The following is a 55,299-nucleotide window of genomic DNA, read 5'->3' as shown; positions in this document are numbered from 1 at the left end:
AATACAAGGAACTGAAGTTGCATTCCGTAGTTGTGATGCTATTTGGCGTTATGCCAGTGATAAATCTCTTGATTTTAACTATTATACCAAAAGAAGCTTATTGCTCTCGGTTTATGTTTCATCTATTCTTTTTTATATCCAAGACGAATCGGACAATTATATTGAAACCGATAAATTGATTGAGACTGCCTTAGAAAATATAGTAAAAACTTTCTCACAGATGAAAAAATTACTCGCCCCTTCAAAGATCCCCATAGTTAGAATGTTTACGTAGATATGCTTAATTGGTAATATTAACTCCATATCAAATATAAAAATGCTATTGAAACTTATAAATAAAGTTAATAATAAATTACATTTAATCACTTGTCATAAGACTGTAAAAGAAGCTCAAGCATTGTTTAAACAACATGGTTCTAAATCAGAATCATTTGTTGATGAATTTTTAAAACAGAAATATCAAAAAGCGAATAAAGAAAATTCTAAATTTTAACTTGTAACCCAATAATGTCTTCTCATAACAATAATTCTTGATTCTTCTTCCTTAATGGCTTTACTTACGGAAGAAAAAGGACAGGAAAACATTATCCGATATATACAGCAGACAAAGCTTGAGCTAGCTTACAATTAAGTTGCAATATTGTTTTGATTTGCTAATTCACATAATATGAAAACTCAATTTAAAAAAGCATGTTCTAATAAAGAACATGCTAGAACATTAGTTAATAATCAAGTTATCCCTATAAGTTATTTCGGTGAAAATTCAAAAACACTAAAGATACTTTTCTCTGAATAATTTAGATCTTCAAGAGAAGATAAATGATGACAAATATTATTCTTATAAAACAGAAAAGAAATATGTAAAGAATTTAATATTTAAAATCTGTGATTTGCTAGCGCTTATGAAAACTATTAATTTAGAGCAAAAACAAAAGCTCCTACTAAATATTAAGTAATAAAGTAGAAAATGATGCTAAAGCACAGGGCCTTAGCGATTTAACAAAATATACTAGAGTTGAAGTAATGTTTAAATATTTAAATGAAGAGTGGCAGTATTTAGGATACGAAGCACAAATATTATCCGGCTTATGAAACTGAAACGATAGCTAGTAACTAATAGTGAAATGAATTGAGTTAGACAAAATTTCTATATCATCTTTTAATCTGTAATACACCTTATTACTTTCTTAACTACCTTAAAAATTCTTGTATTATGACCTCTCTTACATATAATGAAGATATTTTTAAAAATAATTTCTAAAATAATGACAAATACTAAATATTATCCTGAAGTTAGCTCGAATGCTGATTTTGCAGGCTTAGAGCAAGAGATACTAAAATTTTGGCAAGACAATAATATATTCCAAAAATCTATTGATGATAGGAACGGAGAGTCAGAATTTATTTTTTATGACGGCCCGCCTTTTGCAAACGGTTTGCCGCATTACGGTCATTTGCTTACCGGCTTTATTAAAGACGTATATGCTAGATACCAAACCATAAAAGGTAAGAAAGTCGAACGTCGCTTTGGTTGGGACTGTCACGGTCTTCCTGCTGAAATGCAATCAGAGAAAGAACTTGGCATTTCAGGACGTCTTGCAATAGCTAATTTTGGTATAGAGAAGTTTAATACACATTGCAGAGCTTCGGTAATGAAATATGCTAATGATTGGGAAGAATATGTAACTCGTCAAGCAAGATGGGTGGATTTTAAAAATTCTTATAAAACGATGGATAAGAATTTTATGGAATCCGTACTTTGGGCATTTAAGGAGTTATATAATAAGGGGTTATTGTATGAATCTATGCGGGTAATGCCTTATTCTTGGGCATGCGAAACACCGCTTTCTAATTTTGAAACAAGACTTGATAATTCTTATCGTGAGCGAGCCGATAAAGCTGTAACGGTGAGTTTTGTACTATCTCATCCCGTGGCTACGACCACAGGATCTTTTAAAGAATACCGTATACTCGCTTGGACGACAACACCTTGGACATTGCCGTCAAATTTAGCCTTAGCAGTCGGTAGTGATATAGATTATGCATTAGTCCCTAAAAATGATGTTTGTTATATAATAGCTGCCTATTCCGTCTCTAAATATGCTAAAGAATTAGGACTTAGCGGTGAAGAAAATTTTGAGATAATTAAAGGTTCAGCACTTCAAGGATTGAGCTATAAATCTTTATTCGACTATTTCGAAAATCATCCAAACAGCTTCAAGATATTTGCAGGCGATTTCGTGGTTGAGGGTGACGGCACGGGAGTCGTACATATGGCTCCAGGTTTTGGTGAAGATGACCAAATACTTTGTGAATCGAAAGGTATTGAGCTTGTTTGTCCTGTTGATAATAGCGGTAAATTCACTAAAGAAATTCCTGATTTAGAGGGCTTACAAGTATTTGATGCAAATGACAAAATAATAATCAAACTGAAAGAGCAAGGAAATTGGCTAAAAACCGAGCAGTATATTCATAATTATCCTCATTGCTGGCGAACAGATACGCCTCTTATATATAAGGCTGTTCCGTCATGGTACGTAAAGGTTACACAATTTAAAGATAGAATGGTAGAGTTAAATCAGCAAATTAACTGGATACCTTTCCATGTTAAAGATAATTTATTTGGTAAGTGGCTTGAAAATGCCCGTGATTGGTCGATAAGCCGTAATAGATTCTGGGGCACGCCGCTGCCTGTATGGAAGTCCGATGATCCAAAATATCCACGCATAGACGTTTACGGCTCTATAGAGGAATTAGAGAAAGATTTTGGTGTTAAAGTTACTGATTTACATCGTCCTTTTATCGATGAACTGACAAGACCAAATCCCAACGATCCAACCGGTAAATCAACAATGCGTAGAATAGAAGACGTGTTTGATTGCTGGTTTGAAAGCGGTTCAATGCCATATGGGCAAGCCCATTACCCTTTTGAAAATAAAGAGTGGTTTGAGGATCATTTTCCGGCTGATTTTATAGTTGAGTATTCAGCTCAAACACGCGGATGGTTTTATACTTTAATGGTGCTATCTACCGCTTTATTTGATCGCCCACCGTTTTTAAATTGTATATGCCACGGCATAATTTTAGACTCTACAGGTCAAAAACTTTCAAAGCGTCTTAATAACTACGCCGATCCGCTGGAGCTATTTGATAAATACAGCTCTGACGCTTTAAGAGTTACGATGTTATCTTCAAACGTTGTTAAAGGTCAGGAGCTATTAATTGATAAAGACGGCAAAATGGTATTTGATACGCTTCGTCTATTTATCAAACCTATATGGAATGCTTACCATTTCTTTACGATGTATGCTAATACCGATTCGCTTAAAGGCAAGCTTAATTTTAGCTCTAAAAACGTACTTGATGTTTATATATTATCTAAGCTTAAAATAGCCGTACAAAAAATTGAAGAGAGCTTAGATAATTTCGATACGCAAACAGCTTATCATGCAGTTTCAGAATTTTTTGAAGTTTTGAATAACTGGTATATAAGACGAAGCCGAGCTAGATTTTGGAAAAGCGAAAAAGATACAGATAAGCAAAATGCTTATAATACTCTATATTCATGTTTAGACACCATGACTATTGCGATGTCGGCACTAGTGCCTATGATTTCGGAAGCGATATATAAGGGATTACGTCATTGTGAGGAGCGTAACGACACGGCACTCTCAGAAAAATCAAACGTCATTGTGAGGAAAGACACAAGTCTTGACAAAGCAATTTCAGGAGTATCTCATAAGATTGCCACGGCACTTTCAGTGCCTCGCAATGACGCGATTAGCGTACATCTCTGCAACTACCCTACTCTCTCAGACTTTGAAATAAATCACGAGCTGGTTGCTACTATGGATAACGTGCTTGATATTTGCAGTAATAGCCTATTTATCCGAAGCACTGAAAATATCAGGGTAAGACAACCACTTGCTAGCATAGCTATTATCAGTAAACATAATAACAACCTCAAAGATTTTGAAGATTTAATTAAAGATGAAATTAATGTTAAGGCAGTAATTTATCGTGACGATCTAGAGAATTACGCAAGCAAAAAACTATCGATTAATTTCCCAATGCTTGGTAAACGTTTGCCGCATAAAATGAAAGAGATTATAGCCGCTTCTAAAAAAGGTGAGTGGGAAGCTATCGCAGACGGTTTAGCTATATGCGGTGAAACCTTAAATAGTGACGAATATAAGCTAGTTTTAGCACCGTATTCACATATCAAAGGAGCAGCAAGTTTTGAGAATAATAGTAGCTTGTTAATACTTGATTTAGAGCTAACACCTGAGTTAATAGAAGAAGGATACGCAAGAGACATTGTACGCTTTATACAACAGGCTCGAAAAGATGCCGATTTCTCTATCACTGACAGGATTTTAATTGAGATAATAAGCGAGTTTAATTTATCTAAGATAATTGATAATTATGGAGACTTTATTAAAGAACAAACTTTAGGCGAGTTTGCTAAAAATTTCACGCCTGATTATGTAAGTAAAGTAGAATTAGAGAACCATCAAATACAACTTAAAGTTAAGAAATCGTAAATTATTTTACTATCAATTAAGATGTTGATAATTTACTTAGATTAATCTATAGTACGCACGCTATAAATTAATTTAAGGTAAATTATCATGCACAACTCCTCCACAGCTCCAGGGGGTTCTCAAATTAAAAGAACTATTAAGCCGGAAACTACTAAAACAGAAAATGTAATAACTCTAGGGTATTTAAAACAATATTTTGATGCGTTTCATCCTAAAGACGGAACAGCATTAAATATTATAGCTAGCTTAGATGATCCGAATTTAAATAAAATAAATCTCATGGAAGACCTTATATCGCAAGGTGTAAAATAAATACAAAGCATTAGAATTCGCACTTAAAAACAATAATACACAAGCTGAATATTTACTTAATCATCTTACGTTTGAACCTAATCCCAGTCTAATACAAGCAATACACAATAAAAGTTTAATTTTAGTAAAGTATTTTGTAGAAGAAAAAGGAGTGAATGTAAATTTTAGTCATTATGGTTCTAATACACTAAATGTTACTGCCGGTTTGGAAGAACCTTACAAAATAGACATTACATGTGATCTTTTAATAAAAGGAGCAACTTATTTAAATACAACCTTAGAAGAAGCAGCACAAGGTGGTCAAAATGTAAACGGTCTTCATAAGCAAATCTTTTTTAAAGCAATAAACGAAAATAAGCTTGAAGTAATTAAAAAATTTGTTGAAATATACGGTTTTGATGTTAATACTGAATATCGTTTAACACACCATTAAGTACCGCAAATTTAAAAAATAGAAAAGAAATTGCAAAGTATCTTTTATCTAAAAATGCTAATTTAGATGTAGCTCTAGAAGTATCAATAATATACGGTAATTTAAATGCGGTAAAAACATTATTAGATACAAACGATTAACGGCAATACAGATGTATCACCTTTAATGCTTGCATCAGAGTATGGGCAGGTCACAATAGTAAAATATTTACTTAAACACGGTAACTATAATGTTAAAGGATGGGAAAAAGATAACTTACATATAGCGATGTATCGTGTCAACCCACTCAAATCACTGAGATTTCTACATTGTGTGAAAAAGCTAATAATCCTAACCACCAATACATATTAGAGACGATATGAAAAACACGTATATCATCACATTATGACGGATATAAGAATTTATCATCAGAACAAATAAAGCAAAAATTGTCTAAATTCAAAAAACAACTATCTAAAGATTTACAAAATTTCGCAGAAATTAAAGCACTGTTAGAAGATTATTCTAGCGGGAAGAAAATTCCAATAAATACAAATACTGTAGTAGAAGACGAGGACTATGTTTCTGATTTTAAGGTTGAAACTGAAAAACCTAACATAGGCTCTAGGTTAGAACATACTCCTTCTAAATCAGGTATATTTTCACTTTTGCCCTTGAGAGACTTGATGAAGAAACGTCTTTAGGCGGTGATATAAAAATATTTGATTCTGAGCTTTAATAATGTCATTCCTACGATAAGATTGCTTCATTGCCTGCTCTTATGTCATTCCTGCATAGACGTTGTTGCGTGGACCAGTTTCCTAATTGTTACCCTGTGGCTTGTCCATGGGGTCTAGTTAAAAATACTAATATTATTATAACTATATTGCTTAATCAAAACGTACAATTTGCCTCACAATGACGACAAAACCTCTTACACATTTATTAGATACATATATTACCATAAAACATGAGAATCATATTTCATGGTAATATATGTATCTAATTAAAATACGGAGGAACCATGGCTCATCTAAATCTTACGGAAGGAAAATTAAATTAATCTATTTTTGCTCTTCTTTGCTGTAAATTATAAGATTGTTTTGAAATAGGAACAACTATTACTGCAAACATCTTATTAATTTGCGCTAAAAAATATCTGAAAATATAAATAATGGAATTATCCTTTACAGAATCTAACATATCAAGCAAATTCTAATAATACCTGCCCTCTTATAACATTATCCTTTTCATTAACAAAAATTTTAGCTATTTTTCCATCTCTTTCGGCAAGAATCAGGTTTTCCATTTTCATAGCAGTTAAAATCATAATTTCTTGCCCTGCCGTCACTTCCTGCCCTTCTTTCACCTTTATTGCAGCAATCTGACCGCTTAGAGGAGCTTGTAGTTCGGAGCTTTCTTCCACCACTACTTTTGAGACCATCAACGCTTCAAGTTCTGAGATACGAGGAGAGCGTACAAAGGCTTTTACGCTAATACCGGCATGCGATAATAAATAACCGGTTCTGATATTCTCAATTTTCACATTTGTCTTTTTACCATTAATTATAGCCGTAAAAAGTTCATTACCTAAATTCCAGTTACTACGAATATATATTCTATCGCTTTCGTGACGTATATTATAGCCGTTTTCAACAGGTGTAATTAATACAGGAAATAGCTTATCATCGATAGTTACTACCCACCTTGTACCTATTTTGTTAGCCTGATTGTTAATATTGCCGGAAATTAAAGAAGCACGTCTTTGCTCCGATATATAAATAAAAATAGCCGTTGCTAAAAATACGGTAGTTACTTCTGAAGTTAGACTAGCTCCGGAAAAACCGTCAGGATATTCTTCTTGAATAAAGGCAGTAGAAATATCGCCGCTAACAAAGCGTGGATGTAGCATTACCGCTTCTAAGAAACTGATATTATGAGCAATACCGTTAATTATATAAGCACTCAAAGCAGAATGCATTAGCTCAATTGCCTGCTCTCTTGTTTCACCGTAAGTACATAATTTTGCAATCATTGAGTCATAAAACATACTTACTTCGCCGCCAAGCCCAATCCCTGTATCTATACGGATATTAGGACTCTTTGCAGGTTCGGAATAAGCTATAATTCTACCGCTAGAAGGTAAGAAACCTCGGCTTGGGTTTTCGGCACAAATTCGTGATTCAAATGCCCAACCTTTTAATTTTACGTCATCTTGTGTAAATGATAATTTCTCGCCGGCTGCGATTTGTATCATCTCTTCAACGATATCTATACCGGTAATTAGCTCAGTAACAGGATGCTCGACTTGCAACCTAGTATTCATCTCTAAAAAATAGAAATTTTTATTGCTATCTACTATAAACTCAACGGTACCGGCCGAATAATATCCCACTTTTTGAGATAAGGATATTACCTGCCGATACATTTCTTGCCTTATATCTTCAGTAATAAAAGAACTTGGTGCTTCTTCGATTACTTTTTGATGGTGACGCTGTATTGAACATTCCCGCTCTCCGAGACATACACTATTGCCGTATTGATCGGCAATTAGCTGAATTTCGATATGACGGGGAGTTTGAATTAACTTCTCAATAAATAATCTATCGTCACTAAAACTATTGGCTGCTTCAAGCTTTGCCGACTCAAAAGCATTGGCCATTTCAGCGGGATTATTCACTACTCTCATACCACGTCCACCGCCGCCGGCAGCCGCTTTTACTATTACCGGAAAACCAATCTCTTTAGCAATATCTATAGCTTGTTTAACATCGTTTATAGTGCCCATATAACCTGGCACGGTGTTAACTCCGGCTTCTATCGCTATCTTTTTTGCTTCGATTTTATCGCCCATTTTTTTAATAGTTCCGGCACTCGGTCCTATTAAAACAACACCTTCTCTTTTAAGAATATTAGCAAAATTTGGATTTTCTGATAAAAAACCGTAACCTGGATGTACTGCACTTGCGCCACTTTCACGAATCGCCGAAATAATATTTTTAATAGATAAATAACTTTCCGTTGCAGGGGAATCACCTATATAATAAGCCTCATCTGCATGCTGCACATACATTGAGTTTGTATCTGCTTCAGAATATACTGCCACCGACTTTATCCCCATCTTTTTTAAGGTACGTATTATCCTAACGGCGATCTCACTACGATTAGCAATTAAAATTTTATCAAATAATGGTTTATTCATAGTTTTTTATATCCTAATGTCACCCCGTGGCTTGACCACGGGGTCTTGTGTCACAGGCTGTATTCTGAGATCCCATGGTCACACCACGGGATAACAGCTAAAGCGGCAAATTATCATGCTTCTTCCAAGGCAGTTCTACTTTTTTAGTACGCAGGAAATTTAACGCCTTACATATTCGCCATCTGGTATTTTGCGGTCTTATAATATCATCCAAATATCCCCTAGATGCCACAACAAAAGGCGAAGTTACTACTTTCCTATATTCATCGATTTTTTGTTTTTTAGCTTCAGGGTTTTTACATTCTTCCTTAAATATTATCTCGGCTGCTCCCTCTGCCCCCATAACAGCGATTTCCGAATTAAACCAAGCATAGTTTATATCACCTCTAAGATGCTTGGAGTTCATAACTATATAAGCACCTCCATAAGCCTTACGGGTAATTACAGTAATCTTCGGCACTGTAGCTTCCGCATAAGCGTATAACAGCTTAGCTCCGTGTTTAATAATACCGTCATGCTCTTGGGATATACCAGGCAGAAATCCAGGCACATCAACAAGACTTACTATAGGAATATTGAAAGCATCACAAAATCTAACAAATCTTGCTGCTTTTCTTGAGGCGTTTATATCTAAACATCCTGCTAAATGCAAAGGCTGATTAGCCACAAATCCTACCGGATAACCTTCCATATAACCAAAGCCAATAATGATATTCTTAGCAAAATCAGGTTGTAGTTCAAAAAATTCTCCCTCATCAACGATACGCTCAACAAGCTCTTTCATATCATAAGGCTTATTAGGAGTGTTAGGTATTAACGTGCTAAGAGACATATCAACTCTATCGGCAGGATCAACAGTCGAACGAACAGGAAGAGGACTACGATTGGATGACGGAAGGAAATTAAAGAATTTACGAATTTCAAGCAATGCTTCTATATCATTGTTAAATGCAAGATCGGCAACGCCGCTTTTAGTGGTATGCATCCTAGCACCGCCGAGCTTTTCTTGGCTTACTTCTTCACCCGTAACGGTTTTTACTACATCGGGACCAGTTACGAACATATAAGAACTATTCTTAACCATAAATATAAAATCGGTTAAGGCAGGAGAATATACCGCACCACCGGCACAAGGGCCCATAATTAGGGTAATTTGAGGGATGACACCCGACGCTAAAACATTACGCTGAAATAATTCACCGTATCCGGCCAGAGCATCAACCCCTTCTTGAATTCTTGCTCCCCCTGAGTCGTTAATACCGATTACGGGAGCACCGGTTTCTATAGCTTGATCGATAATATCACAGATTTTCTTAGCATGATATTCGCCGAGAGAGCCACCGAGTACGGTAAAATCTTGGCTATAAATAAATACCAACCTACCGTTTATCGTACCGTGTCCCGTTACAACGCCGTCACCTAAAAACTTTTTATCCTGCATCCCAAAATTATCACATCTATGGGATACAAACATACCTGTTTCGGTAAAGCTATCCGGATCTAATAATACTTCTATGCGTTCTCGTGCAGTTAACTTACCTTTTTGATGTTGTGCGTTGATCCTAACTTCACCGCCCCCTTGCCTTGCAATATTTCTTCTCTCATCCAATAACTCAGGAGAGATTATATTACTTTGATTCATAGATTATTTATAGTTTTATTTTCCAAAATATCCATAATATAATATAATAATGCTAATGTAAAAAGATAATTATTTATGTCATCTACCAACTATATCAAAGAAGCACCGAAAAAAGTCAAATCACCGGCTAAATTTGATAATTTATCAACTGCCTTAAAAAAGAATTTACAAAGAAGAAAGAAAGTTAAAACGAAAGATACTACAAGCCAAGTTTTATCTGCATTACAAACAATAGTCAAAAATTACACTGATTCTACGGACGAAAACATTTCTCTTGTAGATGAATTAATAAAATCAAGATGCTTAGAAACAGAAAGTAAGTAAGCACCACATTTGACATATTAATATAAATTGTTAATATTTGGGGAGTTTAGGTTTTGTTGCATAGCTCGCTTATGTCATTCCCACATAGGCGGGAATCCAGGGTAAAGCGAGATAAATCGAGTTTTTAGTTTTAAAAACTTACTGTATTTATATTTTTTAATTACTGGATTCCTGTTTTCACGGGAATGACATAAGAGTCACCCAATAAAATTAGCATTTAAAATATTTTATATCATGGACACAAACAAATTATATCTTTTCAAAGATAGACGCTTTTTACCGAATTTTATAGTGCAATTATGCGGTTGTCTTAATGATAATATATTAAAAAATACTCTGGTAATCCTTATAACTTATGGTATTTCAGGAGCTTTAAGTAAATATAATAACCTACTTGTTTTAATTGCTAATGCTACTTTTGTATTACCTTTTATAATATTCGCAAGCATAGCAGGACAAATTGCCGATAAATACGAGCGTGCAAATCTTATTAAAATTATTAAGATTTGTGAAATCGGTATAATTGCCTTTGCAATTTACGGATTTCATCATAATAATCTGTTAATCCTGTTTTGTTCTATGTGCTTAATGGGTATACATTCTACTTTTTTCGGTCCAATCAAATATAGCGTATTACCTGATCACCTCAATAAAGACGAACTACTTGGAGCTAACGGCTTGGTTGAAGCCGGAACTTTTATCGGTATTTTTATCGGTACTATAATCGGCAGCTATTATACAACCAGCAATAATTTTATAATTTATTCCTTAATTACCATCGCTTTTCTTGGCTTTATTACAAGCCTTTGTTCCCCAAAATCTAAAAACGTAAATCGTGATATTAAACTAAATTTTAATATTATAGATGAAAGCATAAATATGATTAAATATGCCAAAGCAAAAAAACAGATATATTTAGCTATACTTGGTATTTCATGGTTTTGGTTTATCGGAGCTGCTATAATTTCTCAAATACCTTTACTTGCTAAGATAACTTTTAAAGCTGATGAGAATGTTGCTAATTTATTTTTAGCGGTTTTCTCGCTTGGTGTTGGGGTCGGTTCGTTTTTATGTAGCAAAATATTTGAAGATGAGATTACCGTTAAATATCTATTTATTTCAGCCCTAGGCATTAGTATTTTCGGTATTGATTTATTCTTTGCAAGTAGAATTAGCTCAGTTAACTACGAACCTACTCAGCTAAAAAGTATTTTAGTATTTTTATCGAAAAGACATAACTGGCGCATAGTTATAGATTTATTGTTCTTAGCGGCAATAGGCGGATTATATATCGTTCCGCTTTTTGCGATATTACAGCATTACGCAAACCCTGCTCATCGTAGTCGAATTATTGCCGTTAACAATCTTATCAATTCCATTTTCATGGTGGGATCCACAATAATTCTATCTTTATTATTTTACCTAAATTTCACTATACCCTGGATTATATTATTTATTAGCCTAGCTAATATAATCGTTACTATACATATTTACCGTTTAATACCTGAAGTTAAAATTATTCCATTTAAGCTATTGCGAAGAATATTCCAAATCTGTTTTGATCTTATGTATAATGTTGAAGTTAAAGGATTTGAAAATTTTCAAAAAGCAGGTAAAAAAGTAGTAGTGGTTGCTAACCATATTTCATATCTAGATCCGCCGCTAATTGCTACTTACTTACGAGAAGAAATGACTTTTGCAATTAGTCCCGATATACAAAAAATATGGTGGATTAAACCGTTTTTACGTATGGCAAGAACTTTGCCGGTTGATCCAAGTAACCCAATGGCAATAAAGACTTTAGTAAAAGAAGTACAAAAGGATCAGAAAGTAGCAATTTTCCCTGAAGGTAGAATAAGCGTTACCGGCTCTTTAATGAAAATATACGAAGGACCGGGAATGATCGCCGATAAAGCCAGTGCTACCGTCTTACCGGTTAGAATAGACGGTACTCAATTTACTCATTTATCAAAATTAAAAAACATATTAAAAAGAAAAATATTTCCTAAAATTACTATAACCGTTTTACCGCCAGTAAAATTCGCTAATATCGATGCTACAAGCAATCAAGAACGACGCAGTTATATATCTAGGACTCTTTATGATATCATGGCTGACATGATGTTTGAAAGTTCAGACTATCAAAATACTGTCTTCTCATCTCTTATAGAAGCTGCTAAAATTCATGGATTTAAGAAAAAAATAGTTGATGATTTTGAAAATAATGCGGTTACTTATCGAGATTTAATATTAAAATCTTTTATCCTAGGTGATTTAATCAAAAAGAATAATATCTTTGGCAGAAATTTAGGCTTAATGTTGCCTAATACCACGAATACGTTAATTACTTTTTACGCTATGCAATCTAGCGGTTATGTTCCTGCTATAATTAACTGGAGTAGCGGCATAAGTACTATTATTAACTCCTGTAAACTTGCACAAATTAAAGTAGTTTACACTTCAAAACAATTTATTGAGAAAGCAAATTTACATGAATTAATAACTAACTTATTAGATTTCGGTATTAAAATAATATATTTAGAAGACTTTAAAAATCAGATTGGTACAGCCCTAAAACTAAAAGCAAAAATAGGAAGTTATTGTGCCCAAACTTATTACAATTATTTTTGTCGTAATCGTGATGACGAAAAACCGGCAGTGATAATTTTTACTTCGGGTACTGAAGGTGAACCTAAAGCCGTATTATTATCTCACAGAAATTTACAAACTAATAGATATCAAATAACTGCTAAAGTACCTTTTAGCCCTGAAGATATAGTATTTAATGCACTACCGCTATTTCATTGTTTTGGTTTTAGTGGTGCAATTATTACAACTTTAAACGGTATTAAGCTGTTTCTATATCCTTCTCCACTAAATTATCGTAGCATTCCTGAAGTTATATACGATATTGGAGCAACTATATTAATTTCTACCGATACTTTTTTAAACGGTTATGCTAATTACGCTCACCCATATGATTTTTACTCATTACGCTATATATTTGCCGGTAGCGAGAAATTAAAAGAATCTACACGACAATTTTGGCTTAATAAGTATGGCATACGTATTTTTGAAGGATATGGGATTACAGAAGCCTCACCTATTATAGCTTGCAATACCCCTATGCATAATAAAGCAGGCACGGTAGGAAGATTATTACCGAAAATTGATTATAAGCTTGAGAAAGTAGAGGGAATAAATGAAGGGGGACGTTTATTCATTAAGGGTCCTAACATCATGCTTGGTTACTTGGACTTAGAAGGTCACCGTACTTATAAAGAATGGTACGACACAGGCGATATAGTCAAAATCGATTCTGAAGGATATATAACAACTCTAGGACGTTTAAAACACTTTGCTAAAATAGCAGGGAAAATGATATCTCTTACAAAAATTGAAGAACTTGCAAGCGAAATTGATCCTGATTCCTTGCACGCTGCTATTTCTATTCCCGATAAAACGCACGAAGACAAGATTATTTTACTTACTACCGGTTCCAATATAAATAGAGAGAACTTTGCAGATGCTGTATCTAAAGCTCAAATTCCTTTACTACATTTACCGAAAGTAATTATTACCGATTCAGAAATACCTCTACTTACAAACGGCAAAATTGATTATCTTGAGATTATGAAAAACGTGGATAGATTTTAACGTCATTGCGACTGCAAGTGCAAGGAGCGCGGAAATCTCAGGAATCGTGCCTGAGATTTCTTTGTCGACGCCTATGGCGTCTTCTCGCAATGACGAAAAAAAACGCCACACACAACAACGCTGGTCAAACCACGGGACGACATTTATTTTTTCTTTTGACTATTAATAGCAGCATTCAAAACTAATTTAAACCACTTACCTAATAACTCTTGATCCTCCATAATTTCAGGTAACACCTTCCAATATGATAGAGTTACAAGTGTACCTTTACTTTGATATACAAATGACTCAGAACCGAAAGATTGAAAATATTCATAAGTGCTTAGATCTGACTTAAAATATAATTCATTGCTCTTAATAATTCCTATCATAACACCACCCTTATATATACCATATCCACCAAACATTACACAAACGACTACTGAACCATATGGTTCTAACAATTTTTTACATATTCAGTAAATGCATTTTGGTTCATAATAACCGCTTTAAATACAACAAACCATAAATAAACGTACCTAATATAATAAACAATGGAGTTAAAGGTAAATCAAAGTAGAAAGAGCTAAATGCAGCACAAAAATTAATAAATAAAGATATAAGAATTGATATTATAATCATCTGGGAGGGACTATATGCTATAAACCGTGCAATCATTGCAGGAATAAGTAAAATAGCAGTTACCATAAGTACTCCGACAATCTTTATAGCAGAAAATACCGATAATGAAAGAAGAAGTAAAAATATTAGCTCAATAATATTAACCTTTAAGCCTTTTATGACGGCAATATCTCTATTGATAATAATAAGAAGAATTTGATTATAAAAATATACTATAAAGCCTATAATAGTTATTAGCACTATTGCAAGTATCATCAAATCATTAAAAGATACGGATAAAATATCCCCAAACAACAAATTCACTATATTATTCTGCAAAGAAGTAAAATAATTAATAACTAAAGCAACAGCTAGCATAAAGCTAGAAATCAAATTAATAACTGCGTTTTTTTCAGAATTATTTTTAAAAATAAACACAAAAAACGAAAAAAGAATTGCAACTATTATGCCTGAATATATTAATGGAACATGTGCTATAATACTTATACTAGCCACTAAAAAACTACTATGAGCAAGCCCATCACCGAAATAAATATATCTCTTCCATAGGGCAATGCAGCCAAGCGGGGCAAATATGCAGCTAATTAAAATTAAGGCTAGTATTATTAAAGTCATCTGAGTATATTATATATGTTTGTTGTATGGCCTCTTGTTATCCCGTGGCTTGACCACGGGATCCACTAAAGTTCTTAGGCTGTACTTATAGAGCCCGTGGTCAAGCCACGGGATGACATTGGAAAGAATCATAGACTATGTCTTCAATCGATAAAAAAGAATTAGAAAAATTTGAGAAAATTTCTCATAATTGGTGGAATAAGGACGGAGAATTCGGTATCTTACACCGAATAAACCCTATTCGCCTTGAATATATAATAGAGAAAATAACTACGCATTACAATAGACACCTTTCCAAACTCGCTTATAGAGAGGAATTGGTAGGAAACATGCAGCACAGCACCGCAGCGTACGCTTTGGTACGTGAGGATGCGAGCAGCAGATTGACGCACAAATTACCTCTAGAAGTAGAGTTTGAAAAGGTGTCTAACGATATTTCTAAATTAGAAATATTAGACGTCGGTTGCGGTGGAGGGTTAATTGCAACGCCTTTAGCGACTCAAGGTTTTAACGTTACAGCCATTGATGCACTGCAAAGTAATATTGAAACGGCAACTGCTTATGCTAAGGAAAACGGCGTAAAAATAAATTATTTACAATCTACTATAGAAGAATTAGAAAGTGACAAGCTATATGATGTGGTAATTTGTCTTGAGGTTATTGAACACGTAGAAAACGTACAGCAATTTATACTAAATTTGGTGAAGCATATTAAGCCAAACGGTATGGCAATAATTTCTACGATTAACCGTACTAAAAAAGCTTATATACTTGGAATAATAGTTGCCGAATATATTTTAGGTTGGGTACCAAAAAACACTCATGATTATAGCAAATTCCTAAAACCGTTGGAAATTTACGAAATGCTTACGGATACCAAAATTGAAATTAAAGAGCTGAAAGGCTTGGTATATGATCCGGCTAAAAATGAGTGGAAATTAAGCGATGATATAGACGTAAATTATTTTATGTGTTTGGGGAGAAAGAGTACGTGTTATCCTAGCTAACTTGATCAGCCTTGTTGCATGAATACCGAATCGTCATTGCGAGCGACTGTAAGGAGCGTGGCAATTCAGAAAAATAATAAAAAAATGCTAATTTTTAGCATTTTTTACTGGATTGCTTCGTCAATTGCTATGCACTTTTCTCACAATGACGCAAAAACTGATCCATGCAACACAGCCAACTTGATCGCGGGATCCAGTTAAACATACTAATATTATTAGTATGTTTAGTTGTTTTCTGGATACCGTGGCAAGCCACGGTATGACACAGTTCTTAGTATATATTTAAAAAAGATAATAAATGAATAATAACGTAATTACTAGATTTGCTCCGTCACCGACAGGGTTTTTACATATAGGTTCGGCAAGAACCGCCCTTTTTAATTATTTGTTCGCAAGGCATCATAACGGTAAGTTCTTGCTTCGCATTGAAGACACTGATAAAGAAAGGTCAACTAAAGAAGCGGTAGAAGCTATATTCTCAGGTCTAAAATGGCTAGGGCTTGATTGGAACGGTGAGGTTATATTCCAGTCTAAACGTAATAATCTTTACAAAGAAGCTGCACTAAAATTACTGCAAAACGGTAAAGCATATTATTGTTTTACTCGCCAAGAAGAAATAGAAAGACAGCGACAACAAGCTTTAGAAAATAAACAGCATTTTATTTTTAATAGCGAGTGGCGTGACAAAGATCCATCTATCTATCCTACTGATATTAAGCCAGTAATACGTCTAAAAACTCCAAGAGAGGGTAGCATAACAATTCATGACACTTTACAAGGTGAGGTAGTAATTGAAAACTCTCATATAGACGATATGGTACTATTAAGAGCAGACGGCACTGCTACTTACATGCTAGCCGTTGTAGTAGACGATCATGATATGGGTATAACTCATATTATTAGAGGTGACGATCATTTAACCAATGCAGCAAGACAACTCACTATTTATCAGGCTTTCGGATATGCAGTACCGAGCATGACTCATATACCGTTAATTCATGGAGCAGACGGAGCAAAATTATCCAAAAGGCATGGAGCATTAGGCATTGAAGCTTATAAGGATATGGGGTATTTACCGGAAAGTTTGTGCAATTATTTACTGCGTCTTGGATGGAGTCACGGCGATGATGAAATTATCTCAATGACTCAGGCTATAGACTGGTTTAATCTTGATTCACTCGGTAAATCACCTTCTAAGCTTGATTTTGCTAAGATGAATAGCCTTAACGCTCATTACTTAAGAATGCTTGACAATGATAGCTTAACTTCAAAGACTGTAGAGATATTGGAACAAAATTATAATACACTTCTTCGGAAGCTCCCTTATAGGGCGGAATTTGGAGAAAACACGGAACGCAGCACCGCAGCGTATATAGACATACGTGAGGATGCGAGTACCGGATTGACATACAAATTACCCCTAGCAGTAGAGTTGCCGAAGAAGTTTAAGATTAGTGAGCAGGAAATAGGCTATATCAAACAAGCAATGCCAAGCTTGTTAGTTAGAAGTAAAACATTACTAGAACTAACACGCTTTGCTCAAATTTATCTAGTAGATTCGCCTATCATCTACAGCCAAGATTCAAAAAAAATTATAGAAAATTGCGATAAGAATTTAATCAAACAAATTATAGAAAACTTAAGCAAACTTGAGCAGTTTGATAAGGAATCCGTACAGAATAAATTTAAAGAAATAGCAGTAGCAAACGACTTAAAGCTGAATGACATTATGAAACCGGTAAGAGCTTTAATAACAGGTATGACTGCATCACCTAGCGTATTTGAGATTGCAGAAATTTTAGGAAAAGAAAATATTTTAAAAAGGTTAAACATTATATGAAAGATTGTATAAAAAAAATTGCTTTTATTTTTAGTGGATTATTTATAATAACCGGCACTTTTGTTTTGTATAGTATAGAAAACATCAACGCATCAACAGCACCAAAAAAGTACGGAGCTTGGACTTTAAATTGTACTCTTAATAATGAGAAAAAACAACTTTGCTTCTTATCACAACAAATTAATAATCTAGAGAAAGATAAAGAAAAGGAAATATTAGCCATTTATCACATAGGTTATTTCAATGGGGAACAAGAAAAACAGGAATTAAAAATAATAGAAATAGTCCCGTCAAATGTTCAAATTCCGGCAGGTACAGTTATTAATAGCGGTGACAAACGAATAGCAGCCGGAAAATATGTAAATTGTACAGTAAAGGGCTGTCAGGCTTTAGCTATTATTACAAAAGACGATCTAGACATGATTTTATCAAACGATAATTATATAGAACTAATTACCGCAGACGGCAAACAAGCTAAAATTTCATTTATAAAAGACGGCTTAAAGGAAGGCCTAAAAGCTTTAAGTAGATAGTAACGCAACAATGCTTAAATTCTTGCGTTACTATCTACTTAAAGCTTTTAGAACCCAATTTTTTAAGTTTTATATATAAAATTTAAATTATCTCATTTTAGTCTTTCTGAACTGTATAAATTATAAGATTTTTTTAAAATAAAAATAGTAATTTTTCTAAAACCTTACTAATTTTAGTTAGCATAGTTTAACCAACCAAAAGCTAGAAACTGTTATTATTAATTTTTTAAATTAAACGAATATATACATTATAGATTAACCTTGCCTATAACTGCAACAAGAAATCTATTCTTAATAATTAAAGCGTAAAACCGCTTAAAACCTTTTGATCATCATATATAAGGCTGTTAACAAAATAACTTTAATTGATAATTAAAGAGATTTTTACAGTAATAAATATCCCTATTTCAAAAAAATCTTATAATTTGCAGTTAAAAAGAATTTAATGAGCTTTAAAATTATTTTGTTAACAGTCTCATAGGATAAACACCAAAGGTTGAGCTATTATAATTAATTAAAAAATATTTGCAGTCATTTATTGAAATAATTACAAGAAATTCTATATTTTATTTTTTGAGGAAGAGTTTTCTTAAAGAGTGTATTTTCAAATTAAGCAAAGAATCGCTTTAAAACCCATTTGTTGCATAAATCAGTTGTGTCCTACTGCGACTTTTAATAATGTGTTGTACAGCACGTTGTTAAAATCGCCATTGCGGAGCAGGCATTGCCTGCGTGGACTAGTTTCTCAATTGTCATCCTGCGAATTTGTAGCAGGATCCAGTTTAAAATGCTAATATTATTAGTATTGTTTTCTGGATACCATGGTTAAGCCACGATATGACATTGAGTAGGTTTTACGGTCCATGCAACAATGCCTCCTTACAATGAGGGGAACGAGCAATACAATAAAACGGGTTTATTAGATCTATTGCATAACCTATCTTATTATAGAGATATAGACTTAGAAATCCATACCGCCCATACCTCCCATACCGCCACGCATTGGCATTGGCTCTGCCTTATCAGAAGGTTCGTCAACAATTAAAGTTTCCGTGGTAATAATTAACGAAGCAACGGAAGCAGCATCTTGAAGTGCAGTACGCACTACTTTAGCTGGATCAATAATTCCTGCTTTAATCATATCGACATATTGCATATCTTGAGCATTAAAGCCATAATTTTTATCCTTATGTTCTAGTAATTTACCAACTACTACGCCACCGTTTTCACCGGCATTTTCAACAATCTGTTTTAACGGATCCTTTAAAGCTTCTATTACTATTTCAATACCTGCTTGTTGATCCTTATTCTCTACTTTAAGCTTTGTTAAAGGTTGTAATGCATGAAGTAATGTTACACCGCCACCGGCAACAACACCTTCCTCAACTGCCGCTCTTGTAGCAGCAAGTGCATCTTCAACACGATCTTTACGCTCTTTCACTTCAACTTCCGTAGCACCGCCAACCTTTAATACGGCAACACCACCGGAAAGTTTAGCTAAACGCTCTTGCAGTTTTTCTTTATCATAATCAGAAGTAGTGTCAGCTATTTGAGATTTAATTTGTAATACTCTATCTTCAATATTTTTCTTATCACCGTTACCGTCAACAATTACGGTATTTTCTTTAGAAATTGTTACTCTTTTTGCTGTCCCTAGACTCTTAATACTCACATTTTCAAGCTTCATACCTAAATCTTCAGTAATAAGCTCACCTTTAGTTAGGATAGCAATATCTTCCATCATTGCTTTTCTTCTATCACCAAAACCGGGAGCTTTTACTGCCGCAACTTTTAAACCACCACGTAATCTATTGACTACAAGCGTTGCAAGAGCTTCGCCCTCAACATCCTCAGCAATAATTAATAGAGGGCGTTGTGATTGTACTACAGCCTCAAGTATAGGTAACATCGGTTGTAAATTTGATAATTTTTTCTCAAATAGTAAGATGAAAGGATTTTCAAGCTCAGCAACCATTTTCTCAGAATTCGTTACAAAATACGGTGATAGATAACCTCTATCAAACATCATACCTTTAACTACTTCAACATCGAAGCTAAAATTCTTTGCTTCTTCAACGGTTATCACGCCTTCTTTACCGACTTCCTCCATTGCCTTAGCAATTTTCTCACCGATTTCCTTATCACCGTTTGAAGAGATAGTACCGACTTGTGCGATTTCCTCTTGGCTATTGATTTTTTTACTGGATTTTTTAATTTCTTCTACTACTGCGTTTACCGCTAAATCCATACCACGCTTTAAATCCATAGGATTATAACCGGCAGCTACTAGCTTATTACCCTCACGAGCCAAAGCTCTAGCAAGTACCGTAGCTGTAGTAGTACCATCACCGGCTACTTCTGCAGCTTTTGTAGCAGCTGATTTTAATAGCTGAGCTCCCGCATTTCTAATTTTATCTTTTAACTCGATCGATTTTGCAACCGTCACACCATCTTTTGTAATTTTAGGTGAACCGAATGATTGCTCTATAAGTACATTTCTGCCTTTTGGACCTAAAGTAACTTTTACTGCATCTGCAAGTATATCAATGCCTTCTAACATTTGCTCACGAGCTTTTGAGCCGTGTTTAATAAGTTTTGTTGCCATATTTAATTTCTCCTTAAAAACAAATAATTAATTAATAATACCAAATACGTCGCTTTCTTTCATAACGATCAGTTGTGTGCCTTTAATTTCAATTTCGGTGCCTGCCCATTTACCGTATAAAACTTTATCGCCTACTTTTAGCTCTAAAGGATGAATTTCGCCTTTTTCATTACGCATACCCTTACCTACGGCTACTATTTCACCTTGCATCGGCTTTTCTTTTACAGTATCGGGAATAATAATTCCACCTTTAGTTTTTTCTTCTCGTTCGATAGGCTTTATTGCAATTCTATCATGTAATGGTTTAAAAGACATTTTAACCTCCAATTTAAATCTTTAAATGTACATACTATATATATATTATTTTTGTTAGTTCAAGGGGCAAGAATAAAATTTTTTTTATTAGAGGTCTATTCTTTCTCAAAATCCTCTAAACTAGTGCCGTGTTTAGTTTTACTCCATTTCAAATTCAAAGGACAGAAAATTATTTCAAATACTGCTTTATATGAAGCTACAGTATGTAATATAAAATAACTAGCCCATCAGCTCAAAGCTACTATATCCTGAAATTTTACTTTTCCGCTTTTTAAAGAATTTTTTAATTATATACAGAGCTGTACCATATAGATATAAAAGCGAAAAAATACTATTAATAAGCCATAAATAATTAATTATAGAATTTTTATTTATAACAATAGAAAATATTATAAAGGGTAAACTCCAAAAATTATAAGTAGATAAGCCGATGAAAATATAAATTGTTATTACTTGCAATAAAGTAAACTTTTGGCATTTATCTTTTTGTGCTTTAAATACCAAAAATGTTTGCAAAAAGCCTTGAATCCAATGTGATCTTTGATTTAGCCAATTACCTAAACTATTCGGAACCTCTTCTAGAGAGTATAGGAATCACGAATAGCTACTTTATAGTTCTGTGAGTAAATTCTTATACCAAGCTCGACATCTTCTGTTACATTATAAGAATCCCATCCGCCAAGCTTATTTAATAATCCGTTTTAAAATGATTACTAGTACCCCCAAGGTGTAGGAAGTTTTAGCAAACTTAATCCTTTCAAGATATATTCAAACCATAAACTATATTAAACATTTTTGAGAATAGGTTAAAATATTCTCATTTTTATTATAAAAATTAAGCTTAACTTGAAGACAAGCATATTCTAGAGGTAAGTTTTTAAACATTGCTAGAGCTTTAAGTAGCTGTTCAGGTTTATCTTCAGCATCATATACTACTAGATACTCGCCATGTGAATATTCTAGAGCATAATTAAGGGCTTTTGGCTTTTAGTTCTTGGTAGACTTTTCGGAACAGATATAACATGAAAATAAGACGGTAAATTATATAACACTATTTCTTTAATCATTAGATAATCGTCATCTTCGATAATAATTTTAACGCCTAGCTTATCTTTTGGATAATTAATTAATGAACTATTTTTAATTATTGACCTTGACTTACTGAATTCTTTATATAACGGTACTAAAACTGTATAAACCGGTAAAGCTTTCTCCTCATTTTGAAAAATTTGTGATTCCACCGAATGATTTTTAGTACTACTTGTTTTGTGAAGCGATTCCACCTCTGTCATCCCGCGACTTGATCGCGGGATCCAGTTAAAAATACTAATATTAGTATTTTTAATTATTTTCGGGATACCGTGGTCAAACCACGGTATGACACCGAATACGCTTTTCAATCCATACAACCCTTACCGAAGGCGATTCTCTTACTGCCCTTATACATAACAGAGATTTTAAAATATTTTGCAAACAATAGCTTATATTATTAGCAACATGAAATAAAACCGGCAGATAAATCAATGTGACTATAAACACGACGAAAAATATTATTATTTTATTGGTATACTTAATATTCTTAGCAATAATCAGTCCGACTTTAAATTCAAGAGCATATTTTGCTTCGATACTAGTTAAATAGGCAAAATTTTTTTCTAATAATTTATAAAAATAATATTTCTTGATCAGCATTATAGATCTAAAAATATTATTATTACTAAACAATATTTTTAGATCATTTATAGCAGTTATTGTATTACCATGAACATCGTCATATATACAATAACCCTTCACTATATAGGCTTGTATATAAGAATAATTATAAATTTTAATATAAGAAATATTGCTTATTAGCAGCAATATTCTATTTTCATATAATATATCAATCATTATCTCATTATCGATAATTGCTTCTTCGATCATAGCTTTTAAACTACTAGCTTGTTTTTTACCTAATAAGTTTTTATCTCTGATTATCTGTAATATTATATCTTCATTTATACATCTAACCATGCTGAAAAATTTATACCTGATATTTTATATTTCTTAATTTGAAAGACTGCGATCCCAAAAATGACCGATTTGAGCAGTTAACAAGTTTCTATTCTCTTTACCAAAATTAATTATCTTTGCAATTCCTAACTGCTCATAAACTGAACTATCATATACATAGACGTAATTTTGCCAAGTATTATGGTATTTTGTAAAACTTGTAAGCATTATGCCGTTTTTAAATTTAATCCCTTCACAAGTAGAAATATAATACATCTTCTTAGAACCAATATTAATTGAATGTCCAAAGCTAAATATATTTTGATTAAAAATAATAACAGGGTGGATATTTTTAGACATTCCCATTAGTAAAGATATCTCGCCTAAAAAATCTTCTTTAAGCTTTTTACTCTTACTCATTAAAATTTTAGGCTGAGCCGCAATAACAAAATCTTTATCTTCAAATAGCTTCAATTTATAGTAAATAGAAGCATCCGTGCTTATGTTTTTTTCATTCAAAAATTTATCTTCTTTGTACAAAAAATGTACTCCTATATTTTGATTATCGGTAATACCGTATTCTCTACAGTACTACTTACAAATTACTCATATTGATCAGAGGATAATTCTACTACTAAGGCATAATAGACGACAATAATATAATCTTAATACCATAGCCGCTTAAATTTAAAAAATACACTATAATAACAATTATAAATTGAGTAAAGAGCTAGGTTAAAAAATTTTTAATTGAAGTAGTATATGGCATATTGTAGTAATGATTTTATAACTTAAAATTCATTCAAAGAGGAAAATATGAACAATCCGAAATATAGAACTATTACTTTTACCGAAGAAAGTAGAACAGCAAATATTAATATATCGCCCAATAAAATAACAATTGGAGCTAATCAGCGTGTTACGTTTGAAAACCTAGGCAATGTTGCGGAATTAATCTTAGGACCACATAGTAGTGTTAAAGTAACAGATCTTAATCATAAGGTATTTATAAATATAATACCAATCGAGATAAGATAATTATATTATCAGGTGAACATATTGCTTTTGATGATAATCCATACGCTTAATAAATACGTTCTTCTCGTGGAAGATTGGTTGCGTGGATACATGCACCGTCATTGCGGGAAGCAAAGCGATGCGGCAATCCAGAGCAATAATAAAAAAATGCTATAAATTAGCATTTTTTGCAATGACGGGAACACTGATCCACTTAGCAACTTTCTAAGACCCAAGCAGTACCTGATTTTGTAGTTTAAATAATTCTGCAGCTCCACCTTTAGCAAGTTTTAACATTGCTAAAAACTGCTCTTCGGAAAAAGGATTTTTCTCTGCCGTGCCTTGTACTTCGATTAAATTACCGTTACCTGCAAACACAAAATTACTATCCACGTCCGCATCACTATCTTCTAAATAATCCAAATCTAGTATCGCCTCACCTTTATATATACCGCAAGAAATAGCTGCAATTTGACTAATTAACGGGTTCACCTTTAAAACTCTCTTTTTCATCAAGGACCTAATAGCTAGGTGCAATGCTACATAGCTCCCTGTTATTGCTGCAGTTCTAGTACCACCGTCAGCATTAATAACATCACAATCTATGATAATTTGCCTCTCGCCGAGTTTCCTCACGTCAATTACACATCGCATCGCCCTACCTATTAAACGCTGTATCTCTTGCGTTCTTCCGCCTTGTTTCCCAAGTGCCTCTTCTCTTTTAATACGCTGTGATGTAGAACCGGGAAGCATACCGTACTCAGCAGTAATCCAGCCTTGATTTTGTCCCCTCAAAAATGGCGGTACGGTAGTTTCACAAGTAGCACTACACATGACATGTGTATTACCGATTTTAATAAGACATGAACCTTCCGGATTAATAAGCGGGGATAATTCTAATGAAATAGGACGTAATTGGTTGCTTTTGCTTCCTGACTGTCTCATAATACAATTTGTACTCCATAAGTAAAAATAAATAGTAAAGTTTAATTTGGAAAAGAGTAAGGCGTTTCATATTTTTTGACCACAGCATACATACTAGTACGTGAGGATAAAAAAATACGAAACAACGACACCAATTTTTCAAATTAAACGAGTATACCATTGAAAAAATTTTTATTATATCTATATATTTCAAAAAAGAACATAAGTATAAAGTAAATAATATGATAGACGATAATATAGAAAATAATGAACAAACAATAAATGATATTGCTGAAGAGATAGTTGAAACAGCAAATCCGGAGGTAACAGCGTTAAAAGCCGAGATTGAAGAGCTCAAAGATAAGCTAATAAGAACTACTGCTGAAATAGACAATACAAGAAAGCGTTTAGAAAAAGCACGTGACGAAGCAAAAGATTATGCAATTGCTACATTTGCTAAAGAACTACTAAATGTTAGTGATAATCTTTCAAGAGCATTAGCACATAAACCGGCAAATTCTGATGTAGAAGTCACAAATATTATTGCAGGCGTTCAGATGACTAAAGACGAGCTAGACAAAGTCTTTCATAAACATCATATTGAAGAAATAAAGCCGGAAATAGGATCAATGTTCGACTATAATTTACATAATGCAATTGCGCAGATAGAACATCCTGATCATGCACCAAATAGTATTATTACTTTAATGCAATCAGGATATAAAATTAGAGATAGACTACTTCGTCCTGCTACCGTACAAGTAGTTAAAAAACCTTAATACTCGATCAACTTCAAAAATTGGCGTCGTCGTTTTACAAGAACTGCAATTCTCACGTATTAAATATATGCTGGGATCTTCGCCTTGTGAACTCCTAGCGCTTTTTGAAGTTGATCTTCGTATAGAAAATGAGGAAAATAATAATGAATAGAACCGTTATATTTTGGCTAGTTTTTTTAGGGCTTTTTATCAGCGGTTTTATGCTAATTTCAGACGCAGTAAAACCATTTTTTATCGCATTTATAATATCTTACTTACTACAACCTGCTATAGGTTTTATCGCATCAAAATTTAAAATATCAAATAAATTTGCATCACGCATAATTTATCTGATATTTTTGAGCATATTTTTCTTAAGCTTAACTATTTTAGTGCCGATAATTTATGGACAAATTTTTACTTTTATAAATAATATTCCAAAATATAACAATTATTTACAGGCAGAAATATTACCGACTATAATGGTAAAAATTTATTCGATAGAACCTGATATTGCTGATAAAATCAAGAATTCTTTAAGCAATTTTATAAATAGTATATTTACTATACTTGGCAGTATTGCTAATAATTTTTGGCGTTATACTATTATAACTATTAACATATTTGTTTTATTTTTACTTATACCTATAATATTATTCTATTTCCTACGTGATTGGGCTAAAATTATTGCAAACATGAAATCATTATTACCTATAAAAACCCGACCGAAAATCCTTGAAATATTATCGGCAATTAATAATCTGTTATCTGCTTACATAAGAGGACAGCTAAATATTTGCTTATTATTATCTACTTATTATAGTATTGCATTTACCGTAATAGGTATTGATCTCGCTCTTTTACTTGGCATTTTAACAGGATTTTTAGTTATTATTCCTTTCCTTGGTACTTTTATATCGTTTCTTTTAACTCTAATTATCGGCTATTTAACTTTTGGTGTAACTACTAAATTACTATATATAATGATAATTTATCTAGTTGGAAATATTTGCGAGTCTTATATTTTCACTCCTAAAATTATCGGTGATAAAATAGGGTTGCATCCTCTTTGGATTATATTCTCAATTTTTGCCTGCGGCAGCTTATTTGGAATTATTGGAATATTTTTTGCTATACCGATTGCAGGGATTACAAAAATTTTACTTTTGAATCTAATTAAAGTTTATAAATCTAGCAAATTCTATCGAATAGACGACTAAAAAATTCTTATAACAGTGCAGCAATATATATTTCGTTTTACTACTTCTAGTAAATATCATCCTGATGAATTTATTGTTTCTAGTTCTAACGATCAAGCTTATAATATTATAAAAAATTGGCAGTGCGGCTTTGGCGTTAACCCTTATAAATTTACTTTATTAATTAAAGGACCTTCTTCGTCAGGCAAAACTTATTTAACCAAAATATGGCAAAATTTAAGCAATGCCTATATTATTAAAGATATTTTTTTTAATGAAGAAATTTCAGAAAAATATAATGCTTTCATCATTGAAGATATTGAAAACTGGCAAGAGCCGACATTACTTCATATATTTAATATTATTAACGAAAAACAAAAATATCTTTTACTTACCGCATCTGATAAAAGCAGAAATTTTACTTTACCCGATTTATCTTCACGTATTAAATCAGTACTTAGTATTCTATTAAACTCACCTGACGATGAATTAATCAAAATTCTAATATTTAAGCATTTTGCTATTTCTTCGGTAACAATATCCCGACAAATAATAGATTTTCTTTTAGTAAATTTGCCTAGGGAATATTCGAAAATTATAGAAATATTAGACAATATTAACTATTTTGCTTTAATTTCCAAAAGAAAAATAACAACTGCATTAGTCAAAGAAGTTTTAAATAAGTATAATCATAAAACATTGTAACTTTTGCCTTGAATTTATAGACTTGAAATCTTCTCAATATAACATTGCTATAAATTAACTTTTTAGAAAAAATTGTGTTGGGATACGAAAAAAAACAAAAAAGTTTAAACAGAGAACAAAAACGGGCTATAGGCATAGGCTTACTATCTATAGGTACTTTTTGAGAATATTTTGATCTTATGCTATATGTTCATATGACAGTACTAATTGATGAGCTTTTCTTTCTGCAATATGATACTCACATTAATCGACTTCTTGCAGTTTTTTCTTTTTGTTCTACTTTTATTTTTAGACCCTTAGGAGCTTTATTATTTGGCTGATAATATAGGTCGGAAATCCACAGTCATTATTACCACTATTTTAATGTCATTTTCTTGCATCGTTATGGTTAATCTTCCTACTTATGCCCAAGTAGGTGCTAGTGCCGCCTGCATAGTAACAATATGCCGTATAGTGCAAGGTATGTCATCCATGGGAGCAAGAGTAGGAGCAGAATTATATTTAACGGAATCTGTTGGAGTTCCTAAACGCTTTCCTGCCGTAGAGCATTTGTAGGGGTGTGTGCTTAGGATTAACTGTGGCCTTTGGCGTAGAAACCTTAGTTACATCCTATGACTTTAATTAGCGTATCGCATTTTGGGTAGGTACAGGAATTGCATTAATAGGTAGTGCTACTAGGACTACTTTGCGAGAAACACCAGATTTTGTTGATGCTAAGCGTAGAATACAAGAAAACGATAAAAGATAGTAATATAATTGATGTAGCAAAGATAAAAAATAATCTTATATGGCAGGCAAAAGTTAATAAGAAGACTGCAATTTATTATTTTTTAATACAAATTTCTATAGTAGAATTTTTTGTAGCACTAGCACTTACGTGTTTATCCTATAAATGCAATTAGTAATATTTTTAACTTTTCTTCTATCTAATCCATTAATATTAGATAAGATAATGCAAGGTTAGCAAATTCTCTTAATTTCACTAATTGTAGTAACTTTTTCTCCAAGTGACTCCCCGGCAATTCCAATATTTTATAAAAGTTTTCCGGTTTTAAAACGATTTACCTATGCTAGCTTTATATATGCTTATTCAAGAGCCGCTATGTTATGTAATTAGTTCTTTTGGGCTTGTTTATTTAACAGAACGTTTTAATAATTTAGGATTGTTGATGATAGTAATGCCTATTATTATAGGGTATAGCCTCGGTATATCACCTTTTAAAAAGCTAGAAGTTGAAGCAGGAAATTATTATTGAATATACAAGGCGAAATGCAGCTTGCACCTTTTATATCAATTAAATTAGTTATATACTTTATCTTCTTCAGTTAATTCGGTTTTAATTCTTTCAAGCAGAGCAAAAACCTTACAATATTCTTTAAGCTTTGCGTTTATTTTTTGCAGCTCATCTAAAGTACTACTAAAATCTTCTTGTATTAAATAGGTTTCTACAATTTGAGTCTGCTCTAATGTTTTAAGTATAATATCTTGTAACAATTTATTATAGTGATTTTCTAACTTAGGTGTATTTGACATAAAATTTTAATAATTATCTATAATGCACCCTAAAACAGATTAAAGGCATATAAATGGAGCGAATAGAATGGCAAGACCTATTAAAAGAGGAAAAGAAAATATGCCACACTCACTAGAAAAGGATTTAGCTATTGTAAAGGCATCATCCAATAATATAGACACAGTACCTAAAAAGCAGCCTCCAATACTTTAGAGCAGTATGGATGATATAGAAGTTATACAAAGGCGTAACTTGGAGCGTATAATTTCTCAAGAAACAGTAAAAAGTAAAGATGATTTATATATAATAGAGCAAGAACGGATACAGCAATTAATGAGTAGAGGCACACACGCCTCAACAACCCATGAACAACACCCCAATACTAATTTATAAAAGTGAGTATAAAGCACAAAATAACTCAAGAATATCCAGTATTATAAATAGTATTAAGACCTCAAAATGGGGTAATATAAAGAAAATAAGCAACGTAACAGGAAAGATTCTTTTTAATAAAACCACAGCTAGCGTACTCGGATTAATAGCAAGTAGTATTATGCTGGCAACTATAGCACCTGCCACAGCTCCATTTATGTTTGTATCAGCTGCTGCCATGGCAACATCTATAGTAGGTAAAGCCATAATAGATGTAGTACATACTCGCAAGATACGTCTTCTTACACAAGAAAATAAATTATTAGAAAAACATCGTGATGATTTGAGTAAACAACAAGCTCTTCTAAAAATTGATCCAAAGTAAAAAGATATTTTAAAAGATGATTTATATATACATAATGAGCAGCAATAAACGAAAGACTAATAAAGGTACTAAATCATTATTTATAGCATCGGTTATAACAAATGTAATAAATAATATAGTAAACGTGGCGGGGATATCAGCAGCTATAGTCGGTAATAATGTAGCACAAATAATTTCATCAATAAATATAGGATTACAATCATTAAAAGGTTCTAAAGATTCGGTCAATCAGATCCAAGATAGGATAAAGTTAATTAAGGAGCTAAACCATAATATTAATCAAGAAACACAAAAAGCAGATATAGGTAATTATAAAATATACAAGCATTAGCAGAGATAGGATATAAACACACTATTCAAACTGTAGCATTAAACGCATTACTACAAGATAAGAATTACTTTAGATTTACCGATCAAGAAAAACAACAGCGATTTAATCAGCTAAGTGAGGAAATAATCCAGTATAAAAATGCTAAAATTTAGTATTTTTATACTGGATTATTTCTTCACTTACTTTGTAATTTTCTAGCAATGGCATTAAATTATTAACTAATATATACTTAGTTAGAAATGCCCTTTCACAAAGATACTGTTTTTCTTGATAGGTTTAACTATTGTAACATTTAAAACTGAAAAACTTGAGTTTAAGCTTCATTCATTGTCTGATCGTTGAAATACTAAAAACTTTTGATTGGTGGGCGATGACGGACTCGAACCGCCGACACTCTCGGTGTAAACGAGATACTCTACCAGCTGAGCTAATCGCCCATATTTTTTATTAATTAGCAAAATTTTATTAGCTTTTGCTTTTAAATTACTATAAAGTGTTATTTACTTTCAAACTTTTTATTTGCCTTGATAATCTGCTAATTTTTCTTGAGGCGGTATTTAATTTAATTATATTTTTTTTCACACCTTGCATTATCTTAGACTGAGCAACAGATAAAGCTATGTTAGCATTTTCTTTATTACCAAGACTGATTTCATGTACAACTTTCTTTATAAAAGTTTTTATTGCACTAGATCGTTTTTTATTGATTAGAGTTCTTTTTACTGTTTGTCTAGCAGCTTTTTTTGCTGAAGAATGATTAGCCATCACCGAGTCCCTTATATTTTAATTTTTAATTTCTTCATTAGCATCTCGCTGTTGTATATTTCCTTTAGCATTAATATCTCTATCTACAAATTCAATATATGCTATCGGTGCTAAATCACCATAACGGAATCCGGCTTTTATTATTCTAGTATAACCGCCAGGTCTATCTTTATATCTGGTACCTAAAATATTTATAAGCTTTTCTACTGCTGTTTTATCTTTTATTTTTGATAAAACGCTTCTTCTTACCATTAAATCAGCTTTTTTAGCTTTAGTAATTAGAGTTTCAATATAAGGTCTTAATTCCTTAGCTTTTGGTAAAGTAGTTTTAATTTGTTCATGGGTTACAAGTGCTACAGCCATATTAGCGAGCATTGCTTGCCGATGACTACTTGTTACATTTAACTTTCTGCCTTTAATTTTATGTCGCATTTTTTAGTCCTTAATTATAAGAATCTTCATAACGTTTAGATAATTCCTGAATATTTTCCGGTGGCCAATCCGGTACATCCATACCGAATCTTAAATTAAATTTTGCCAATATTTCTTTAATCTCATTTAAAGATTTTCTACCGAAATTTGGAGTTCTTAGCATATCGGATTCCGTTCTTTTTACTAGATCCCCTATATATATTATATTATCATTTTTCAAACAGTTTGCCGATCTAACCGATAATTCCAATTCATCCACTCTCTTAAGTAAATAAGGTGAAAATGGTAAAGCATTAGTTTTAACTTGCTTATCTTCTGCCTGTTCTTCAAAAGAAATAAATAATTGTAATTGCTCCTGTAAAATACGTGCAGCTAAACCTACAGCCATTTCAGGTAATACATCACCGTTAGTTTCTACAAACATAATTAATTTATCATAATCAGTAACCTGACCTACCCTAGTATTTTCTACCTTATAAGTAACACTCTTTACCGGATTAAATAAAGCATCTATAGCTATTTCACCAATAGGTAAATTATCCTCATAACTATTTGTGCTAAGTACATACCCTTTACCAACCTTGCAAGTTAATTCCATTTCAAGCTGCTTGTCCTTAGCGAGATCACAAATTACATGATCCGGATTCAGTATTTCTACATCATGACCTGTTTCAATCATACCGGCCGTTACAACACAAGGTCCTGTTGCTTTTAATTTCATGATACGTTTTTCTGCAACATGCATTTTTACTTCAATACCTTTAATGTTTAAAATCATTTCAGATACATCTTCTTTTACACCGGGTATAGAAGAAAATTCATGTTCTATAGCAGGGATCTTTATAGACGTGATAGCTGCTCCTTGTAAAGAAGAAAGTAATACTCTTCTCATAGCATTACCGAGTGTTAAACCAAAACCTCTTTCTAAAGGTTCAACTACAATTTTAGCTTTATTATTGGTTTCTGGAAAATTTTCATAAGCAACTTTATTCGGCTTTATTAAAGTATTCCAATTTTTACTTAACGATAACATTTAATACCTATGATTCTCTTATACTCTTCTTCTTTTTGGCGGTCTTACTCCATTATGAGCAATTGACGATACATCTAAAATTGATGTAACCACAAAATTTTGTCCGAATAAAGCTCTCATTGCTGATTCACGCTGAGCCCCCGGTCCTCCAATCCTAATAGAAATAGTTTTTAGACCATATTCTTTTGCTTTTTCTGATGCTCTATCAATTGTTACTTGAGCTGCATAAGGTGTTGCTTTTCTTGCCCCTTTAAACCCATTACCTCCTGCCGATGCAGAAGCAATAGTATTACCTTGGATATCAGTAAATGTTACTATAGTATTATTAAATGATGCTCGGATATGCACAACACCAAGAGTGATAGTTTTTTTCTTTTTCTTAACTTTAACCGTCTGATTCATTATTTATACTCTATACTTAAACTATTATTTTACAGCTTTTTTCTTTCCGGCTATCGCAATAGCTTTACCTTTTCTAGTTCGAGCATTAGAATGCGTGTTCTGTCCTCTCACCGGCAACTTACGTATATGTCTAAGTCCTTGATAACATCTTATATCTTTCTTTTTCTTAATATTAAGCGTAACTTCTCGTCTTAAATCACCCTCAACTTTATATTCACTTCCAATAATATTACGTAAGCCTATTAACTCTTGATCTGTCAGTTCTTTCACTTTTTTATCTTTCGATATTTTTGCTTTATTACAGATCTCTGCTGCCATAGTAGGCCCAAGACCGTAAATGTAAGTTAAACTCACAACTAAACGTTTATTATCAGGAATATTAACACTTGCAATTCTTGCCACAAATAATCTCCAAAATTTTACTGGTAACTAAAAAATAATATAAAAATCTTTGATAAAGTCAATTTATTTTTAGTATTTTCTGTATATCAATTTCTATTTCTTGTTCACTTTTACCTCCATTAACTATATAAAAATTACCACTATTTTTATAATAATCTATTAACGGATATGTTTCTGTTTTATATACTTCAATTCTTTTTTTTATTACTTCTTCATTATCGTCTTTTCTATAATCAAATGTACTTGAACCGCAAACATCACATACATTATCAGTTTTAGGCTGCAAGAAGTATCTATTATATATTTTACCGCAATTTTTACAACTATATCTTCCTAAAATTCTTTTAATTAATAATTCATCTGAAACATCAAAATATATTATTTTAATTTTTTCTTTAATAAATGATTCAAAAAATTTCGCTTGCTCTAAATTACGCGGATATCCATCTAATATGTAGCCGTTTTTATATTCAGAGGATAATAAAAAATTTTTGATTACTTGATTAACTATTTCATTAGGGATAAGCTCCCCTTGCTTAACATAATTATTAATTAACTCTGCTTCACTAGTTGATGTTTTAATAATTGTTCTAAATATATCACCGATTGCTATATGTGGTAAATCAATTTTTTTAGCTATCTTTTTTCCTTGTGTGCCCTTTCCCGCTCCTGGAGAACCTAAAAAAATTACTATCACTATTTAAGCTCATTTTTAATTTTTTAATTTTACTTTCTTCATTAAACCTTCATACTTACTACTAAATAAGTAAGTTTGAATCTGAGTCATAGTATCAAGTACCACGTTCACTACAATTAAAAAACTCGTACCTCCTAAAGAAAGAGAGATTACATATTTATTCATTAATAGCTCCGGAATTACACATATTACACTTAAATATATCCCACCTATAACCGTAAGCCTTGTAAGTATATAATCAAAATAATCAGACGTATTTTTTCCTGGTCTTTTACCTGGAATATAAGCACCGTATTTTCTTAAATTATTAGCAGTTTCTTCAGAATTAAATACTATTGCAGTATAAAAAAAACTAAAAAACATAATTAATGCTACATATAATAAAATATATACAGGTTTTCCATGCCCTAAGTAATAAGTAAGCATGCCCATAGTTTCTGAATTACTATTAGAAAAATTAGCAAGCGTAGCAGGAAATAGTAAAATTGAACTAGCAAATATTGGAGGTATTACACCAGAAGTATTTAACTTGAGAGGCATATGGGTTGCTTCGCCTCCATAAATTTTATTTCCTACTTGTCTTTTAGGATACTGCACCAATAATTTTCTTTGGGCTCTTTCAAAAAATATAATTATAGCTATTAATACAACTACTCCAATACAAACAGCTATCGCTATTAAAGGCGATAATGCTCCTTTTCTTGATAATGCAAACATACTAATAATAGCACTAGGTACTCCTGAAATTATACCTATACATATAATTAAAGACGTACCATTACCTATTCCGCGTTGTGTAATTTGTTCTCCTAACCACATTAGTAGCATTGTGCCTACAACTAAAGTAATTACGGTTGTAACTCTAAAGAAAAAACCCGCTAAGATTACTACAGGACCAGTATTTGTTACAATCGACTCTAAACTTATAGCAACTCCATAAGCTTGAAAAGAAGCAAGCAGAACCGTTAAATATCTCGATAGCTGATTTACTTTTCTTTTGCCGACTTCCCCTTCTTTTTTTAAATTTTCCAAAGGTTTATATGCAACTGACATTAATTGGATAATAATTGAGGCAGTAATATACGGCATAATTGCTAAAGCAAAAATGGACATTCTACCTAGCGATCCTCCGGATAGCATATTAAAGATTCCGAGTATTCCGGATTGATTCTTTGCAGCCACACTACTTAAAGCAATTGAATCTATACCAGGTATAGGTATAAAAGACCCCAATCTACATACTATAAGAATGAGAATAGTAAAAACAATGCGACTAACTAAATCATTACCGGATTTTTTAGAAAAATTCTGCCCCATATACTATAATAATTTTCCACCTGCTTTCTCGATTAAAGCCTTAGCTTTAGAAGAATAAGCATCTAATTTTAATGATAGAGGAGTAGCAAAATCATCACTACAAATAGATAATAATTTCACTAATTTCTTATTATTTTTATTATTAACTACTCTGGCTTCTACCAATTTTTCTTTCGTAATATTATCATCAGCACTTAAACGCCCATCGGCTAATGCTTCTTCAATATTATAAATATTTATTATATTGTATTTTTTAGTTGAAATACAACTAAACCCTCTTTTAGGTAGTCTTTTGATAATAGGTGTTTGACCACCTTCAAAACCTTTTATTGCAACACCGGATCTAGATTTTTGACCTTTAATTCCTCTACCGCCGGTTTTTCCTTTACCACTACCAATACCGCGTGCTATTCTTTTCTTATTTTTTTTAGCACCTATATTATTATATAATTCATTTAATTTCATTTAAAAACTCTAATTACATATTTTCTATTTTTAACAAATGCTTTACTTTGTTAACCATCCCCTTGATTGAATTAGTATTTGCCAGAATAACGCTCTTATTAATTTTGTTTAAACCAAGCCCAACTAATATCAACCTTTGATCATACTTACGACCTATAGCACTGTGAACTTGAGTAATTTTTATATTATTGATCTTATTATTCATAACTTCACCTTACTTATACAACATTATTCATTAACTTGAATGTCAGCAGATTTTATAGATATTTCATTTACTTTTTTATCTCTTCTCATAGCAATAGATTTTGGTGATGCAAGTTTATTTAATGCATCAAATGTTGCAGAAATCATTGCGTAAACATTCGTTGAACCTATTGATTTAGCAACAATATCATGAACGCCTAAAGAGTCAAAAATTGCTCTCATAGATCCTCCGGCTATAATGCCTGTACCTGCTTTAGCTCTTCTTAAAATCACTTTAGCAGCTCCACTGTTACCGACAACGTCATGGTGAATAGTCCTATTTTGATATAACGGTACTTTCATCATTCTCTTTTTAGCGGCTTGTTTTGCCTTGCCTCGAGCTTCATTTACTTCTTTAGCTTTTCCGTGTCCCGCTCCGACTCTGCCGGCTTTATCACCGACCACTACATAAGCAGAAAAAGCAAAGCTTCTACCGCCTTTTACTACTTTTGTAACTCTATTTACATCAACTAAAACTTCACTTAAAGTCTCGTCATTTTTTTTAACTTTAGACATTACTACAACCTTATAACCTAAAATTTTATTTTCTCTCTAGCTGCATCAGCTAGCGCTTTTACAACACCGTGATACTTATATCCGCCTCTATCAAACACTACGTCTTTTATCCCTGCAGAATCAGCTTTTTTTGCTATTTCTTCGCCTACTTTGATAGCATTTTCAATATTACAATGAGATTTTTTTAATTTTTTTATTTTCTCATCTAAAGTTGAAGCAGCAGCAATCGTTATAGACTTAGAATCATCAATAATTTGTGCATATATATGTCTACCTGACTTAAATATTGATAATCTAACTCTATTAGATGTTTTAGATATTTTATGTCTTATTCTACTTCTTCTTTTTTCAAATTTTAGCTTAGCACTACGCATATTTAACTCTTAAATTTAATTTTTCTTACCTTCTTTACGCGGTATAAATTGATTTTCAAATTTAATTCCTTTTCCTTTATAAGGCTCAGGTGGTCTCTGTTTTATAATAATTGAAGCAAATTGTCCTAATTTTTCTTTATCTGTTCCCTCAAGAATAATAATATTTTGCTTAGGCATCTCTATTTTAATATCTGAAGGTATTTCAATTTTTGTATTATGGCTTTTAGCAAGCATTAAATTTAAATATTTACCTTTTACCATCGCCCTGTAACCGACTCCGTTAATTTCGAGTTTAAGCTTAAAACCTTCTTTAACGCCGGTAACCATATTTGATATTATGCTTCTTGCAGTACCCCACATAGCACGTGCATTTTTATTTGCGGCTAAAGGTTTTACTAAAAGCTTATTTTCTGCCAATGAAATTGCTATATTACCTTTAAAAGTTTTTGATAATTTGCCTTTAGGTCCGGATATTTTTACTTCTAAATCATTTAAACCAATTTTTATACCTTCAGGTATAGTAATTGGCAATTTTCCAACACGTGACATTTTTTACCTTAAAATACTTTACAAATTACTTCGCCGCCAACATTTTTAATATGAGCTTCTCTATCAGACATAACACCGTAAGGAGTAGAAAGAATATATATACCCATATTATTATAATATCCTTTCAAATCTTTAATAGCAGAATATACTCTTTTTCCAGGCTTTGATACTCTATGAATTTCGCATATAGAAGCATCGCCATTAACAGAGTATTTTAAAGCTACCTCAGTATAACTAATATTATTTTTTTGAGTAGTTATATAAGCTTTTATATAACCTTCTTTTTGCAAAACATCTAAAATTGAAGTTTTAATTTTAGAACTAGGAAAAGAAACATTTATCAATTTGCTTTTATAAGCATTTCTAATTCTAGTTAACATATCTGCTACATTATCCGTCATTGACATATGATTCACCTATCGACTTTTACCAACTTGACTTAACTACACCGGGAACTAAGCCTCTGCCTATTAATTCTCTAAGCTTATTCCTCGATATACCAAACTTTCTTGTAACACCTCTTGGTCTACCTGTAAGCTCACATCTATTTCTTATTCTAGTAGATGATGAATTTCTAGGTAATTGTGCAAGTGACATTACCAAAGAAAAACGCTCTTCTAATGAAATATTTTTATCATAAATTTTACTTTTTAGTGCTAAACGTTTATTATGTAAACTTTGTGATTTTTTTTTCCTACTTTCGTTCTTTTTTATAGAACTTACTTTTGCCATTATATATATCCTAAAAATTAATTATAAAAAGGTAAATTAAACCCTGATAACAAAAATTTACTTTCTTGATCTGTTTTAGCAGATGTAACGATTGTAATATCCATACCTCTTATTGTATCGATTTTATCGTAATTAATTTCAGGAAAAATTATCTGCTCTTTTAACCCAAAAGTAAAATTCCCTTTACCATCAAAACTTTTATACGAAAAACCGCGAAATTCTTTAACACGGGGTAATGCAACAATTACTAACCTCTCTAAAAAATCATACATTCTATCTTTACGTAATGTAACCTTGCAACCTATTTTCATATTTTTGCGTAACTTAAAAGTTGCAATAGATTTTCTTGCTAACGTTACAACCGGCTTCTGACCGGAAATCAAAGTAAGATCATTTACTGCATTATTAATTACTTTGGAATCGGCTGTTGCTTCCCCTACTCCCATATTTATCACAATTTTCTTAATTTGCGGTATTTCGTGTTTATTTTTATAAGAAAATTTTTTTTGTAAGTTTTCAATAATTTTTTGCTGATATAATGCTTTAAATCTTAACATTATTTACCTTCCTTACCAATAATTTCCCCTGATTTCTTTGCTACTCTAACCTTAGAACCATCTTCTAAGAATTTAAAAGCTACCTTGGTAGGGTGACCGGTTTTTGGATCGATGTGTGCAATATTTGAGATATGTATAGGTAATTCTTTAGTTATTATCCCGCCTTCACTCATTTGATTAGATTTAGTATGCTTTTTTACTACATTTACTCCAGAAACAATTACTTTACTGTCCTCCGGGAAAACTTTTAATATTTTACCTTTTTTTCCTTTGTGCTTTCCGGTAATAACAACAACTTCATCACCTTTTTTTACTTTTAATTTAATCATTTATAACACTTCCTCTGCAAGCGACATTATTCTAACATATTGTTTTGCTCTAAGTTCTCTTGTAACAGGACCAAAAACTCTAGTACCGATAGGTTCATCTTGTTTATTCAAAAGCACTAATGCGTTTTGATCAAATTTTATTGTACTACCGTCAGGTCTTACTACTCCAGTCTTTGTACGAACAATCACGCCTTTATAAACATCACCCTTTTTAACCTTACCGCCGGGTATAGCGTCTTTAACAGATACAACTATAACATCACCCAGCTTTGCCACCATATGGTGAGAGCCACCTAAAACTTTAATACACATAACTTTTTTAGCACCGGAATTATCTGCAACTTCCAAGATGCTCTGCATTTGAATCATAAACTACTTCCAATTTTTTATACACGAGAAATAAAATAAACACTCTACCTTATAAAGTCAAAGATTAAAAAACTTTATTCCCCATTTACCACTACCCATGTTTTGGTTTTTGAGATAGGCCGACTTTCAATTATACTAACTTTATCTCCTGCTTGATATTTATTTGCTGAATCATGAGCAGCATATTTTTTAGATACTTTCACAAATTTTTTATAAATAGGATGCTTAAACTTTCTTTCTACTTTTACTGTAACCGTCTTATCAGCTTTTGAACTTATAACCACACCTTGTAACACTCTTTTCGGCATTTTAATATTCCTCACTATTAGCTCTTTTTGTTAATTCAGTTTTAATACATGCTATAGACTTTTTGACTAACGAAAACCTACTAGTATTTTTTAAATCACCTAAAGCTTGTTGAAATCTTAAATTAAACAATTCTTTTTTTAAAAGATTAAGGTTTTTATAAAGCTCTTCTATTGTTTCAGTAGATAACTTACTTCTTAATAATTTTAAATCATTCATAACGTCTCACTATCCTTGTTCTAACAGGTAATTTCGCACTTGCAAGCTCCAAAGCTCTAAGTGCAACATTTTCTTCTACCCCTTCAATTTCAAACATAATTCTTCCAGGCGCAACTCTAACTGCAAAAAATTCAGGAGAACCTTTACCTTTACCCATTCTTACTTCGGCAGGCTTTTTAGAAACGGGAACATCCGGAAAAATGCGAATCCATAATCTTCCTTGCCTTTTCATACATCTAGTAGCAGCTTTTCTTCCTGCTTCTATTTGTCTTGCAGTAACACGCCAACCATCTATAGATTTTAGACCAAATGATCCAAAAGCAAGCGTCATACCTGCTTTTGCTGTTGAAGCAACCCTACCCTTATGAGCTTTTCTAAATTTTTGTTTTTTCGGAGCTAACATTTTAATACTTAAAATTAATTATATCTTTTATTTTCTGTATATTCACCTTTATAAATCCACACTTTAACCCCTATAACTCCATAAGTAGTTATAGCCTCAGCTGTTGAATAATCAATATCAGCTCTTAAAGTATGTAACGGCATTCTTCCTTCTATATACCATTCGGTTCTAGCAATTTCAGCACCTCCAAGTCGTCCTGAACAACTAACCCTGATACCTTGTCCACCTTGTTTAAATGACGCCTGAATTGCTGTTTTCATGGCTTTTCTAAAAGAAACTCTTTTTTCAAGCTGTAGTGCTATAGTTTGAGCTACTATAGCAGCATCTATATTAAATTTTCGAACTTCGTGAATATTTATATAAACTTCTTTTAAAGAAGTCATTTTCTCGATAGCTTTTTTTAGCTTATCAATTTCACTACCGTTTCTACCGATAATGATATTTGGTTTTTTGGCATTAATATTAATTATAATACTTTTATTAGAAGGGCGTTCAATTAAAACTCTACTAATTTGGGCTTGATTAAAACCCTTATTTATTAAATCCCTAATTTTTAAATCTTGTATAAAAAGAGTTTTATAATGTTTTTCTGCATATAATATGGAATCCCAACCTTTAATTAAAGTCGGTCCAACTCTAAAACCATGTGCACAAACTTTCTGCCCCATTTTAATTATCCTCTTTTTCTGTAACAGTTATATAAAGATTACTAAAAAACTTATTTATTCTAGTTGCTCTTCCTTTTGCTCTTGGCATAACTCTTTTCATTACTAAAGCCTTACCTACAGTCGCCTTAGTAATAACCAATCTATCTATATCTAGACCTAAATTATTTTCAGCATTTGCAACAGCAGATTGTAAACAATCTTTTACAACTTTTGCAATTCTTTTAGGAGAAAAAGTTAATTGTACCAATGCTTCAGATACTTTCATATTTCTAATAAAGGCTGCAACTAAATTGAGCTTCCTTGAACTTACTCTAATAGATTTAGCTTGTGCCGTAGCAAAAATTTTATTTTCCTGTACCATATAAATCTTTATTTTCTTTTGATTTTTTTATCTGCTCCATGACCGTGAAATGTTCTAGTAGGAGCAAACTCACCTAATTTTCTTCCAACCATTTCTTCATTTACAGAAACCGGAATAAATTTATTTCCATTATGCACAGAAAAGGTAAACCCTACAAAAATAGGTAAAATCGTTGATCTTCTAGACCAAGTTTTAATCATTTCAGATTTACCTGATTCCATTAATTTTTGAACTTTCTTTATTAAATAACCGTCTACAAAAGGCCCTTTCCATATTGAACGTGCCATACTAATACCTAATTAATTTAAAATCTATTTTCTTTTCTTTACGATAAATTTTGAAGTACGTTTATTTTTACGTGTCTTCTTACCCTTTGTTGGGAATCCCCAAGGAGTAACAGGATGGCGACCTCCTGAAGTTTTACCTTCACCACCACCATGAGGGTGATCTACAGGATTCATTGCTACACCTCTAACATGCGGTCTCCAACCTAGCCATCTATTTCTACCGGCTTTGCCTAAATTAATATTTTTTTGATCCGGGTTAGATATACTACCTATAGTAGCTTTACAATCTAAAGGTACTAACCTAAATTCACCTGATCTTAATTTAATCTGAGCATATCCTGAATCTTTACCCACTAGATCTACTGAAGTACCTGCAGACCTTGCAATTTGACCGCCCTTACCGACTTTCATTTCAATATTATGTAAAGTAGTACCGATAGGAATGCATTTTAAAGGTAAACAATTTCCTATTTTTATATCAGCATCTTGACTTGATATTACTCTATCACCTACAGATAACTTTTGTGGTGCTAGAATATAAGAATATTCTCCATCTTCATATTTTATTAAAGCAATAAAAGCAGTTCTATTAGGATCATACTCTATTCTTTCAACAATAGCAGAAATATCAATTTTATTTCTTTTAAAATCAATAATACGATATAATTTTTTGTGTCCTCCACCTCTGTGCCAAGAAGTAATTCTACCTTGATTATTTCGTCCACCGGTTTTAGATATACCTTTGGTCAAAGATTTTAAAGGTCTGCCTTTCCATAAACTAGTTTTATCAACTTGAACTAACTCTCTAAGAGAAGGAGTAATTGGATTAAAGTTTTTTAAAGCCATTTATTTAATTCCTCCGGCAAAATCGATATTATGGTCTTTTTCTAATGTAACAATAGCTTTCTTTCTATTGATTTGAGTCCCTATAATTCCTTTAAATCTTTTCTTCTTACCTTTAACGTTTAAAATATTCACTTTTTTTACTTTTACTTTAAATATTTCTTCTATAGCCTTTTTAAGGGTAAGTTTTTTAGCAAATTTATCTACATAAAAAGCGTATTTATTTTGTTCCGAAAGGGTTGTAGTTTTTTCTGTAATAATAGGTTGTCTAATTAAATCGTAGTATTTATAAGAACTCATCTTAACCTCTCTTCTAAAACACTCACTGCTTCTTGTGATAATAGGACATATTCATGTCGTATTATATCATAAACATTGGCTCCTATTTGTGGAACAATCACAGTATTATAAATATTTTTTGCAGCTAAAGAAAAATTCATATCTACTTCATTTCCATCTATTACAAAGAAACTTTTCCCTTGAAATTTGTTTAATATATTTACAAGAGCAGAAGTTTTAGGCTTATCTAGCTTTAAAGAATCTATGACTAATAATTTTCCTTCAGCGCATTTCTCGGATAAAGCATGAATTAAACCAAGTTTTCGTACTTTTTTAGGTAATTTCGTTGCATGACTACGTACTCTAGGTCCATGAGCTACACCACCACCACGCATCTGTACCGATCTAAGGGAGCCTTGTCTTGCATTACCTGTACCTTTTTGCTTAAACGGTTTTTTTGTGGTTCCTAATACTTCTGATACTGTTTTAGTGTTGTGGTTACCAGACATTGCCTTAGCTCTCTGCCAATCAATAACCTGCTTTATTATATCATCTCTGATAAATTCAACAGCAAATATATCTTCATTTAAGCTAATCTCACCAACTTCTTCATTAGCAAGACTTAATATTTTAGTTTTCATCTTTATTTTAACCTTATACAGTCTTATATAAAACTTTTATATAAATAATATTGTATGGCGTTTTGTTAACGTGATAATCTTTAACCTCAACAAACATGTCTAAATATCTATTATACAGTTATTGAAATCTTTTTTATTGCATCTTTTACTGAAAGATACGAATTTTTGTGACCGGGTATACTACCCTGAATCATAATAAGCTTACGCTCTTTATCAACGGCAAATATTTTCAAATTTTGAATAGTAACTTGGTTACATCCCATATGACCGGCCATTTTTTTGCCTTTGAAAACCTTTCCTGGATCTTGTCTTTGTCCTGTAGAACCATGCGAACGATGGGATATCGAAACACCGTGAGAAGCTTCAAGACCTCTAAAATTATGTCTTTTCATACTACCGGCAAATCCTTTACCTATAGTAGTTGCCGTTATATCCACAAATTGTCCTGCCGTAAAATGGTCTACTTCTAGACTTGCTGCTATATCAATAAAATTCTCTTCAGAAATTCTAAATTCTTTTAATTTAGTTTTAGGAGATATTTTAGCATTAGCAAAAACTTGTCTCATAGGTTTGGTTACTCTAGATATTTTTTTATCTTTTACACCTATAACCAAAGCATTATATCCATGTTTTTCTAGAGTTTTATGTCCTACTACTTGACAATCATCAACTTTTACTAATGTTAAAGAAATTCTTTCGCCTTTATCATTAAAAACACTAGTCATCCCAATTTTTTGAGCAATTATACCGGTTCTCATTTATTCCCCACTCTCTAATTCAATCACTACATCAACACCTGCTGCTAAATCAACTTTACTTAAAGCATCGACAACCGCCGGATTCGGATCACCTATAACTAATAATCTTTTATGCTTTCTAATTTCAAATTGCTCTCTTGACTTCTTATGTACATGAGGAGACCTATTTACGGTAAATCTTCCAATTTTTTTAGGTAAAGGAATAGGGCCATTAATGTTAGCAAACGTTCTTTTAACAGCACTAACTATCTCTTTTGTAGCTTGATCAAGACTACGGTGATCAAATGATTTTAAACGAATTTTGATTTTATTTTTCATTCAGTAAACCTAATATTTAAACAGCAAGATATTTTTTTAGACATCTTTCCAAACTGTACTTCTAGAGGTAATTTGTACGTCGATCCGGCACTCGAATCCTCACGTCCGTTATATACGCTGCGGTTCTGCATTCCGTACCTCCTTCAAATTCTTCTCTATAAGCCGGTTCGGAAAAATATCTATTACATCTTAAAATATAAATACCTATTATTAAAAAATAATAGGTATTTATAAAATCAATTAATTATTTATTTTAGTTACTACGCCGGCACCCACTGTTCTACCGCCTTCACGTATAGAGAATTTCAACCCTTCCTGCATCGCAATCGGTTTAATTAATTCCACTGTAAAAGTAGCATTATCTCCAGGCATAACCATCTGCTTATCAGCAGGCAATTTTATTGTACCGGTAACATCTGTTGTTCTAAAATAGAACTGCGGACGATAGTCATTAGTAAATGGGGTATGACGTCCACCTTCTTCTTTACTAAGCACATATACTTCAGCTTCAAACTTATCATGCGGTTTTATGCTACCAGGTTTTGCGAGAACTTGTCCCCTTTCAACTTCTTCTCTTTTTGTACCGCGTAGTAATATGCCAACATTATCTCCGGCTTGCCCTTCATCAAGTAATTTCCTGAACATTTCTACACCGGTACAGGTAGTTTTTTGCGTATCTTTTAGACCGACTATTTCAATTTCCTCACCTACCTTAATTATTCCTGACTCTACTCTACCAGTTACAACAGTACCTCTTCCTGAAATAGAGAATACATCTTCTATTGGCATTAAGAAAGGTTTATCCGTAGCTCTTACAGGCTGCGGTATATAGCTATCTACTGCATCCATTAGCTCATTAATAGCTTTTTCACCTTCAGGCTTTCCTTCTAAAGCTTGAAGTGCAGAACCTTTAATAATAGGTATTTCATCACCCGGGAAACCATATTTTGATAATAATTCCCTTACTTCCATCTCTACTAGTTCTAATAGATCAGGATCATCCACCATATCTATTTTATTTAAGAATACTACCATAGCAGGCACACCTACCTGTTTTGCTAGTAATATATGCTCTCTAGTTTGCGGCATAGGACCATCAGCAGCAGAAACTACTAATATTGCACCGTCCATCTGAGCGGCACCGGTTATCATGTTCTTTACATAGTCAGCGTGTCCCGGACAATCTACGTGTGCATAGTGTCTATTTTTAGTCTCATATTCTACGTGTGCAGTAGAAATAGTTATACCTCTTTCTTTTTCTTCAGGAGCAGCATCAATTTGATCATACGCTGTAGCTTGTGCTCCACCTGTCTTAGCAAGTACTATAGTTATTGCTGCCGTTAAGGAAGTTTTACCGTGATCTACGTGACCGATCGTACCTATATTAATGTGCGGTTTAGTTCGTTCAAATTTTGCTTTTGCCATATTATTACTCTCTACAATTTTTTAGGTTTAATACAAGTTATTTTTTTATAAGTGCATTTTTTTGCTAAATTTATTTGTTACCACTATCTCTGGAGCGGGTGATGGGAATCGAACCCACACAGCCAGCTTGGAAGGCTGGAACTCTACCATTGAGCTACACCCGCATTGTGGCACTATTAATAAACTAATTTCAAAGTTATTTTGTTAACAGTACTATATCAATTTTATTCAGATTTATATATACACAATTATGTTTTATTTTTAAATAAAATGATATGCTTCCCTGAACCATTTAAGTGGTGGAGGGAGAAGGATTCGAACCTTCGAACGCTTACGCGGGCAGATTTACAGTCTGCTGCCATTGACCACTCGGCCACCCCTCCTAAAGAACTTTACTGTATTAAATAGACTAATTCACTGTAAAATACAATATATAATTAGTATTAGGACTTATAAAACTTCTTGCCGAATCATCAAATAAACAAATAGCAACTTACACCTTTATTTAGTTGTAACTTTCTATACTAAATAGTAGTTTCTGTCAAGAACAAATTACTGACGGTTTTCAATAAGATGCAAAATAAAAAACTTGATTCTAAACATTGTTATTATATGTATGGGAAACATCCTGTATTTTCTGCTCTAAATAATCCAAAACGTCAAATTGACAATATTTTATGCACTAGGGAAATTTTTGAGACAAATAAAAAATTAATAGGTACTAGAGCTTATGAAATTGTTAATAACGATATTTTATCTAAATTACTGGAAAACCAAACACATCAAGGAATAGCTGCAAAAATTAGACCAATTTTTTCTTACAATTTAGAGGACATAGATATAACAAATCCAAAATGTAAAATTGCGATTCTTGATCAAATAACAGACACACAAAATATTGGCGCAATTATTCGTAGTGCCGCTGCTTTTGATATAAATGCTATAATATTACCTCAAGATAATTCTCCAAATGAAAGCGGCAGCATTGCTAAAGCGGCTTGCGGTACTTTAGAATTAATACCTATAATTAAAGTTACTAACTTACGCTCATGTATGAATTATCTTAAAAAACACGGCTTTTGGATTATAGGTCTAACAGGTTCTGCAAATGACTACTTTACCGATAAATTAATTTCCGACAAAATAGTATTGGTATTTGGCTCAGAAGATAAAGGTATACGAAGATTAGTTGCAGCAACATGTGATTATTTAGCCAAAATCCCTATTTCTCAGAGAGTAGAAAGTCTTAATGTATCAAATGCCGCTTCTATAATTTTTCATTCATTACATAAATAATATTTTTAATAAATCAAATATTGTTTTTTATTTACTTCGATATAAATATTTAGTCTACTAAAGTTAAAGTCATAAACTTTTATTATATCAATTAATTTGCGAGAAAAGTAATGAAAAGGGAACCAAATGAACAAATTATCGAGAGTTTTGAAAAACAATTAGACATATTTATAAATGCACTTACAGAAAAAGAGATAACAACAGCTATATTAAACAATTTTTTTGATAAAGTGATCAATAACCTCAAGAATGAAAGATTAATTAATGATATTATATTTGATATATATCAAGGTAAAACAGTACTTACTAAACCTATATATTCCGATTATATAACATCTTCCGAACCTAAATATAACGAACATTGGCAAAAATTTTATAGTTTTAATCGTAATCTTATGATAGAAAGCACATTAATATTTATTGCTAAGAATCTAAAAAACGCTTCTTTAACAGACAAATTATATTATAGCTTTGCTAAATTAGCCCAGCAATTAGACTTGAATGCAGTAAGTGATCATTTTATGCAAAAAATAGATAATTATATAACATTTAACAATTTATGAAAAATTACAGAACCGAAAGTGATTCTTTTGGAGAAATTCAAATAGAAGAAAAATTTTATTGGGGGGCTCAAACTCAAAGATCTTTAGAAAATTTTAAAATAGGCAAGCAAAAAATGCCTGAAATTTTAATTCGTGCTCTTGCTATTTTAAAAAAATGTGCAGCACAGGTTAATCATGAGTTTGGTGATTTAGAAGCTAAAATCGCTATAAGTATAGACAAAGCCACGGATAGAATCTTAGAAGGCGAATTTGAGGATAATTTTCCTTTAGTAGTTTGGCAAACAGGTTCAGGAACGCAAACAAACATGAATATGAACGAGGTTATTGCCTCTATTGCCAACGAAGCATTAACAGGCAAGAAAGGCGGCAAATCTCCGGTACATCCTAACGATCATGTTAATAAAGGACAATCATCCAACGACTCTTTTCCAACCGCTATGCATATAGCAACCGTACTTGCAACTAAACAGCAACTGATACCAGCTTTGAATAATATACTGACCTCTTTGCAGGATAAGTCAAAAGATTGGGATAAAATCATAAAAATAGGACGTACCCACTTGCAGGATGCAACTCCTTTAACTCTTAAACAGGAATTCTCCGGATATATTACACAAATAGAGTATGCTTTAGAACGCATAGAAAATGCACTACAAAAAGTTTATCTACTTGCCCAAGGAGGCACAGCAGTCGGTACAGGTATTAACTCAAAAATAGGCTTTGATATAAAATTTGCTGAGAAAGTGGCAGAGTTTACTAAACAACCCTTTAAGACGGCTCCTAATAAATTTGAAAGTCTAGCTGCTCACGACGCACTAGTAGAATTTTCAGGAACGCTTAATACTATAGCAGTTAGCTTAATGAAAATAGCAAATGATATAAGACTGCTCGGCTCCGGTCCAAGATGCGGTCTTGGTGAGCTACATTTACCTGAAAATGAACCTGGTTCTTCTATTATGCCCGGTAAAGTAAACCCTACACAAGTCGAAGCTTTAACAATGGTGTGCAGTCAGGTGATGGGGAATCATGTTACGGTTACTATTGCCGGCTCAAACGGACATCTTGAACTTAACGTATTTAAACCCGTAATAATATACAATATCCTACAATCTATAGAGCTGTTATCCGATAGCGTAAATAGCTTTGTTACTCACTGTGTTAAAGGATTAGAACCCAATATAGCATGCATTAATGATTTACGTGATAAATCTCTAATGCTTGTTACAGCTCTTAATCCGCATATAGGCTATGATAATGCTGCAAAAATTGCTAAAGAAGCACATAAGCACGGGATCACTTTAAAAGAAGCAGCTAAAAAACTCAATCTTCTATCGGAAGCAAAATTTGATAAAATAGTAGTACCTGAAAAAATGGTTAGTCAATCTTAGATTTGATACAAAGATTTTAATTTAAACTATTAATATTACTGTATAAAATCTTATAAATAGGATAATATTAAATTAGTCTATTATTATATTACCTATGTGAAACAAAATTTATCTAATCAAATTAACCTACTCGAAGCAAAAACTCATTTTTCTGATCTAATACAACGTGTACAAGACGGAGAGCAAATTACCATTTGTAAGCATAATACGCCGGTTGCAAAAATTATAACTCAAAAACCTAAAATGGATAATATAGTAGAGCAAATAAGAGAATTCCGCAAAGGCAAAACATTAGAGCTCCTTATACTAATTAAAGAGCTTAAAGATGAAGGTAGACAATGGTGAATTCTAAACCGTTTATAGCCGATTGCTCCATAACTGTCTCATGATTCTTTTATGATGAACGTGATAAATATTCAGATTTTACATTAGATTATTGTTATAAGTTTAGAGTGATAGTACCGCCTCTTTGGAGACTTGAAGTAACTAATGTAATATTAATAGCAGAAAAACGTGCTAGAATAAAATCAGTAGAGGTTATTAAAATTATAGATTTTTTAAACTCTCTCCCCCTTAATATATCAAATTTAAATTTTTCCATACATGAAATTAAACTGCAAGAGCCAACAATCTTACTACATATGATACAACTTATTTCTTAACTGCCATGCATGAAGTACTTCCTATGACCACTAACGATAAAGCATTAATCAAAGCATGTCATAATAACGGCATTCCACTATTTTATAATACAATAATCCATATTTTTCATAAAAAGTTTATGGAAATTTCTAAATCTTTTATTATACTTAAACATTAATTATATAAAATAAAATAGTATCATGGTTTTAAATATCAAAGCTCCTGAAAATATAGTATTAAAACCAACCATTACAGTTTTTGGCGTTGGAGGTGCAGGTAGTAATGCAGTAAATAATATGATTAGTGCTAATCTGCAAGGTGCTAATTTTGTAGTAGCTAATACTGATGCACAATCGCTTGAACATTCTTTATGCACTAACAAAATACAACTCGGTGTTTCTACGACTAGAGGTCTTGGGGCAGGAGCTTCTCCTGAGGTTGGAGCACTTGCTGCTCAAGAATCAGAAAGCGAAATTCGTAATTACCTAGAAAATAGCAATATGGTATTTATTACGGCAGGTATGGGCGGTGGTACAGGTACCGGTTCTGCACCGGTTATTGCACGCATTGCTAAAGAACTAGGCATCCTTACGGTTGGGGTAGTAACTAAACCTTTCCATTTTGAAGGCGGTCATCGTATGAAAACTGCCGATAAAGGACTTATTGAATTACAGCAATTCGTTGATACTTTAATTGTAATACCGAACCAAAATCTATTCCGTATTGCTAATGAACAAACGACGTTTGCCGATGCTTTCAAAATGGCAGATGACGTATTACATGCAGGCGTTAGAGGAGTAACGGATTTAATGATTATGCCGGGACTTATTAATCTTGATTTTGCCGATATTAAAGCAGTAATGAGTGAAATGGGTAAAGCAATGATGGGTACAGGTGAAGCTAGTGGCGAAGATAGAGCTATTAAAGCAGCAGAATCTGCAATTTCAAATCCACTGCTAGATCATAGCTCAATGTGCGGTGCAAGAGGTGTATTAATCAATATTACCGGCGGTTCCGACATGACCTTATTTGAAGTTGACAACGCTGCTAATAGAATTAGAGAAGAAGTAGACAACCTTGATGCTAATATTATTTTCGGTTCAACATTTAATCCGGAATTAAAAGGAATGATCAGAGTATCAGTTGTTGCTACCGGTATTGATGCCGATAAAGTACCGACATATAAACCCGCAATAGCTGAAACTACCAATATAGTTCCTGAGGAAACTTATAATAAAGCTATAGCACAACCTACACAAATAGAAGAAATGCCTGATTTTAACAGCTACAGTACCGAAAATATTGAAATTACCGACTCTCCAATAAATCAAAATTTTATCGGAAATGCAAAAGAGCTAGGGTTACATGCCAATACTTTCAACAAATCTGAAGATGACTCACCCAAACCATCATTTTTAGGAAAAATATGGGGTTCGCTGCGTGCTTCAAATAATCAAACTTTAGAACGCAAAAACGTTGTTGTTAGTACTCTAGATCAAGATAATAAAGAGTCTGATATTCATGACATACCGGCTTTTTTAAGAAAGAAACGCGATTAGATTAGAAAATGAATATAATTTCAGAACAGCATAAAAAAAGAATTATTAGAAATAACTAAAAATTTTCCTGCAGATACTGCATCACTAATAAATTATGTAGATAAAACATTTAAATGTTACATTCATGATTTATCTTTATCGGATCAAAAAGATTTAAAGTTTTTTATAGCAAAAAGCTTTGCAAATCAAATTGATGTTTGTAAAACTAAAGAACATGTTCAAAATTTTTTACAAGAGTTACACGAGCTATGGGAAGATTTATTTGAAGAGATATTGGAAGATAAGCCTGTATATAGTTTAGACATTGACGGAGCAACATACTATGCCGCATTAGATTTTACCGAATTAAATCAAAATAATATGCTGAATACAAGATTTAGCGCAACCTCCCTTGATTTTCATTTAATAGAAACGCTACCTAACTTTTCTAGTGACAAACAAAAATATAAGGCTGAACTAACCTTTACAGAATTAAAACAAAATAATTTTGCAAAAATATATTTGGAAAAACAACAATATAACTCTCAAAGTATTCTTATTTCAAATATACAAAATAATCACAATAATTACATATTATTTCCTAAGATTATAACCCTTGAAGAACAAGTTACTATAGATATATTAAATAATTTATTATTATTAGGTGCTTATAATAAATGTAATTTTTTTGAATCCAATAACGGATCAGAAATATATTTTAGATTACCTAATAATGAAAGGCTTGCCATGAAAGTTTTTAGTTGAAATAATCAGCCTATATTAAAAGAAAATAAATTTGAAAATTCTATATTATTTTTAAGTACAAAAATAAACGAAAATGGTGATGTTGACTATAGTGCAGGCTTTATGGTAAAATAAATGCTTTTTATATAACTCCTCTAGGCGAGATAATGGATTCTAATTAAAAAAATAATCATATGCCAAATAAAATTATACTATTTTATCATGTTTTTTAAATACTGATTTATTAGCCAATACCGATAAGCGGTTAAAAGATATTGCACCCTATCCTACACCACTTGAAAATCAAAAGTGTTTATGTAATTCATTTACCTACAGAGTCCAATGAAGAAAAGCTAAAAGTAGAATTGCAAGCAACAAAAAATGCAATGCAAGATTGTAATCGTGTTTGGTTTGGTAGTAAGCTGGAAACAAAAACTTTAGAAAGATGGGGATATAATTATTATATAATCGATCAAGTTAGCGATCACCCTACTAGTACAATGATGGCATACCCAAATGTAAAAGCAACCATACAAACGGTTAGTGTATTTTTAGGCGATGAAACATTTTGAAGCTATAATAGCAAACTACCTATCGTAGTATATGCTCCAAAAGATGTTGAACTACATTACGTTATTTGGCATCAAAATGATACAATCAATTCTGCAAAGGAAGAACCAGAAAAAATAATCAAAAATTCTGTAAATCAGAAATTTTTACTAGATTGCTTAGTCGAAACTTGCAGTTTCTTCTTGCAATGACGAAGACTAACACAGTTAGCATACTAAATTACTCAGAATCTTCCTCTACAGCTTCAACTTCTTGCACTTCCGGTACAAAATGTTTAAGCATGGACTCAATGCCGTTTTTTAAGGTGATGGTGGAACTAGGACATCCAAGGCATGCACCACGAAGTGCTAATTTAACTACACCGTTTTCAAAGCCTTTATATATTATATCGCCGCCGTCTTGTGCAACAGATGGACGCACCCTAGTTTCAATAATCTCTACGATTTGCTTCTCTATTTCCGAAAGCCCATCAAGGTTATGATTTACATTATCTGCTTTGGTGTTGTCTTCAAATACAGGAAAGCCTGAAACAAAATGATCCATAATAACCATTAAAATTTCAGGCTTTATAACTTGCCAATTACCTTCAGCTTGTTTAGTTACTGTTATAAAATCACTACCGAAAAACACCGATTTTACATTATTAATATAAAATAATGATTCTGCAAGTTTGCTTCTTCCTTTTACTTCAGCAAGCTCACTAAAAAATACCGGCTGATCACTACTTATTGCCTGCCCTAGGAAAAATGTTATGGCATCCGGATTGGGAGTATCTTCAGTTTGAATAAACATGATTAAAGCACACTAATAAATTTGTTGATTATTATAAATTGATAGTACTACTTTTACAATATATTTGTATTTAGGCATTTTTACATGGCGCTCACAAGTATGTCATTCCTGCGGCAGCAGGAATCCAATACTACCTATCCACGTCATTGCGAGAAGGCATTTATGCCGACGAAACAATCTCATGCAATTTAAGAGAGATTGCCACGCCGCTACGCTCCTCGCAAGGCATTGTTGCAGGAACCGGTAAAGCACTCGGTGTCAAACCACGGGATGACAGAGGTGAAATTGATCCACACAACAACGCCTCCTCGCAATGACAATTATAAATATTTTGCTAGATTCCCGCTTTAGCTAGAAATAACATAAGGCGGCAAATATCTAATTAATATATAAGCCGGTATAAAACAAAATCCTGCTACAATAAAGAAATAAGTCCAGCCTAAATAAGTAGCTGCATAGCCTGAAATACTACCAAACAATATGGTACTAATATAAGCAATAGAAGTAATTAAAGCAATTTGGGTTATACAATATTTAGCACTACAGCATCTTAATTGGTAAGAAAAAAACGGCGATATAGTTAAGCCCTTGGTAAATTCTTGAAAGAAGACCGCTATATACAAACTTGTAATATCTCGATTATAAAAATAGAGAAATAAAAAAGATAGGCTAGATAAAGCATGATATATTAATACTCTTTTAAGCAAATAAGAATATTCATATTTTCGGCACAAAAACCCACCTATAAAACCTCCAAGGATTGTAGCACACATACCGAAAGCTTTATATCCAAGAACTAAATCTTTCTTCGTATACCCAATATCGAGATAAAATATATTCGGCATAATTGACAGAAAATTATCTTGAAGACGATATAGAAGCATAACACTAACAATTATTAGCCATTTAGGTTTCTTGACAAAATCATAAAAAGCATGCCACAATCTATCAAAATCATTAACAATTATCTTATCTTTAAATTTAAGCGGATAGATTATAATTAATAGTAATGACGGTATACATAAAATTGCCATAGCACGATAAACATCTTGCCAGGATATGATAGTAGATAAATATAACGCCCCTGAACCTGCTATAAGTATACCTATTCTAAAGCCTGTAGTACAAGCTGCCTCACTTATGCCCCAATTTTTATTTGTAATAAGTAACATCTGTGATGATTGAAGTAACATATCATAAATGGACGAAAAAAATGCCACAGCTACTAAGCATAAAGCAAATGGTATAAA

At 32.4% G+C, this 55,299-nt stretch carries 74 protein-coding genes, 3 tRNA genes and 4 pseudogenes (2 of these 81 cut by a window edge); 33 read left to right on the top strand and 48 right to left on the bottom strand.

Translation table 11 applies throughout. The features are described 5' to 3' along the window. From ABVF33_RS01685 to ABVF33_RS01645, 9 genes and pseudogenes are all read left to right on the top strand, one after another. Positions 1-274, top strand: partial view of a COQ9 family protein gene (locus ABVF33_RS01685; protein WP_499706007.1) — the 3' end only. It extends 338 nt beyond the left edge of the window; only the last 274 of its 612 coding nucleotides appear in the window; its start codon lies off the left edge, out of view; the stop codon is at positions 272-274. 42 nt (positions 275-316) lie between these two features. Continuing rightward, positions 317-493, top strand: a complete 177-nt coding sequence (locus tag ABVF33_RS01680) for a hypothetical protein (protein ID WP_499706006.1) — start codon at positions 317-319, stop codon at positions 491-493. A 174-nt stretch (positions 494-667) separates the two neighbouring features. Then, a complete protein-coding gene (locus ABVF33_RS01675; protein ID WP_499706005.1) occupies positions 668-796 on the top strand; it encodes a hypothetical protein in 129 nt (42 codons plus the stop codon). A 469-nt stretch (positions 797-1,265) separates the two neighbouring features. After that, positions 1,266-4,544 carry an isoleucine--tRNA ligase gene (gene ileS / locus ABVF33_RS01670; RefSeq protein WP_499706004.1) on the top strand — a complete coding sequence of 1,093 codons (3,279 nt, stop codon included), beginning with the start codon at positions 1,266-1,268 and terminating at the stop codon, positions 4,542-4,544. An 87-nt stretch (positions 4,545-4,631) separates the two neighbouring features. After that, positions 4,632-4,856 carry a hypothetical protein gene (locus ABVF33_RS01665; RefSeq protein WP_499706003.1) on the top strand — a complete coding sequence of 75 codons (225 nt, stop codon included), beginning with the start codon at positions 4,632-4,634 and terminating at the stop codon, positions 4,854-4,856. A 151-nt stretch (positions 4,857-5,007) separates the two neighbouring features. Then, a complete protein-coding gene (locus tag ABVF33_RS01660) occupies positions 5,008-5,289 on the top strand; it encodes a hypothetical protein (RefSeq protein WP_499706002.1) in 282 nt (93 codons plus the stop codon). Beyond that, positions 5,268-5,429 carry a hypothetical protein gene (locus ABVF33_RS01655; protein WP_499706128.1) on the top strand — a complete coding sequence of 54 codons (162 nt, stop codon included), beginning with the start codon at positions 5,268-5,270 and terminating at the stop codon, positions 5,427-5,429. The genes ABVF33_RS01660 and ABVF33_RS01655 overlap by 22 nt, the downstream gene beginning before the upstream one ends. Before the next feature lie 25 nt (positions 5,430-5,454). Then, positions 5,455-5,651, top strand: a pseudogene (locus tag ABVF33_RS01650) (hypothetical protein). 66 nt (positions 5,652-5,717) lie between these two features. Beyond that, complete coding sequence (locus ABVF33_RS01645) at positions 5,718-5,972, top strand: hypothetical protein (RefSeq protein WP_499706001.1); 255 nt, start codon at positions 5,718-5,720, stop codon at positions 5,970-5,972. Positions 5,973-6,327: 355 nt separating this feature from the next. Here the strand turns inward: ABVF33_RS01645 and ABVF33_RS01640 are convergent, their stop codons facing one another. From ABVF33_RS01640 to ABVF33_RS01630, 3 genes are all read right to left on the bottom strand, one after another. Further along, positions 6,328-6,471 carry a hypothetical protein gene (locus ABVF33_RS01640; RefSeq protein ID WP_499706138.1) on the bottom strand — a complete coding sequence of 48 codons (144 nt, stop codon included), beginning with the start codon at positions 6,469-6,471 and terminating at the stop codon, positions 6,328-6,330. 1 nt (position 6,472) lies between these two features. Beyond that, complete coding sequence (locus ABVF33_RS01635; RefSeq protein ID WP_499706000.1) at positions 6,473-8,470, bottom strand: acetyl-CoA carboxylase biotin carboxylase subunit; 1,998 nt, start codon at positions 8,468-8,470, stop codon at positions 6,473-6,475. 97 nt (positions 8,471-8,567) lie between these two features. Continuing rightward, positions 8,568-10,112 carry an acyl-CoA carboxylase subunit beta gene (locus ABVF33_RS01630; RefSeq protein WP_499705999.1) on the bottom strand — a complete coding sequence of 515 codons (1,545 nt, stop codon included), beginning with the start codon at positions 10,110-10,112 and terminating at the stop codon, positions 8,568-8,570. A 75-nt stretch (positions 10,113-10,187) separates the two neighbouring features. Here ABVF33_RS01630 and ABVF33_RS01625 point away from each other — a divergent pair, with 75 nt between their 5' ends. Together ABVF33_RS01625 and ABVF33_RS01620 are read left to right on the top strand one after the other, a co-directional pair. Next, positions 10,188-10,436: a hypothetical protein gene (locus tag ABVF33_RS01625; protein ID WP_499705998.1), complete on the top strand. Its 249-nt coding sequence runs from the start codon at positions 10,188-10,190 to the stop codon at positions 10,434-10,436. Positions 10,437-10,670: 234 nt separating this feature from the next. Beyond that, positions 10,671-14,093: an acyl-[ACP]--phospholipid O-acyltransferase gene (locus tag ABVF33_RS01620; protein ID WP_499705997.1), complete on the top strand. Its 3,423-nt coding sequence runs from the start codon at positions 10,671-10,673 to the stop codon at positions 14,091-14,093. Positions 14,094-14,236: 143 nt separating this feature from the next. On the opposite strand, the gene ABVF33_RS01615 is transcribed toward ABVF33_RS01620, so the two are convergent. Together ABVF33_RS01615 and ABVF33_RS01610 are read right to left on the bottom strand one after the other, a co-directional pair. After that, positions 14,237-14,500, bottom strand: coding sequence for a TfoX/Sxy family protein (locus ABVF33_RS01615; RefSeq protein WP_499705996.1), 264 nt, complete (start codon positions 14,498-14,500; stop codon positions 14,237-14,239). 67 nt (positions 14,501-14,567) lie between these two features. Then, positions 14,568-15,329 carry a metal ABC transporter permease gene (locus ABVF33_RS01610; protein ID WP_266235740.1) on the bottom strand — a complete coding sequence of 254 codons (762 nt, stop codon included), beginning with the start codon at positions 15,327-15,329 and terminating at the stop codon, positions 14,568-14,570. A 137-nt stretch (positions 15,330-15,466) separates the two neighbouring features. Here ABVF33_RS01610 and ubiG point away from each other — a divergent pair, with 137 nt between their 5' ends. The 3 genes from ubiG (at position 15,467) to ABVF33_RS01595 (ending at position 18,709) form a co-directional block, all read left to right on the top strand. Next, positions 15,467-16,336, top strand: coding sequence for a bifunctional 2-polyprenyl-6-hydroxyphenol methylase/3-demethylubiquinol 3-O-methyltransferase UbiG (gene ubiG, locus ABVF33_RS01605; protein ID WP_499705995.1), 870 nt, complete (start codon positions 15,467-15,469; stop codon positions 16,334-16,336). Between the two features lie 298 nt (positions 16,337-16,634). Then, entirely contained in the window at positions 16,635-18,176 is a 1,542-nt protein-coding gene (gltX, locus tag ABVF33_RS01600; protein ID WP_499705994.1) for a glutamate--tRNA ligase, read from the top strand. Next, positions 18,173-18,709 (top strand): invasion associated locus B family protein, encoded by a 537-nt coding sequence (locus tag ABVF33_RS01595; RefSeq protein WP_499705993.1) that lies wholly within the window; start codon positions 18,173-18,175, stop codon positions 18,707-18,709. Before gltX ends, ABVF33_RS01595 begins: the two co-directional genes overlap by 4 nt. A 961-nt stretch (positions 18,710-19,670) precedes the next feature. Here the strand turns inward: ABVF33_RS01595 and groL are convergent. The 5 genes from groL to ABVF33_RS01570 form a co-directional block, all read right to left on the bottom strand. Next, positions 19,671-21,314, bottom strand: coding sequence for a chaperonin GroEL (gene groL / locus ABVF33_RS01590; protein ID WP_499705992.1), 1,644 nt, complete (start codon positions 21,312-21,314; stop codon positions 19,671-19,673). A 27-nt stretch (positions 21,315-21,341) separates the two neighbouring features. Then, positions 21,342-21,629, bottom strand: a complete 288-nt coding sequence (locus ABVF33_RS01585) for a co-chaperone GroES (RefSeq protein WP_499705991.1) — start codon at positions 21,627-21,629, stop codon at positions 21,342-21,344. A 959-nt stretch (positions 21,630-22,588) separates the two neighbouring features. Beyond that, positions 22,589-23,029: a hypothetical protein gene (locus ABVF33_RS01580; RefSeq protein WP_499705990.1), complete on the bottom strand. Its 441-nt coding sequence runs from the start codon at positions 23,027-23,029 to the stop codon at positions 22,589-22,591. Beyond that, positions 22,995-23,642, bottom strand: coding sequence for a hypothetical protein (locus ABVF33_RS01575; RefSeq protein ID WP_499705989.1), 648 nt, complete (start codon positions 23,640-23,642; stop codon positions 22,995-22,997). Before ABVF33_RS01575 ends, ABVF33_RS01580 begins: the two co-directional genes overlap by 35 nt. Before the next feature lie 33 nt (positions 23,643-23,675). Further along, positions 23,676-24,161 carry a hypothetical protein gene (locus tag ABVF33_RS01570; RefSeq protein ID WP_499705988.1) on the bottom strand — a complete coding sequence of 162 codons (486 nt, stop codon included), beginning with the start codon at positions 24,159-24,161 and terminating at the stop codon, positions 23,676-23,678. 276 nt (positions 24,162-24,437) lie between these two features. On the opposite strand from ABVF33_RS01570, the gene ABVF33_RS01565 reads away from it, so the two are divergent. Continuing rightward, positions 24,438-24,659: a hypothetical protein gene (locus tag ABVF33_RS01565; RefSeq protein WP_499705987.1), complete on the top strand. Its 222-nt coding sequence runs from the start codon at positions 24,438-24,440 to the stop codon at positions 24,657-24,659. Between the two features lie 204 nt (positions 24,660-24,863). Here the strand turns inward: ABVF33_RS01565 and rph are convergent, their stop codons facing one another. Continuing rightward, a complete protein-coding gene (gene rph / locus ABVF33_RS01560; protein WP_499705986.1) occupies positions 24,864-25,583 on the bottom strand; it encodes a ribonuclease PH in 720 nt (239 codons plus the stop codon). 221 nt (positions 25,584-25,804) lie between these two features. Between rph and grpE the strand changes: the two genes are divergently transcribed. From grpE to ABVF33_RS01530, 6 genes are all read left to right on the top strand, one after another. Then, positions 25,805-26,341: a nucleotide exchange factor GrpE gene (gene grpE / locus ABVF33_RS01555; RefSeq protein WP_010977570.1), complete on the top strand. Its 537-nt coding sequence runs from the start codon at positions 25,805-25,807 to the stop codon at positions 26,339-26,341. A 143-nt stretch (positions 26,342-26,484) separates the two neighbouring features. Next, positions 26,485-27,540: an AI-2E family transporter gene (locus tag ABVF33_RS01550; RefSeq protein WP_499705985.1), complete on the top strand. Its 1,056-nt coding sequence runs from the start codon at positions 26,485-26,487 to the stop codon at positions 27,538-27,540. 15 nt (positions 27,541-27,555) lie between these two features. Further along, on the top strand, positions 27,556-28,224 hold the full coding sequence (locus tag ABVF33_RS01545) for an HdaA/DnaA family protein (RefSeq protein ID WP_016945861.1): 669 nt from the start codon (positions 27,556-27,558) through the stop codon (positions 28,222-28,224). A 312-nt stretch (positions 28,225-28,536) separates the two neighbouring features. After that, positions 28,537-28,779, top strand: a complete 243-nt coding sequence (locus ABVF33_RS01540; RefSeq protein ID WP_012719910.1) for a hypothetical protein — start codon at positions 28,537-28,539, stop codon at positions 28,777-28,779. Between the two features lie 155 nt (positions 28,780-28,934). Beyond that, positions 28,935-29,126, top strand: a complete 192-nt coding sequence (locus tag ABVF33_RS01535; RefSeq protein WP_499705984.1) for an MFS sugar transporter — start codon at positions 28,935-28,937, stop codon at positions 29,124-29,126. Between the two features lie 180 nt (positions 29,127-29,306). After that, positions 29,307-29,480, top strand: a complete 174-nt coding sequence (locus ABVF33_RS01530; RefSeq protein ID WP_499705983.1) for a proline/betaine transporter — start codon at positions 29,307-29,309, stop codon at positions 29,478-29,480. Between the two features lie 44 nt (positions 29,481-29,524). Here ABVF33_RS01530 and ABVF33_RS01525 read toward each other — a convergent pair whose 3' ends face one another. Continuing rightward, the gene (locus ABVF33_RS01525; RefSeq protein WP_499705982.1) at positions 29,525-29,758 is read right to left on the bottom strand and encodes a hypothetical protein; all 234 of its coding nucleotides are present in this window, start codon (positions 29,756-29,758) and stop codon (positions 29,525-29,527) included. A 67-nt stretch (positions 29,759-29,825) separates the two neighbouring features. Between ABVF33_RS01525 and ABVF33_RS01520 the strand changes: the two genes are divergently transcribed. From ABVF33_RS01520 to ABVF33_RS01505, 4 genes are read left to right on the top strand one after another with little or no spacing between them, the layout of a single operon-like run. Continuing rightward, a complete protein-coding gene (locus tag ABVF33_RS01520) occupies positions 29,826-29,951 on the top strand; it encodes a hypothetical protein (protein WP_499705981.1) in 126 nt (41 codons plus the stop codon). Positions 29,952-29,957: 6 nt separating this feature from the next. Continuing rightward, the gene (locus tag ABVF33_RS01515) at positions 29,958-30,131 is read left to right on the top strand and encodes a hypothetical protein (protein WP_499705980.1); all 174 of its coding nucleotides are present in this window, start codon (positions 29,958-29,960) and stop codon (positions 30,129-30,131) included. Further along, positions 30,103-30,495: a hypothetical protein gene (locus ABVF33_RS01510; RefSeq protein ID WP_499705979.1), complete on the top strand. Its 393-nt coding sequence runs from the start codon at positions 30,103-30,105 to the stop codon at positions 30,493-30,495. Before ABVF33_RS01515 ends, ABVF33_RS01510 begins: the two co-directional genes overlap by 29 nt. 16 nt (positions 30,496-30,511) lie before the next feature. Next, positions 30,512-30,826, top strand: coding sequence for a hypothetical protein (locus ABVF33_RS01505; protein ID WP_499705978.1), 315 nt, complete (start codon positions 30,512-30,514; stop codon positions 30,824-30,826). 361 nt (positions 30,827-31,187) lie between these two features. Here ABVF33_RS01505 and ABVF33_RS01500 read toward each other — a convergent pair. The 33 genes and pseudogenes from ABVF33_RS01500 to ABVF33_RS01340 form a co-directional block, all read right to left on the bottom strand. Further along, a tRNA-Val gene (locus ABVF33_RS01500) sits at positions 31,188-31,263 on the bottom strand. A gap of 49 nt (positions 31,264-31,312) precedes the next feature. Next, positions 31,313-31,591: a 30S ribosomal protein S20 gene (rpsT, locus tag ABVF33_RS01495; RefSeq protein ID WP_004997845.1), complete on the bottom strand. Its 279-nt coding sequence runs from the start codon at positions 31,589-31,591 to the stop codon at positions 31,313-31,315. Positions 31,592-31,609: 18 nt separating this feature from the next. Then, positions 31,610-32,023, bottom strand: coding sequence for a 50S ribosomal protein L17 (gene rplQ, locus ABVF33_RS01490; protein ID WP_499705977.1), 414 nt, complete (start codon positions 32,021-32,023; stop codon positions 31,610-31,612). A 10-nt stretch (positions 32,024-32,033) separates the two neighbouring features. Continuing rightward, complete coding sequence (locus ABVF33_RS01485) at positions 32,034-33,056, bottom strand: DNA-directed RNA polymerase subunit alpha (RefSeq protein WP_499705976.1); 1,023 nt, start codon at positions 33,054-33,056, stop codon at positions 32,034-32,036. Positions 33,057-33,074: 18 nt separating this feature from the next. After that, complete coding sequence (gene rpsK / locus ABVF33_RS01480; protein WP_004997839.1) at positions 33,075-33,458, bottom strand: 30S ribosomal protein S11; 384 nt, start codon at positions 33,456-33,458, stop codon at positions 33,075-33,077. 24 nt (positions 33,459-33,482) lie between these two features. After that, positions 33,483-33,860 carry a 30S ribosomal protein S13 gene (rpsM, locus tag ABVF33_RS01475; protein ID WP_499705975.1) on the bottom strand — a complete coding sequence of 126 codons (378 nt, stop codon included), beginning with the start codon at positions 33,858-33,860 and terminating at the stop codon, positions 33,483-33,485. Positions 33,861-33,918: 58 nt separating this feature from the next. Next, positions 33,919-34,557, bottom strand: a complete 639-nt coding sequence (locus ABVF33_RS01470; protein WP_499705974.1) for an adenylate kinase — start codon at positions 34,555-34,557, stop codon at positions 33,919-33,921. Positions 34,558-34,572: 15 nt separating this feature from the next. After that, entirely contained in the window at positions 34,573-35,874 is a 1,302-nt protein-coding gene (gene secY / locus ABVF33_RS01465; protein ID WP_499705973.1) for a preprotein translocase subunit SecY, read from the bottom strand. A gap of 3 nt (positions 35,875-35,877) precedes the next feature. Beyond that, on the bottom strand, positions 35,878-36,339 hold the full coding sequence (gene rplO, locus ABVF33_RS01460; RefSeq protein ID WP_499705972.1) for a 50S ribosomal protein L15: 462 nt from the start codon (positions 36,337-36,339) through the stop codon (positions 35,878-35,880). A gap of 13 nt (positions 36,340-36,352) precedes the next feature. Then, positions 36,353-36,544, bottom strand: coding sequence for a 50S ribosomal protein L30 (gene rpmD / locus ABVF33_RS01455; RefSeq protein WP_004997827.1), 192 nt, complete (start codon positions 36,542-36,544; stop codon positions 36,353-36,355). Positions 36,545-36,567: 23 nt separating this feature from the next. After that, positions 36,568-37,098, bottom strand: a complete 531-nt coding sequence (gene rpsE / locus ABVF33_RS01450) for a 30S ribosomal protein S5 (protein WP_499705971.1) — start codon at positions 37,096-37,098, stop codon at positions 36,568-36,570. Positions 37,099-37,115: 17 nt separating this feature from the next. Then, on the bottom strand, positions 37,116-37,472 hold the full coding sequence (gene rplR, locus ABVF33_RS01445; protein WP_004997824.1) for a 50S ribosomal protein L18: 357 nt from the start codon (positions 37,470-37,472) through the stop codon (positions 37,116-37,118). A 15-nt stretch (positions 37,473-37,487) separates the two neighbouring features. Further along, the gene (rplF, locus tag ABVF33_RS01440; protein WP_499705970.1) at positions 37,488-38,021 is read right to left on the bottom strand and encodes a 50S ribosomal protein L6; all 534 of its coding nucleotides are present in this window, start codon (positions 38,019-38,021) and stop codon (positions 37,488-37,490) included. 8 nt (positions 38,022-38,029) lie between these two features. After that, the gene (gene rpsH, locus ABVF33_RS01435; protein ID WP_499705969.1) at positions 38,030-38,428 is read right to left on the bottom strand and encodes a 30S ribosomal protein S8; all 399 of its coding nucleotides are present in this window, start codon (positions 38,426-38,428) and stop codon (positions 38,030-38,032) included. A gap of 19 nt (positions 38,429-38,447) precedes the next feature. Continuing rightward, positions 38,448-38,753, bottom strand: coding sequence for a 30S ribosomal protein S14 (rpsN, locus tag ABVF33_RS01430; RefSeq protein WP_008580947.1), 306 nt, complete (start codon positions 38,751-38,753; stop codon positions 38,448-38,450). Between the two features lie 17 nt (positions 38,754-38,770). Continuing rightward, positions 38,771-39,310, bottom strand: a complete 540-nt coding sequence (gene rplE, locus ABVF33_RS01425) for a 50S ribosomal protein L5 (RefSeq protein WP_499705968.1) — start codon at positions 39,308-39,310, stop codon at positions 38,771-38,773. Beyond that, positions 39,310-39,639, bottom strand: a complete 330-nt coding sequence (gene rplX, locus ABVF33_RS01420; protein ID WP_499705967.1) for a 50S ribosomal protein L24 — start codon at positions 39,637-39,639, stop codon at positions 39,310-39,312. The genes rplE and rplX overlap by 1 nt, the downstream gene beginning before the upstream one ends. Then, the gene (gene rplN / locus ABVF33_RS01415; RefSeq protein ID WP_499705966.1) at positions 39,640-40,008 is read right to left on the bottom strand and encodes a 50S ribosomal protein L14; all 369 of its coding nucleotides are present in this window, start codon (positions 40,006-40,008) and stop codon (positions 39,640-39,642) included. It abuts the gene before it with no gap. A gap of 74 nt (positions 40,009-40,082) precedes the next feature. Then, complete coding sequence (gene rpsQ / locus ABVF33_RS01410) at positions 40,083-40,316, bottom strand: 30S ribosomal protein S17 (RefSeq protein ID WP_499705965.1); 234 nt, start codon at positions 40,314-40,316, stop codon at positions 40,083-40,085. Position 40,317: 1 nt separating this feature from the next. Next, complete coding sequence (rpmC, locus tag ABVF33_RS01405) at positions 40,318-40,533, bottom strand: 50S ribosomal protein L29 (RefSeq protein WP_499705964.1); 216 nt, start codon at positions 40,531-40,533, stop codon at positions 40,318-40,320. After that, positions 40,526-40,936: a 50S ribosomal protein L16 gene (rplP, locus tag ABVF33_RS01400; RefSeq protein ID WP_499705963.1), complete on the bottom strand. Its 411-nt coding sequence runs from the start codon at positions 40,934-40,936 to the stop codon at positions 40,526-40,528. The genes rpmC and rplP overlap by 8 nt, the downstream gene beginning before the upstream one ends. Before the next feature lie 14 nt (positions 40,937-40,950). Next, positions 40,951-41,604: a 30S ribosomal protein S3 gene (gene rpsC / locus ABVF33_RS01395; protein WP_010977584.1), complete on the bottom strand. Its 654-nt coding sequence runs from the start codon at positions 41,602-41,604 to the stop codon at positions 40,951-40,953. Between the two features lies 1 nt (position 41,605). Next, the gene (gene rplV, locus ABVF33_RS01390) at positions 41,606-41,965 is read right to left on the bottom strand and encodes a 50S ribosomal protein L22 (RefSeq protein ID WP_499705962.1); all 360 of its coding nucleotides are present in this window, start codon (positions 41,963-41,965) and stop codon (positions 41,606-41,608) included. Positions 41,966-41,973: 8 nt separating this feature from the next. After that, positions 41,974-42,252, bottom strand: coding sequence for a 30S ribosomal protein S19 (gene rpsS / locus ABVF33_RS01385; RefSeq protein WP_004997794.1), 279 nt, complete (start codon positions 42,250-42,252; stop codon positions 41,974-41,976). 24 nt (positions 42,253-42,276) lie between these two features. After that, positions 42,277-43,098: a 50S ribosomal protein L2 gene (gene rplB, locus ABVF33_RS01380; protein ID WP_499705961.1), complete on the bottom strand. Its 822-nt coding sequence runs from the start codon at positions 43,096-43,098 to the stop codon at positions 42,277-42,279. Next, positions 43,099-43,395 (bottom strand): 50S ribosomal protein L23, encoded by a 297-nt coding sequence (gene rplW / locus ABVF33_RS01375; RefSeq protein WP_499705960.1) that lies wholly within the window; start codon positions 43,393-43,395, stop codon positions 43,099-43,101. Continuing rightward, on the bottom strand, positions 43,392-44,015 hold the full coding sequence (rplD, locus tag ABVF33_RS01370; protein ID WP_499705959.1) for a 50S ribosomal protein L4: 624 nt from the start codon (positions 44,013-44,015) through the stop codon (positions 43,392-43,394). The genes rplW and rplD overlap by 4 nt, the downstream gene beginning before the upstream one ends. Positions 44,016-44,125: 110 nt before the next feature. Beyond that, positions 44,126-44,773, bottom strand: a complete 648-nt coding sequence (rplC, locus tag ABVF33_RS01365; protein WP_012151152.1) for a 50S ribosomal protein L3 — start codon at positions 44,771-44,773, stop codon at positions 44,126-44,128. After that, positions 44,774-45,091: a 30S ribosomal protein S10 gene (rpsJ, locus tag ABVF33_RS01360; RefSeq protein ID WP_010977588.1), complete on the bottom strand. Its 318-nt coding sequence runs from the start codon at positions 45,089-45,091 to the stop codon at positions 44,774-44,776. Between the two features lie 17 nt (positions 45,092-45,108). Further along, positions 45,109-45,287, bottom strand: a pseudogene (locus tag ABVF33_RS01355) (palindromic element RPE1 domain-containing protein); the annotation flags it as partial. Positions 45,288-45,331: 44 nt separating this feature from the next. Next, on the bottom strand, positions 45,332-46,516 hold the full coding sequence (gene tuf / locus ABVF33_RS01350) for an elongation factor Tu (protein ID WP_499705958.1): 1,185 nt from the start codon (positions 46,514-46,516) through the stop codon (positions 45,332-45,334). 90 nt (positions 46,517-46,606) lie between these two features. Next, positions 46,607-46,680, bottom strand: a tRNA-Gly gene (locus ABVF33_RS01345). A gap of 133 nt (positions 46,681-46,813) precedes the next feature. Beyond that, positions 46,814-46,899 (bottom strand) — tRNA-Tyr (locus ABVF33_RS01340). A 190-nt stretch (positions 46,900-47,089) separates the two neighbouring features. Between ABVF33_RS01340 and rlmB the strand changes: the two genes are divergently transcribed. From rlmB to ABVF33_RS01300, 8 genes and pseudogenes are all read left to right on the top strand, one after another. Further along, positions 47,090-47,812 (top strand): 23S rRNA (guanosine(2251)-2'-O)-methyltransferase RlmB, encoded by a 723-nt coding sequence (gene rlmB, locus ABVF33_RS01335; protein ID WP_499705957.1) that lies wholly within the window; start codon positions 47,090-47,092, stop codon positions 47,810-47,812. Positions 47,813-47,922: 110 nt separating this feature from the next. Next, positions 47,923-48,375, top strand: coding sequence for a hypothetical protein (locus ABVF33_RS01330; protein WP_499705956.1), 453 nt, complete (start codon positions 47,923-47,925; stop codon positions 48,373-48,375). Next, positions 48,372-49,763, top strand: a complete 1,392-nt coding sequence (gene fumC / locus ABVF33_RS01325; RefSeq protein ID WP_499705955.1) for a class II fumarate hydratase — start codon at positions 48,372-48,374, stop codon at positions 49,761-49,763. The genes ABVF33_RS01330 and fumC overlap by 4 nt, the downstream gene beginning before the upstream one ends. A 96-nt stretch (positions 49,764-49,859) precedes the next feature. After that, complete coding sequence (locus ABVF33_RS01320) at positions 49,860-50,108, top strand: type II toxin-antitoxin system Phd/YefM family antitoxin (RefSeq protein WP_499705954.1); 249 nt, start codon at positions 49,860-49,862, stop codon at positions 50,106-50,108. Beyond that, positions 50,102-50,425: pseudogene (locus ABVF33_RS01315) on the top strand (type II toxin-antitoxin system VapC family toxin). The gene ABVF33_RS01320 and the pseudogene ABVF33_RS01315 overlap by 7 nt, the downstream one beginning before the upstream one ends. Positions 50,426-50,605: 180 nt before the next feature. Further along, positions 50,606-51,964: a cell division protein FtsZ gene (gene ftsZ / locus ABVF33_RS01310; RefSeq protein ID WP_499705953.1), complete on the top strand. Its 1,359-nt coding sequence runs from the start codon at positions 50,606-50,608 to the stop codon at positions 51,962-51,964. A 273-nt stretch (positions 51,965-52,237) separates the two neighbouring features. Further along, on the top strand, positions 52,238-52,708 hold the full coding sequence (locus ABVF33_RS01305) for a hypothetical protein (protein ID WP_499705952.1): 471 nt from the start codon (positions 52,238-52,240) through the stop codon (positions 52,706-52,708). 254 nt (positions 52,709-52,962) lie between these two features. Continuing rightward, positions 52,963-53,448, top strand: a pseudogene (locus ABVF33_RS01300) (ecotin family protein). A 28-nt stretch (positions 53,449-53,476) separates the two neighbouring features. On the opposite strand, the gene ABVF33_RS01295 reads toward ABVF33_RS01300, so the two are convergent. The 3 genes from ABVF33_RS01295 to ABVF33_RS01285 all read right to left on the bottom strand — a co-directional run. Beyond that, on the bottom strand, positions 53,477-54,049 hold the full coding sequence (locus ABVF33_RS01295) for a NifU family protein (protein WP_499705951.1): 573 nt from the start codon (positions 54,047-54,049) through the stop codon (positions 53,477-53,479). 160 nt (positions 54,050-54,209) lie between these two features. Further along, positions 54,210-54,347 (bottom strand): hypothetical protein, encoded by a 138-nt coding sequence (locus ABVF33_RS01290; RefSeq protein ID WP_499705950.1) that lies wholly within the window; start codon positions 54,345-54,347, stop codon positions 54,210-54,212. Positions 54,348-54,396: 49 nt separating this feature from the next. Next, positions 54,397-55,299, bottom strand: the 3' portion of a protein-coding gene (locus tag ABVF33_RS01285) for an MFS transporter (RefSeq protein WP_499706127.1). 324 nt of this gene lie beyond the right edge of the window; 903 of the gene's 1,227 nt are visible here — the last part of the coding sequence; the start codon falls outside the window, past its right edge; the stop codon is at positions 54,397-54,399.

This window comes from Candidatus Rickettsia barbarica (assembly GCF_041477405.1).
GTDB lineage: Bacteria > Pseudomonadota > Alphaproteobacteria > Rickettsiales > Rickettsiaceae > Rickettsia > Rickettsia rickettsii.
Note: the sequence above shows the minus strand (reverse complement) of the source record. Positions and strands in the feature narration are given on the sequence as shown.

Excerpts from the sequence above, each read along its gene's own strand:
- rph (WP_499705986.1), bottom strand. The coding sequence starts at position 25,583 with ATGAGACAGTCAGGAAGCAAAAGCAACCAATTACGTCCTATTTCATTA.
- rpmD (WP_004997827.1), bottom strand. The coding sequence starts at position 36,544 with ATGAATAATAAGATCAATAATATAAAAATTACTCAAGTTCACAGTGCT.
- ABVF33_RS01640 (WP_499706138.1), bottom strand. The coding sequence starts at position 6,471 with ATGTTAGATTCTGTAAAGGATAATTCCATTATTTATATTTTCAGATAT.
- ABVF33_RS01550 (WP_499705985.1), top strand. The coding sequence starts at position 26,485 with ATGAATAGAACCGTTATATTTTGGCTAGTTTTTTTAGGGCTTTTTATC.
- secY (WP_499705973.1), bottom strand. The coding sequence starts at position 35,874 with ATGGGGCAGAATTTTTCTAAAAAATCCGGTAATGATTTAGTTAGTCGC.
- rplR (WP_004997824.1), bottom strand. The coding sequence starts at position 37,472 with ATGCGTAGTGCTAAGCTAAAATTTGAAAAAAGAAGAAGTAGAATAAGA.
- ABVF33_RS01680 (WP_499706006.1), top strand. The coding sequence starts at position 317 with ATGCTATTGAAACTTATAAATAAAGTTAATAATAAATTACATTTAATC.
- rplN (WP_499705966.1), bottom strand. The coding sequence starts at position 40,008 with ATGATTCAAATGCAGAGCATCTTGGAAGTTGCAGATAATTCCGGTGCT.
- ABVF33_RS01630 (WP_499705999.1), bottom strand. The coding sequence starts at position 10,112 with ATGAATCAAAGTAATATAATCTCTCCTGAGTTATTGGATGAGAGAAGA.
- ABVF33_RS01585 (WP_499705991.1), bottom strand. The coding sequence starts at position 21,629 with ATGTCTTTTAAACCATTACATGATAGAATTGCAATAAAGCCTATCGAA.
- ABVF33_RS01515 (WP_499705980.1), top strand. The coding sequence starts at position 29,958 with ATGGATGATATAGAAGTTATACAAAGGCGTAACTTGGAGCGTATAATT.
- ABVF33_RS01595 (WP_499705993.1), top strand. The coding sequence starts at position 18,173 with ATGAAAGATTGTATAAAAAAAATTGCTTTTATTTTTAGTGGATTATTT.
- rplX (WP_499705967.1), bottom strand. The coding sequence starts at position 39,639 with ATGATTAAATTAAAAGTAAAAAAAGGTGATGAAGTTGTTGTTATTACC.
- rplQ (WP_499705977.1), bottom strand. The coding sequence starts at position 32,023 with ATGCGACATAAAATTAAAGGCAGAAAGTTAAATGTAACAAGTAGTCAT.
- gltX (WP_499705994.1), top strand. The coding sequence starts at position 16,635 with ATGAATAATAACGTAATTACTAGATTTGCTCCGTCACCGACAGGGTTT.
- ABVF33_RS01520 (WP_499705981.1), top strand. The coding sequence starts at position 29,826 with ATGGCAAGACCTATTAAAAGAGGAAAAGAAAATATGCCACACTCACTA.
- ABVF33_RS01610 (WP_266235740.1), bottom strand. The coding sequence starts at position 15,329 with ATGACTTTAATAATACTAGCCTTAATTTTAATTAGCTGCATATTTGCC.
- ABVF33_RS01565 (WP_499705987.1), top strand. The coding sequence starts at position 24,438 with ATGAACAATCCGAAATATAGAACTATTACTTTTACCGAAGAAAGTAGA.
- ABVF33_RS01485 (WP_499705976.1), bottom strand. The coding sequence starts at position 33,056 with ATGTTATCGTTAAGTAAAAATTGGAATACTTTAATAAAGCCGAATAAA.
- rplO (WP_499705972.1), bottom strand. The coding sequence starts at position 36,339 with ATGAAATTAAATGAATTATATAATAATATAGGTGCTAAAAAAAATAAG.
- ABVF33_RS01665 (WP_499706003.1), top strand. The coding sequence starts at position 4,632 with ATGCACAACTCCTCCACAGCTCCAGGGGGTTCTCAAATTAAAAGAACT.
- ABVF33_RS01635 (WP_499706000.1), bottom strand. The coding sequence starts at position 8,470 with ATGAATAAACCATTATTTGATAAAATTTTAATTGCTAATCGTAGTGAG.
- ubiG (WP_499705995.1), top strand. The coding sequence starts at position 15,467 with ATGTCTTCAATCGATAAAAAAGAATTAGAAAAATTTGAGAAAATTTCT.
- rplF (WP_499705970.1), bottom strand. The coding sequence starts at position 38,021 with ATGTCACGTGTTGGAAAATTGCCAATTACTATACCTGAAGGTATAAAA.
- rplC (WP_012151152.1), bottom strand. The coding sequence starts at position 44,773 with ATGAGAACCGGTATAATTGCTCAAAAAATTGGGATGACTAGTGTTTTT.
- rpsQ (WP_499705965.1), bottom strand. The coding sequence starts at position 40,316 with ATGCCGAAAAGAGTGTTACAAGGTGTGGTTATAAGTTCAAAAGCTGAT.
- rplE (WP_499705968.1), bottom strand. The coding sequence starts at position 39,310 with ATGTTAAGATTTAAAGCATTATATCAGCAAAAAATTATTGAAAACTTA.
- grpE (WP_010977570.1), top strand. The coding sequence starts at position 25,805 with ATGATAGACGATAATATAGAAAATAATGAACAAACAATAAATGATATT.
- rplV (WP_499705962.1), bottom strand. The coding sequence starts at position 41,965 with ATGGTACAGGAAAATAAAATTTTTGCTACGGCACAAGCTAAATCTATT.
- ABVF33_RS01525 (WP_499705982.1), bottom strand. The coding sequence starts at position 29,758 with ATGTCAAATACACCTAAGTTAGAAAATCACTATAATAAATTGTTACAA.
- ABVF33_RS01615 (WP_499705996.1), bottom strand. The coding sequence starts at position 14,500 with ATGTTTGGTGGATATGGTATATATAAGGGTGGTGTTATGATAGGAATT.
- ABVF33_RS01625 (WP_499705998.1), top strand. The coding sequence starts at position 10,188 with ATGTCATCTACCAACTATATCAAAGAAGCACCGAAAAAAGTCAAATCA.
- rpsJ (WP_010977588.1), bottom strand. The coding sequence starts at position 45,091 with ATGAAAAATAAAATCAAAATTCGTTTAAAATCATTTGATCACCGTAGT.
- rpsK (WP_004997839.1), bottom strand. The coding sequence starts at position 33,458 with ATGAATCAGACGGTTAAAGTTAAGAAAAAGAAAAAAACTATCACTCTT.
- fumC (WP_499705955.1), top strand. The coding sequence starts at position 48,372 with ATGAAAAATTACAGAACCGAAAGTGATTCTTTTGGAGAAATTCAAATA.
- rpsE (WP_499705971.1), bottom strand. The coding sequence starts at position 37,098 with ATGTCTAAAGTTAAAAAAAATGACGAGACTTTAAGTGAAGTTTTAGTT.
- rpsH (WP_499705969.1), bottom strand. The coding sequence starts at position 38,428 with ATGTCAATGACGGATAATGTAGCAGATATGTTAACTAGAATTAGAAAT.
- rpsT (WP_004997845.1), bottom strand. The coding sequence starts at position 31,591 with ATGGCTAATCATTCTTCAGCAAAAAAAGCTGCTAGACAAACAGTAAAA.
- tuf (WP_499705958.1), bottom strand. The coding sequence starts at position 46,516 with ATGGCAAAAGCAAAATTTGAACGAACTAAACCGCACATTAATATAGGT.
- ABVF33_RS01330 (WP_499705956.1), top strand. The coding sequence starts at position 47,923 with ATGAAAAGGGAACCAAATGAACAAATTATCGAGAGTTTTGAAAAACAA.
- ABVF33_RS01620 (WP_499705997.1), top strand. The coding sequence starts at position 10,671 with ATGGACACAAACAAATTATATCTTTTCAAAGATAGACGCTTTTTACCG.
- ABVF33_RS01530 (WP_499705983.1), top strand. The coding sequence starts at position 29,307 with ATGCTTATTCAAGAGCCGCTATGTTATGTAATTAGTTCTTTTGGGCTT.
- rplD (WP_499705959.1), bottom strand. The coding sequence starts at position 44,015 with ATGAAAACTAAAATATTAAGTCTTGCTAATGAAGAAGTTGGTGAGATT.
- groL (WP_499705992.1), bottom strand. The coding sequence starts at position 21,314 with ATGGCAACAAAACTTATTAAACACGGCTCAAAAGCTCGTGAGCAAATG.
- rplB (WP_499705961.1), bottom strand. The coding sequence starts at position 43,098 with ATGGCTTTAAAAAACTTTAATCCAATTACTCCTTCTCTTAGAGAGTTA.
- ABVF33_RS01510 (WP_499705979.1), top strand. The coding sequence starts at position 30,103 with ATGAACAACACCCCAATACTAATTTATAAAAGTGAGTATAAAGCACAA.
- ABVF33_RS01505 (WP_499705978.1), top strand. The coding sequence starts at position 30,512 with ATGATTTATATATACATAATGAGCAGCAATAAACGAAAGACTAATAAA.
- rplW (WP_499705960.1), bottom strand. The coding sequence starts at position 43,395 with ATGAGTTCTTATAAATACTACGATTTAATTAGACAACCTATTATTACA.
- rpsN (WP_008580947.1), bottom strand. The coding sequence starts at position 38,753 with ATGGCAAAAGTAAGTTCTATAAAAAAGAACGAAAGTAGGAAAAAAAAA.
- ABVF33_RS01295 (WP_499705951.1), bottom strand. The coding sequence starts at position 54,049 with ATGTTTATTCAAACTGAAGATACTCCCAATCCGGATGCCATAACATTT.
- rpsS (WP_004997794.1), bottom strand. The coding sequence starts at position 42,252 with ATGGCACGTTCAATATGGAAAGGGCCTTTTGTAGACGGTTATTTAATA.
- rpmC (WP_499705964.1), bottom strand. The coding sequence starts at position 40,533 with ATGAATGATTTAAAATTATTAAGAAGTAAGTTATCTACTGAAACAATA.
- ABVF33_RS01675 (WP_499706005.1), top strand. The coding sequence starts at position 668 with ATGAAAACTCAATTTAAAAAAGCATGTTCTAATAAAGAACATGCTAGA.
- rpsC (WP_010977584.1), bottom strand. The coding sequence starts at position 41,604 with ATGGGGCAGAAAGTTTGTGCACATGGTTTTAGAGTTGGACCGACTTTA.
- ABVF33_RS01535 (WP_499705984.1), top strand. The coding sequence starts at position 28,935 with ATGCTAAGCGTAGAATACAAGAAAACGATAAAAGATAGTAATATAATT.
- rplP (WP_499705963.1), bottom strand. The coding sequence starts at position 40,936 with ATGTTAGCTCCGAAAAAACAAAAATTTAGAAAAGCTCATAAGGGTAGG.
- ABVF33_RS01575 (WP_499705989.1), bottom strand. The coding sequence starts at position 23,642 with ATGGTTAGATGTATAAATGAAGATATAATATTACAGATAATCAGAGAT.
- ileS (WP_499706004.1), top strand. The coding sequence starts at position 1,266 with ATGACAAATACTAAATATTATCCTGAAGTTAGCTCGAATGCTGATTTT.
- rlmB (WP_499705957.1), top strand. The coding sequence starts at position 47,090 with ATGCAAAATAAAAAACTTGATTCTAAACATTGTTATTATATGTATGGG.
- ftsZ (WP_499705953.1), top strand. The coding sequence starts at position 50,606 with ATGGTTTTAAATATCAAAGCTCCTGAAAATATAGTATTAAAACCAACC.